Source organism: Streptomyces sp. NPDC002809, assembly GCF_040295435.1.
GTDB lineage: Bacteria > Actinomycetota > Actinomycetes > Streptomycetales > Streptomycetaceae > Streptomyces.
The window spans coordinates 1-57,671 of the sequence record NZ_JBEOVJ010000002.1; the positions used below are offsets into that span (position 1 = coordinate 1).

General features: G+C 71.2%; 49 protein-coding genes (1 of these 49 running past the window's edge). 36 read left to right on the top strand and 13 right to left on the bottom strand.

The features are described from left to right. The first annotated feature begins 4 nt into the window (after nucleotides 1-4). The 12 genes from ABT025_RS01325 to ABT025_RS01380 all read left to right on the top strand — a co-directional run bounded on the left by ABT025_RS01325 (nucleotide 5) and on the right by ABT025_RS01380 (nucleotide 12,599). Nucleotides 5-1,354: a UDP-N-acetylmuramoyl-tripeptide--D-alanyl-D-alanine ligase gene (locus ABT025_RS01325; RefSeq protein ID WP_350988918.1), complete on the top strand. Its 1,350-nt coding sequence runs from the start codon at nucleotides 5-7 to the stop codon at nucleotides 1,352-1,354. After that, on the top strand, nucleotides 1,351-2,421 hold the full coding sequence (mraY, locus tag ABT025_RS01330) for a phospho-N-acetylmuramoyl-pentapeptide-transferase (protein ID WP_350988506.1): 1,071 nt from the start codon (nucleotides 1,351-1,353) through the stop codon (nucleotides 2,419-2,421). The genes ABT025_RS01325 and mraY overlap by 4 nt, the downstream gene beginning before the upstream one ends. Continuing rightward, a complete protein-coding gene (gene murD, locus ABT025_RS01335; RefSeq protein ID WP_350988508.1) occupies nucleotides 2,403-3,836 on the top strand; it encodes a UDP-N-acetylmuramoyl-L-alanine--D-glutamate ligase in 1,434 nt (477 codons plus the stop codon). Before mraY ends, murD begins: the two co-directional genes overlap by 19 nt. A gap of 117 nt (nucleotides 3,837-3,953) precedes the next feature. Then, entirely contained in the window at nucleotides 3,954-5,396 is a 1,443-nt protein-coding gene (gene ftsW, locus ABT025_RS01340) for a putative lipid II flippase FtsW (protein WP_350988510.1), read from the top strand. A 6-nt stretch (nucleotides 5,397-5,402) separates the two neighbouring features. Then, nucleotides 5,403-6,497, top strand: a complete 1,095-nt coding sequence (murG, locus tag ABT025_RS01345; protein ID WP_350988512.1) for an undecaprenyldiphospho-muramoylpentapeptide beta-N-acetylglucosaminyltransferase — start codon at nucleotides 5,403-5,405, stop codon at nucleotides 6,495-6,497. 50 nt (nucleotides 6,498-6,547) lie between these two features. Further along, nucleotides 6,548-7,342, top strand: a complete 795-nt coding sequence (locus tag ABT025_RS01350) for a cell division protein FtsQ/DivIB (RefSeq protein ID WP_350988514.1) — start codon at nucleotides 6,548-6,550, stop codon at nucleotides 7,340-7,342. A gap of 276 nt (nucleotides 7,343-7,618) precedes the next feature. Continuing rightward, nucleotides 7,619-8,821, top strand: a complete 1,203-nt coding sequence (gene ftsZ / locus ABT025_RS01355; RefSeq protein WP_350988516.1) for a cell division protein FtsZ — start codon at nucleotides 7,619-7,621, stop codon at nucleotides 8,819-8,821. Continuing rightward, nucleotides 8,818-9,576 (top strand): peptidoglycan editing factor PgeF, encoded by a 759-nt coding sequence (gene pgeF, locus ABT025_RS01360; RefSeq protein ID WP_350988518.1) that lies wholly within the window; start codon nucleotides 8,818-8,820, stop codon nucleotides 9,574-9,576. The genes ftsZ and pgeF overlap by 4 nt, the downstream gene beginning before the upstream one ends. 6 nt (nucleotides 9,577-9,582) lie before the next feature. Continuing rightward, the gene (locus ABT025_RS01365) at nucleotides 9,583-10,302 is read left to right on the top strand and encodes a YggS family pyridoxal phosphate-dependent enzyme (RefSeq protein ID WP_350988520.1); all 720 of its coding nucleotides are present in this window, start codon (nucleotides 9,583-9,585) and stop codon (nucleotides 10,300-10,302) included. A 125-nt stretch (nucleotides 10,303-10,427) separates the two neighbouring features. Further along, nucleotides 10,428-11,039 (top strand): cell division protein SepF, encoded by a 612-nt coding sequence (locus tag ABT025_RS01370; protein WP_136328319.1) that lies wholly within the window; start codon nucleotides 10,428-10,430, stop codon nucleotides 11,037-11,039. A gap of 71 nt (nucleotides 11,040-11,110) precedes the next feature. Continuing rightward, nucleotides 11,111-11,395: a YggT family protein gene (locus ABT025_RS01375; protein WP_326735704.1), complete on the top strand. Its 285-nt coding sequence runs from the start codon at nucleotides 11,111-11,113 to the stop codon at nucleotides 11,393-11,395. Between the two features lie 49 nt (nucleotides 11,396-11,444). Beyond that, the gene (locus ABT025_RS01380) at nucleotides 11,445-12,599 is read left to right on the top strand and encodes a DivIVA domain-containing protein (RefSeq protein WP_350988523.1); all 1,155 of its coding nucleotides are present in this window, start codon (nucleotides 11,445-11,447) and stop codon (nucleotides 12,597-12,599) included. 353 nt (nucleotides 12,600-12,952) lie between these two features. Here ABT025_RS01380 and ileS read toward each other — a convergent pair whose 3' ends face one another. After that, on the bottom strand, nucleotides 12,953-16,102 hold the full coding sequence (gene ileS / locus ABT025_RS01385) for an isoleucine--tRNA ligase (RefSeq protein WP_350988525.1): 3,150 nt from the start codon (nucleotides 16,100-16,102) through the stop codon (nucleotides 12,953-12,955). A 576-nt stretch (nucleotides 16,103-16,678) separates the two neighbouring features. On the opposite strand from ileS, the gene ABT025_RS01390 reads away from it, so the two are divergent. The 5 genes from ABT025_RS01390 to ABT025_RS01410 all read left to right on the top strand — a co-directional run bounded on the left by ABT025_RS01390 (nucleotide 16,679) and on the right by ABT025_RS01410 (nucleotide 21,451). Continuing rightward, nucleotides 16,679-17,578 (top strand): TraR/DksA family transcriptional regulator, encoded by a 900-nt coding sequence (locus tag ABT025_RS01390; RefSeq protein WP_350988527.1) that lies wholly within the window; start codon nucleotides 16,679-16,681, stop codon nucleotides 17,576-17,578. Nucleotides 17,579-17,635: 57 nt separating this feature from the next. Then, the gene (gene lspA, locus ABT025_RS01395; RefSeq protein ID WP_350988529.1) at nucleotides 17,636-18,295 is read left to right on the top strand and encodes a signal peptidase II; all 660 of its coding nucleotides are present in this window, start codon (nucleotides 17,636-17,638) and stop codon (nucleotides 18,293-18,295) included. A 23-nt stretch (nucleotides 18,296-18,318) separates the two neighbouring features. Continuing rightward, complete coding sequence (locus ABT025_RS01400) at nucleotides 18,319-19,260, top strand: RluA family pseudouridine synthase (RefSeq protein ID WP_350988531.1); 942 nt, start codon at nucleotides 18,319-18,321, stop codon at nucleotides 19,258-19,260. After that, the gene (locus tag ABT025_RS01405) at nucleotides 19,257-19,727 is read left to right on the top strand and encodes a GNAT family N-acetyltransferase (RefSeq protein WP_350988533.1); all 471 of its coding nucleotides are present in this window, start codon (nucleotides 19,257-19,259) and stop codon (nucleotides 19,725-19,727) included. The genes ABT025_RS01400 and ABT025_RS01405 overlap by 4 nt, the downstream gene beginning before the upstream one ends. A gap of 137 nt (nucleotides 19,728-19,864) precedes the next feature. Then, nucleotides 19,865-21,451 (top strand): Na+/H+ antiporter, encoded by a 1,587-nt coding sequence (locus ABT025_RS01410; protein WP_350988535.1) that lies wholly within the window; start codon nucleotides 19,865-19,867, stop codon nucleotides 21,449-21,451. Between the two features lie 12 nt (nucleotides 21,452-21,463). Here ABT025_RS01410 and ABT025_RS01415 read toward each other — a convergent pair whose 3' ends face one another. After that, nucleotides 21,464-22,585 (bottom strand): mechanosensitive ion channel family protein, encoded by a 1,122-nt coding sequence (locus ABT025_RS01415; RefSeq protein WP_350988537.1) that lies wholly within the window; start codon nucleotides 22,583-22,585, stop codon nucleotides 21,464-21,466. A gap of 49 nt (nucleotides 22,586-22,634) precedes the next feature. Here ABT025_RS01415 and ABT025_RS01420 point away from each other — a divergent pair, with 49 nt between their 5' ends. Then, nucleotides 22,635-23,213, top strand: coding sequence for a dienelactone hydrolase family protein (locus tag ABT025_RS01420; RefSeq protein WP_350988539.1), 579 nt, complete (start codon nucleotides 22,635-22,637; stop codon nucleotides 23,211-23,213). A 59-nt stretch (nucleotides 23,214-23,272) separates the two neighbouring features. Here the strand turns inward: ABT025_RS01420 and ABT025_RS01425 are convergent, their stop codons facing one another. The 4 genes from ABT025_RS01425 to ABT025_RS01440 form a co-directional block, all read right to left on the bottom strand. After that, nucleotides 23,273-24,235, bottom strand: coding sequence for a zinc metalloprotease (locus tag ABT025_RS01425; protein WP_350988541.1), 963 nt, complete (start codon nucleotides 24,233-24,235; stop codon nucleotides 23,273-23,275). Nucleotides 24,236-24,627: 392 nt separating this feature from the next. Further along, nucleotides 24,628-25,440 (bottom strand): DsbA family protein, encoded by an 813-nt coding sequence (locus ABT025_RS01430; RefSeq protein WP_350988543.1) that lies wholly within the window; start codon nucleotides 25,438-25,440, stop codon nucleotides 24,628-24,630. 51 nt (nucleotides 25,441-25,491) lie between these two features. Further along, a complete protein-coding gene (locus ABT025_RS01435) occupies nucleotides 25,492-26,223 on the bottom strand; it encodes a hypothetical protein (RefSeq protein ID WP_350988920.1) in 732 nt (243 codons plus the stop codon). 86 nt (nucleotides 26,224-26,309) lie between these two features. Next, on the bottom strand, nucleotides 26,310-27,635 hold the full coding sequence (locus ABT025_RS01440; RefSeq protein ID WP_350988545.1) for a DUF2252 domain-containing protein: 1,326 nt from the start codon (nucleotides 27,633-27,635) through the stop codon (nucleotides 26,310-26,312). Between the two features lie 180 nt (nucleotides 27,636-27,815). On the opposite strand from ABT025_RS01440, the gene dnaE reads away from it, so the two are divergent. After that, entirely contained in the window at nucleotides 27,816-31,352 is a 3,537-nt protein-coding gene (gene dnaE, locus ABT025_RS01445) for a DNA polymerase III subunit alpha (protein WP_350988547.1), read from the top strand. A 91-nt stretch (nucleotides 31,353-31,443) separates the two neighbouring features. Here dnaE and ABT025_RS01450 read toward each other — a convergent pair whose 3' ends face one another. Then, nucleotides 31,444-31,623, bottom strand: coding sequence for a hypothetical protein (locus ABT025_RS01450; RefSeq protein ID WP_148017758.1), 180 nt, complete (start codon nucleotides 31,621-31,623; stop codon nucleotides 31,444-31,446). A gap of 260 nt (nucleotides 31,624-31,883) precedes the next feature. On the opposite strand from ABT025_RS01450, the gene ABT025_RS01455 reads away from it, so the two are divergent. The 4 genes from ABT025_RS01455 to ABT025_RS01470 all read left to right on the top strand — a co-directional run bounded on the left by ABT025_RS01455 (nucleotide 31,884) and on the right by ABT025_RS01470 (nucleotide 36,128). Then, nucleotides 31,884-33,218 carry an NYN domain-containing protein gene (locus tag ABT025_RS01455; protein WP_350988550.1) on the top strand — a complete coding sequence of 445 codons (1,335 nt, stop codon included), beginning with the start codon at nucleotides 31,884-31,886 and terminating at the stop codon, nucleotides 33,216-33,218. 154 nt (nucleotides 33,219-33,372) lie between these two features. After that, on the top strand, nucleotides 33,373-34,347 hold the full coding sequence (locus ABT025_RS01460; RefSeq protein WP_350988922.1) for an ABC transporter ATP-binding protein: 975 nt from the start codon (nucleotides 33,373-33,375) through the stop codon (nucleotides 34,345-34,347). A 76-nt stretch (nucleotides 34,348-34,423) separates the two neighbouring features. Then, nucleotides 34,424-35,341: an ABC transporter permease gene (locus ABT025_RS01465; protein WP_502971871.1), complete on the top strand. Its 918-nt coding sequence runs from the start codon at nucleotides 34,424-34,426 to the stop codon at nucleotides 35,339-35,341. Between the two features lie 34 nt (nucleotides 35,342-35,375). After that, nucleotides 35,376-36,128 carry an ABC transporter permease gene (locus ABT025_RS01470; protein WP_350988552.1) on the top strand — a complete coding sequence of 251 codons (753 nt, stop codon included), beginning with the start codon at nucleotides 35,376-35,378 and terminating at the stop codon, nucleotides 36,126-36,128. Nucleotides 36,129-36,619: 491 nt separating this feature from the next. On the opposite strand, the gene ybaK is transcribed toward ABT025_RS01470, so the two are convergent. From ybaK to ABT025_RS01490, 4 genes are all read right to left on the bottom strand, one after another. Continuing rightward, the gene (gene ybaK, locus ABT025_RS01475) at nucleotides 36,620-37,123 is read right to left on the bottom strand and encodes a Cys-tRNA(Pro) deacylase (RefSeq protein WP_350988554.1); all 504 of its coding nucleotides are present in this window, start codon (nucleotides 37,121-37,123) and stop codon (nucleotides 36,620-36,622) included. A gap of 22 nt (nucleotides 37,124-37,145) precedes the next feature. Next, a complete protein-coding gene (locus ABT025_RS01480) occupies nucleotides 37,146-37,889 on the bottom strand; it encodes an LON peptidase substrate-binding domain-containing protein (protein ID WP_350988556.1) in 744 nt (247 codons plus the stop codon). Nucleotides 37,890-37,894: 5 nt separating this feature from the next. Further along, a complete protein-coding gene (locus tag ABT025_RS01485) occupies nucleotides 37,895-38,932 on the bottom strand; it encodes a hypothetical protein (RefSeq protein ID WP_350988558.1) in 1,038 nt (345 codons plus the stop codon). Between the two features lie 245 nt (nucleotides 38,933-39,177). Continuing rightward, nucleotides 39,178-40,779, bottom strand: a complete 1,602-nt coding sequence (locus tag ABT025_RS01490) for an oxidoreductase (RefSeq protein ID WP_350988560.1) — start codon at nucleotides 40,777-40,779, stop codon at nucleotides 39,178-39,180. A gap of 357 nt (nucleotides 40,780-41,136) precedes the next feature. Between ABT025_RS01490 and hisD the strand changes: the two genes are divergently transcribed. The 9 genes from hisD (at nucleotide 41,137) to bdeA (ending at nucleotide 47,972) form a co-directional block, all read left to right on the top strand. Next, nucleotides 41,137-42,459, top strand: coding sequence for a histidinol dehydrogenase (gene hisD / locus ABT025_RS01495; protein ID WP_350988562.1), 1,323 nt, complete (start codon nucleotides 41,137-41,139; stop codon nucleotides 42,457-42,459). Next, nucleotides 42,456-43,583 carry a histidinol-phosphate transaminase gene (locus tag ABT025_RS01500; protein WP_350988564.1) on the top strand — a complete coding sequence of 376 codons (1,128 nt, stop codon included), beginning with the start codon at nucleotides 42,456-42,458 and terminating at the stop codon, nucleotides 43,581-43,583. The genes hisD and ABT025_RS01500 overlap by 4 nt, the downstream gene beginning before the upstream one ends. After that, nucleotides 43,580-44,182 carry an imidazoleglycerol-phosphate dehydratase HisB gene (gene hisB / locus ABT025_RS01505; protein ID WP_350988566.1) on the top strand — a complete coding sequence of 201 codons (603 nt, stop codon included), beginning with the start codon at nucleotides 43,580-43,582 and terminating at the stop codon, nucleotides 44,180-44,182. The genes ABT025_RS01500 and hisB overlap by 4 nt, the downstream gene beginning before the upstream one ends. Further along, a complete protein-coding gene (locus tag ABT025_RS01510) occupies nucleotides 44,179-44,346 on the top strand; it encodes a CG2302 family histidine operon protein (RefSeq protein WP_168713658.1) in 168 nt (55 codons plus the stop codon). The genes hisB and ABT025_RS01510 overlap by 4 nt, the downstream gene beginning before the upstream one ends. 10 nt (nucleotides 44,347-44,356) lie before the next feature. Continuing rightward, nucleotides 44,357-44,998: an imidazole glycerol phosphate synthase subunit HisH gene (gene hisH, locus ABT025_RS01515; protein ID WP_350988569.1), complete on the top strand. Its 642-nt coding sequence runs from the start codon at nucleotides 44,357-44,359 to the stop codon at nucleotides 44,996-44,998. Then, a complete protein-coding gene (gene priA, locus ABT025_RS01520; protein ID WP_350988571.1) occupies nucleotides 44,998-45,723 on the top strand; it encodes a bifunctional 1-(5-phosphoribosyl)-5-((5-phosphoribosylamino)methylideneamino)imidazole-4-carboxamide isomerase/phosphoribosylanthranilate isomerase PriA in 726 nt (241 codons plus the stop codon). The genes hisH and priA overlap by 1 nt, the downstream gene beginning before the upstream one ends. Further along, the gene (locus tag ABT025_RS01525) at nucleotides 45,720-46,115 is read left to right on the top strand and encodes a RidA family protein (RefSeq protein ID WP_350988573.1); all 396 of its coding nucleotides are present in this window, start codon (nucleotides 45,720-45,722) and stop codon (nucleotides 46,113-46,115) included. Before priA ends, ABT025_RS01525 begins: the two co-directional genes overlap by 4 nt. After that, nucleotides 46,115-46,870, top strand: a complete 756-nt coding sequence (gene hisF / locus ABT025_RS01530) for an imidazole glycerol phosphate synthase subunit HisF (protein WP_350988575.1) — start codon at nucleotides 46,115-46,117, stop codon at nucleotides 46,868-46,870. Before ABT025_RS01525 ends, hisF begins: the two co-directional genes overlap by 1 nt. 175 nt (nucleotides 46,871-47,045) lie before the next feature. After that, nucleotides 47,046-47,972 (top strand): bis(hydroxyethyl) terephthalate hydrolase, encoded by a 927-nt coding sequence (bdeA, locus tag ABT025_RS01535; RefSeq protein ID WP_502971872.1) that lies wholly within the window; start codon nucleotides 47,046-47,048, stop codon nucleotides 47,970-47,972. 269 nt (nucleotides 47,973-48,241) lie between these two features. Here the strand turns inward: bdeA and ABT025_RS01540 are convergent, their stop codons facing one another. Next, nucleotides 48,242-49,018, bottom strand: coding sequence for an alpha/beta fold hydrolase (locus ABT025_RS01540; protein ID WP_350988577.1), 777 nt, complete (start codon nucleotides 49,016-49,018; stop codon nucleotides 48,242-48,244). 153 nt (nucleotides 49,019-49,171) lie between these two features. Between ABT025_RS01540 and ABT025_RS01545 the strand changes: the two genes are divergently transcribed. From ABT025_RS01545 to ABT025_RS01555, 3 genes are all read left to right on the top strand, one after another. Continuing rightward, nucleotides 49,172-52,369 (top strand): helix-turn-helix transcriptional regulator, encoded by a 3,198-nt coding sequence (locus ABT025_RS01545; protein WP_350988579.1) that lies wholly within the window; start codon nucleotides 49,172-49,174, stop codon nucleotides 52,367-52,369. A 316-nt stretch (nucleotides 52,370-52,685) separates the two neighbouring features. Next, nucleotides 52,686-54,068, top strand: coding sequence for a PucR family transcriptional regulator (locus ABT025_RS01550; protein WP_350988581.1), 1,383 nt, complete (start codon nucleotides 52,686-52,688; stop codon nucleotides 54,066-54,068). Between the two features lie 824 nt (nucleotides 54,069-54,892). Next, nucleotides 54,893-56,497, top strand: a complete 1,605-nt coding sequence (locus ABT025_RS01555; RefSeq protein ID WP_350988583.1) for a sodium/solute symporter — start codon at nucleotides 54,893-54,895, stop codon at nucleotides 56,495-56,497. A 165-nt stretch (nucleotides 56,498-56,662) separates the two neighbouring features. Here the strand turns inward: ABT025_RS01555 and ABT025_RS01560 are convergent, their stop codons facing one another. Then, nucleotides 56,663-57,295, bottom strand: coding sequence for a TIGR03085 family metal-binding protein (locus tag ABT025_RS01560; RefSeq protein WP_350988585.1), 633 nt, complete (start codon nucleotides 57,293-57,295; stop codon nucleotides 56,663-56,665). An 84-nt stretch (nucleotides 57,296-57,379) separates the two neighbouring features. Between ABT025_RS01560 and hisI the strand changes: the two genes are divergently transcribed. Next, nucleotides 57,380-57,671, top strand: partial view of a phosphoribosyl-AMP cyclohydrolase gene (gene hisI, locus ABT025_RS01565; protein ID WP_311312946.1) — the 5' portion only. It continues 92 nt past the right edge of the window; 292 of the gene's 384 nt are visible here — the first part of the coding sequence; it begins with the start codon at nucleotides 57,380-57,382; the stop codon falls past the right edge of the window.

Consider the following 57,671-nt stretch of genomic DNA (forward strand, 5'->3'; position numbering starts at 1 on the left):
CTACATCCGGGACCCGGCCCCACCCGACCGCGGGCCGGTCGTCATCCCCTCGGGGGTGTTCAAGCCACTCCCCCTTTCCGTCGCGTTCGCGCCCGACGGCGTCGACGGCCACGACTACGCGCAGCGCGCCGTCGAGGCGGGCGCGGCAGTCGTCCTGGCCGCCCGCCCCGTCGGCGTGCCCGCGATCGTCGTCGACGACGTGGTGGCGGCGCTCGGTGCGCTCGCCCGCGCCGTCGTCGGCCGCCTCGGTACCACCGTCGTCGCCCTCACCGGCTCCGCCGGCAAGACCTCGACCAAGGACCTGATCGCCCAGCTCCTGGAGCGCAAGGGTCCCACCGTCTTCCCGGCGGGCAACCTCAACAACGAGATCGGTCTGCCGCTCACCGCACTGCGCGCCACCGAGGAGACCCAGCACCTGGTCCTCGAAATGGGTGCCCGCTACATCGGCGACATCTGCTACCTCACCGGGCTCGTCCCGCCGCGCATCGGCCTCGTCCTCAACGTCGGCACCGCGCACATCGGTGAGTTCGGCGGCCGGGAGCAGATCGCCAAGGCCAAGGGCGAGATGGTCGAGTCCCTCCCCGAGGACGGCCTCGCCGTGCTCAACGCCGACGACCCGCTCGTCCGCGCCATGACCTCCCGGACCAAGGCCCGCGTGCTGCTCTTCGGCGAAGCCGCGGATGCGGACGTACGGGGCGAGAACGTTCATCTCACCGAGGACGGCCGCCCCTCGTTCAGGCTCCACACACCCACCGGGTGCAGTGATGTGACCATGCGCCTGTACGGTGAGCATCACGTGTCGAACGCGCTCGCCGCGGCCGCCGTCGCCCATGAGCTGGGCCTGTCCGCAGACGAGATCGCCGTGGCGCTCTCCGAGGCGGGCACCCTCTCCCGCTGGCGCATGGAGGTCACCGAGCGTCCGGACGGCGTGACGTTCGTCAATGACGCCTACAACGCCAACCCCGAATCCATGAAGGCCGCGCTGCGCGCGCTGGCCGCCATGGGGAAGGGGCGTCGTACGTGGGCAGTGCTCGGCCAGATGGCCGAGCTCGGCGACGCCTCGCTCACCGAGCACGACGCGGTCGGACGGCTTGTCGTCCGGCTCAACGTCAGCAAGCTCGTCGCGGTCGGGGGCAGAGAAGCCTCCTGGCTGCAACTGGGCGCATACAACGAGGGTTCGTGGGGTGAGGAGTCGGTGCATGTGTCCGACGCACAGGCTGCCGTCGACCTGTTGCGCAGTGAACTGCGCCCGGGAGACGTCGTGCTGGTGAAGGCGTCCCGGTCGGTCGGCCTGGAGCAGGTCGTTACGGCACTGCTGGAGAACGCGACCGAGGGCGAGGTCGCCGGCCGATGAGGCAGATCCTCTTCGCGGGGGCCATCGGGCTCTTCCTGACCCTGGTCGGTACCCCGCTGCTGATCAAGCTGCTGGCCCGCAAGGGATACGGGCAGTTCATCCGGGACGACGGCCCGCGCAGCCACGGATCGAAGAAGGGCACGCCCACCATGGGCGGCATCGCCTTCATCCTGGCGACGATCATCGCGTACGTCCTGGCGAAGGTCATCACCGGCGAGGACATGCGCTTCTCCGGCGTACTGGTCCTCTTCCTGATGGCCGGCATGGGACTCGTCGGCTTCCTCGACGACTACATCAAGATCGTCAAGCAGCGCTCGCTGGGCCTGCGTGCCAAGGCCAAGATGGCCGGTCAGCTGATCGTCGGCGTCGCCTTCGCGGTGCTCTCGCTCCAGTTCGCCGACGCCCGGGGCAACACCCCCGCCTCCACCAGGCTCTCGTTCGTCGAGGACTTCGGCTGGTCGATCGGCCCGGTGCTGTTCGTGCTCTGGGCGCTCTTCATGATTCTCGCCATGTCCAACGGCGTGAACCTGACGGACGGTCTGGACGGCCTCGCCACCGGCGCGTCGGTGATGGTCTTCGGCGCGTACACCTTCATCGGGCTCTGGCAGTTCCAGGAGTCCTGCGCCAACGCGGCCACCCTGACCAACCCCAGTGCCTGTTTCGAGGTACGAGATCCACTCGACCTCGCGGTCGTGGCCTCCGCGCTCATGGGCTCCTGCTTCGGCTTCCTGTGGTGGAACACCTCGCCCGCCAAGATCTTCATGGGTGACACCGGTTCGCTGGCCCTCGGCGGCGCGCTCGCCGGTCTGGCGATCTGCTCCCGCACCGAGTTCCTGATGGCGGTGCTCGGCGGCCTCTTCGTGATGATCACGATGTCCGTCGTCATCCAGGTCGGTTCGTTCAAGATGACCGGCAAGCGCGTCTTCCGCATGGCACCGCTCCAGCACCACTTCGAACTCAAGGGGTGGTCCGAAGTCCTTGTCGTGGTCCGCTTCTGGATCATCCAGGGCATGTGCGTGATCGTCGGCCTCGGCCTCTTCTACGCAGGATGGGCAGCCAAGAAGTGAGCAACGTGGACTGGCAGGGCAAGCACGTCACGGTCGCCGGACTCGGGGTCTCCGGGATCCCGGCGGCCCGGGTGCTGCACGGCCTCGGCGCCGTCGTCACCGTGGTCAACGACGGTGACGACGAGCACTCCCGCGGCCAGGCCGCGGAGCTGGAGGCGCAGGGCATCACCGTGCGCCTCGGCGACGGGGCCACCCTGCCCGAGTCCACCGAACTCATCGTCACCACCCCGGGCTGGAAGCCCGACAAGCCGCTCTTCGCCGCAGCCGCCGAGGCGGGCGTCCCGGTCTGGGGCGACGTCGAACTCGCCTGGCGGCTGCGCGGACCCGGCGCCGCGCCCTGGCTCGCGGTCACCGGTACCAACGGCAAGACCACGACCGTGCGGATGCTCGCCTCGATCCTGGAGGCCGCGGGGCTGCGCACCGCCGCCGTCGGCAACATCGGCGTCTCGCTCCTGGACGCCGTCCTCGGCGAGGAGACGTACGACGTACTGGCCGTCGAGCTCTCCAGCTACCAGCTGCACTGGTCGCCCTCGCTGCGCGCCCACTCCGCGGCCGTCCTCAACCTGGCCCCCGACCACCTCGACTGGCACGGCTCCATGGCGGCGTACGTCGCCGACAAGGGCCGGATCTACGAGGGCAACACCGTCGCCTGCGTCTACAACGTGGCGGACGGCGCCACCGAGGACCTGGTGCGCGAGGCGGACGTCGAGGAGGGCTGCCGGGCGATCGGCTTCACCCTCGGCACCCCGGGACCTTCCCAGCTCGGGGTCGTCGACGGCATCCTCGTCGACCGCGCCTTCGTGACGAACAGGCAGAAGCAGGCCCAGGAGCTCGCCGAGGTCGCGGACGTCAACCCGCCCGCCCCGCACAACATCGCCAACGCCCTCGCAGCCGCGGCGCTGGCCCGCGCCTTCGGCGTGGAGCCCGCCGCGGTGCGCGACGGGCTGCGGGCCTTCCGCCCCGACCCGCACCGCATCGAACACGTCGCGGACGTCGCCGGGGTCACGTACATCGACGACTCCAAGGCCACCAACACCCACGCCGCCGAGGCGTCCCTCGCGGCCTACGACCCGATCGTCTGGATCGCCGGGGGACTGGCCAAGGGTGCCGCCTTCGACGAGCTGGTGACCGGGTGCGCGAAGCGCCTGCGGGGCGTCGTGCTGATGGGCGCCGACCGGGCCCTGATCCGCGAAGCGCTCGCGCGACACGCGCCCGAGGTCCCGGTGACCGACCTCGACCGGACCGACACTGGGGCGATGTCCGAGGCGGTCCGCGCGGCGGCACGGCTCGCCCGGCCGGGAGACACCGTACTGATGGCTCCGGCCTGCGCTTCGATGGACATGTTCGTCAATTACAACAAGCGGGGCGAGGCCTTCGCGGACGCCGTCCGCGCACTCGCAGCCGAGAGCGCCTGACGGGCCCGGCCTCCGCGCCGTACCGTCCCGGAGCATCCGGGTACGTACGGCCTGTGCCGTGGGCCCGGGCCCACGGCACCGAAGCCCCGGGCACGAGCAGTGGAGGGGACAGGGACCATGCCGGCCGAAGAGAGCTCTGCCGCACGCCGCGGGGACCGCTCACGGGCGACCTCGGCGATCAGCCGGGTGCTCCGTCCGCCCCTCCTCGCGGCCGGGGGTGCACCGCTCCCAGCCGGCCTCGCCCTGCGCGTCCGGCCCGCCGCCGGCGCCCGGCGGCCCCCTGTGGCGCGCTCCAGGACCTCCGGCGGCCCCCGTTCCCCGCGGGGCGGCGGAGCGCGACGGCTGTACGAACAGGCACGCCGGGCGTGGGACCGCCCGCTGACCGCGTACTACCTGATCCTGGGCGCCGGGCTGCTCATCACCGTGCTCGGTCTCGTGATGGTCTACTCCGCATCGATGATCAAGGCACTGGAGCTCGGCAAGCCGGGCACGTACTTCTTCCGCAAGCAGTTCCTCGCCGCCGTCATCGGGGCCGGGCTGATGGCGGCCGCCGCTCGGATGCCCGTGAAGCTCCACCGGGCCCTGGCCTACCCGCTGCTCATGGGCGCCGTCTTCCTGATGGTGCTGGTCCAGGTCCCCGGGATAGGGATGTCGGTCAACGGCAACCGGAACTGGCTCTACCTGGGCGGTCCCTTCCAGCTCCAGCCCAGTGAGTTCGGCAAGCTGGCCCTCGTCCTGTGGGGAGCCGACCTGCTCTCCCGCAAGCAGGACAAACGGCTGCTGAACCAGTGGAAGCACATGCTCGTGCCGCTGGTCCCGGTCGCCTTCATGCTGCTCGGGCTGATCATGCTCGGCGGTGACATGGGCACTGCGATCATTCTCACGGCCATCCTGTTCGGACTGCTCTGGCTGGCCGGAGCGCCGACCCGGCTGTTCGCCGGAGTGCTCGCCTCCGCAGGCCTGATCGCCTTCCTGCTGATCAAGACCAGTCCGAACCGGATGTCCCGGCTCGACTGCATGGGGGCCAGCGAACCCGGCCCCGGGGGCTCGTGCTGGCAGGCCGTGCACGGCATCTACGCTCTGGCGTCCGGCGGATGGTTCGGATCCGGGCTCGGTGCAAGTGTGGAAAAATGGGGCCAACTCCCTGAACCGCACACCGACTTCATCTTCGCCATCACCGGGGAGGAACTGGGGTTGGCGGGGACGCTGTCGGTACTCGCCCTCTTCGCGGCTCTAGGCTATGCGGGTATCCGCGTGGCCGGACGCACGGAGGACCCCTTCGTGAGGTACGCAGCGGGAGGTGTGACCACCTGGATCACGGCTCAGGCCGTGATCAACATCGGTGCGGTGCTCGGCCTGCTGCCGATCGCCGGTGTCCCGCTCCCGCTGTTCTCCTACGGGGGGTCGGCCCTGCTGCCGACCATGTTCGCTGTCGGGCTGCTGATCGCGTTCGCGCGAGCGGATCCCGCAGCGAAGGCTGCCCTGGCCATGCGGAGGCCCGGGGTGAGATGGAAGACGATGAGACGGCGCGTCAAGAAGCGTCCGTCCGGAGAGCGGTGAATTTCGGTGCATGTCGTACTCGCCGGTGGGGGGACCGCCGGCCACATCGAGCCCGCGCTTGCCCTCGCGGACGCACTGCGGAGGCAGGACCCGAGCGTGGGAATCACCGCTCTCGGCACGGAGCGCGGACTCGAGACCAGGCTCGTACCCGAGCGGGGGTATGAACTCGCCCTGATCCCGGCCGTACCGCTGCCGCGCAAGCCCACCCCCGAGCTCATCACCGTCCCGGGCAGGCTGCGCGGCACCATCAAGGCCGCCGAGCAGATCCTGGAGCGGACCAGGGCTGACTGCGTGGTCGGCTTCGGCGGCTACGTCGCGCTGCCCGGCTATCTCGCCGCCAAGCGCGCCGGAGTGCCGATCGTGGTGCACGAGGCCAACGCCCGGCCGGGCCTGGCCAACAAGATCGGTTCGCGGTACGCGCACGGGGTCGCCGTCTCCACCCCCGACAGCAAGCTGCGCGGTGCCCGCTACATCGGCATCCCGCTGCGCCGCACCATCGCCACCCTGGACCGGGCCCGGGTCCGCCCGGAGGCGCGTGCCGCCTTCGGCCTCGACCCCAACCTGCCGACGCTGCTGGTCTCCGGCGGCTCGCAGGGCGCCCGCCACCTCAACGAGGTGGTCCAGCGGGTCGCGCCGCTGCTCCAGCGCTCCGGGATCCAGATCCTGCACGTGGTCGGCCCGAAGAACGAAATGCCGCGCATCGACAACATGCCCGGGATGCCGCCCTACATCCCGGTACCGTACGTGGACCGGATGGATCTCGCGTACGCCGCGGCCGACATGATGCTCTGCCGCGCGGGCGCGATGACCGTCGCCGAACTCTCCGCCGTCGGGCTGCCCGCCGCCTATGTCCCGTTGCCGATCGGCAACGGCGAACAGCGGCTCAACGCCCAGCCGGTGGTCAACGCCGGCGGCGGCCTGCTGGTGGACGACGCGGCGCTCACCCCCGAGTGGGTGCAGGGCAACGTCCTCCCGGTGCTGTCGGATCCGCACCGGCTGTACGAAATGTCCCGCGCCGCCGCCGAGTTCGGCCGCCGGGACGCCGACGACCTGCTGGTCGGCATGGTGTACGAGGCGATCGCCGCACGCCGAGGCGCGTGAGGCGGACGGGTCCGGGGGCGGCGCCCCCGGACCCGGCATAAGGAGCGAGCGTGGCCGGACCGACGACCGCCCAGCGCGGTGCAGGGCAGCAGAGGGACACCCGGGGCGACCCGACGCGCCCACGCGCGGAGGGCCGCCGGATGTCCAGGCGCACGCTCCTGATCGTGATCGGCGCGGCCGTGCTGCTGCTCGGCTCCGGAGCCGTCTGGGCGCTCTACGGTTCCTCCTGGCTCCGTACCGAACAGGTCCGGATCACCGGTGTCGACGTACTGACACCGGCCGAGGTGGAGGCCGCGGCGGCGGTGCCGATGGGTGCCCCGCTGATCTCCGTCGACACGGACGCGGTCGCCGAGAGGTTGCGCCAGAAGTTGCCTCGTATCGACTCAGTGGATGTCGTACGGTCATGGCCGCACGGCATCGGACTTAAAGTGACCGAACGACAGCCGGTCCTGTTGGTGAAAAAGGGCGCAAAGTTCATTGAAGTGGACGCCGAAGGCGTGCGCTTCGCCACGGTGGACAAGGCTCCCGGGCGTGTACCTCTGCTGGAACTGACCCCTGGTCAGTCCGCGAGCCTGCGCCGATTCGGCAGTGACCGGCTGGTGCGGGAAGCAGTCCGGGTCGCGGGCGATCTTCCGGACGGAGTCGTCAAGGACACCCAGGTCGTGCGGGTCATCTCGTACGATTCGGTTTCCCTGGGGCTCACCGGGGGCCGGACGGTGATCTGGGGGAGCAGTGAAGAGGGTGTGGTGAAGGCGAAAGTCCTCACCGCCCTCATGAAAGCCGCTCCCAAAGCGGGACACTTCGACGTGAGTGCACCCACCGCTCCGGCGGTGTCGGGTAGTTGACGCACATTTGGCCTGGCCAGCACCCTGGTTGGTCAGCGCTACGGGTGATCACATAGGGTGAAAAGAAAAACGGGAGGTTCGGCGTGTTCGTTGAACGTGCGCCACTTGTCGACTTAGTGTCCTGTTCGGAAGAGTCCATGAAGCAGACACACTGGTAACCCTAAACTTCAACGTTAGGGTTTGGGTCGGCGTTCGGACCGTCCCAATCGGCATCCGTCGTCGCGGCGGGACTACCGCCAAGCGACGACACGTAACTCGAGGCGAGAGGCCTTCGACGTGGCAGCACCGCAGAACTACCTCGCAGTCATCAAGGTCATCGGTGTCGGCGGCGGTGGTGTCAATGCCATCAACCGAATGATCGAGGTCGGTCTCAAGGGCGTCGAGTTCATCGCGATCAACACGGATGCGCAAGCCCTGTTGATGAGCGACGCCGACGTCAAGCTCGACGTCGGCCGTGAACTCACCCGTGGCCTCGGCGCCGGGGCGAACCCGGCCGTCGGTCGTAAGGCGGCAGAGGACCACCGTGAAGAGATCGAGGAGGTCCTCAAGGGGGCCGACATGGTCTTCGTCACCGCAGGAGAGGGCGGGGGCACCGGCACCGGTGGCGCACCCGTCGTCGCCAATATCGCGCGCTCGCTCGGCGCCCTGACGATCGGTGTGGTCACCCGGCCGTTCACCTTTGAGGGCCGGCGTCGTGCGAACCAGGCGGAGGACGGCATCGCCGAACTCCGCGAAGAGGTCGACACCCTCATCGTCATTCCCAACGACCGACTGCTGTCCATCTCGGACCGCCAGGTCAGCGTGCTCGACGCGTTCAAGTCGGCTGACCAGGTGCTGCTCTCGGGCGTCCAGGGCATCACCGACCTCATCACCACCCCGGGTCTGATCAACCTCGACTTCGCCGACGTCAAGTCGGTCATGTCCGAGGCCGGATCGGCGCTCATGGGCATCGGATCCGCCCGCGGCGACGACCGTGCGGTGGCCGCGGCGGAGATGGCGATCTCCTCGCCGCTCCTCGAGGCGTCCATCGACGGCGCCCGCGGTGTCCTGCTCTCCATCTCCGGCGGCAGCGACCTCGGTCTCTTCGAGATCAACGAGGCCGCCCAGCTGGTGAGCGAGGCGGCTCACCCGGAGGCGAACATCATCTTCGGTGCGGTCATCGACGACGCACTGGGCGACGAGGTGCGGGTCACCGTGATCGCGGCGGGCTTCGACGGCGGACAGCCGCCGGCCCGGCGGGAGAACGTCCTGGGTGCGAGCTCCACCAAGCGCGAGGAGCCGGCTCCGCCGGTCCGGGCCGCCGAGCCCGTGCGCCAGTCGAGCGGGCTGGGTTCCGTGCCCCCGCGCGAGGAGCCGCCGGTCCAGGCCGAGCCGGTTCCGGTGGCCCATGAGAGCCACCTGCCGCCGGTCGTCCCGCCGGCGCGTCCCTACCAGGACTCCCAGGCCGAAGAGCTGGACGTTCCGGACTTCTTGAAGTGATAGGTCCGCACCACTCATCGAGCCATGAGGATTCTGACTCTTCGGACGGCGGCGCTCACTTCTCCTTCACCGACAGGTGGGGCGGGGTGAGCGCCGCTCCGTACGCGGAGCTCAACCTCGGCGGTGCGGTCGGCGACGACCCCGCCGCCGTTCTCGCCAATCGGGCGCGGGCGGCACAGGCCCGGGGGCTCGATCCGGCGCAGGTCGTCTGGATGAACCAGGTGCACGGCCGGGATGTCGCCGTGGTCGACGCCCCCTGGGGCGAGGCCCGGGAGATCCCCGCCGTGGACGCGGTGGTCACCGCTCGACGCGGCCTCCCGCTCGCCGTCCTCACCGCCGACTGCACCCCCGTACTGCTCGCCGACCCGGTCGCCGGGATCGTCGCAGCAGCACACGCGGGCCGCCCCGGGCTGGTTGCCGGAGTCGTGCCCGCCGCGGTGGGGGTCATGGTCGAACTCGGCGCGGACCCCTCCCGGATCATCGCCCGCACCGGGCCGGCCGTCTGCGGCCGGTGCTACGAGGTGCCGGCCGGAATGCGGGACGAGGTCGCGGCGGTCGTCCCCGCTTCGTGGTCCGAGACCAGCTGGGGCACTCCGGCGGTGGATGTCACCGCCGGGGTCCACGCGCAGCTGGCGGACCTCGGGGTCACCGACCGGCGGATGTCGCCCGTCTGCACCCTCGAATCGGGCGATCACTTCTCGTACCGACGCGACCGCACCACCGGGCGGCTCGCCGGATATGTCTGGTTGGACTGATAGGGCATGACGGACCGTAAGCAACAACTCGCCGCAAATCTGGCACAGGTGGAGGAACGCATTGCTTCCGCCTGTGCCGCAGCCGGTCGCAATCGGGAAGAGGTGACCCTCATCGTGGTCACCAAGACCTACCCCGCGAGCGATGTGCGGATTCTGCATGAACTCGGTGTGCGTCATGTCGCGGAGAATCGTGACCAGGATGCAGCTCCGAAATCCACCGAATGTGCGGATCTGTCCCTCACGTGGCACTTTGTCGGTCAATTGCAGACGAACAAGGTCCGATCCGTGGCAAGTTATGCCGATGTCGTGCAGTCGGTGGATCGTACGAAGCTCGTGACCGCGCTCTCCGGTGCGGCCGGCCGGGGCGGACGCGAACTCGGATGTCTCATCCAGGTCGCGCTCGACGCGGAGAGCGGTGCGCGCGGTGAGCGTGGCGGTGTCGCGCCCGACGGGATCGAGGAGTTGGCCGACGCGGTCGCGTCCGCGCCCGGGCTCCGGCTGGACGGTCTGATGACCGTCGCGCCGCTCGCCGGGCCGTTCGCCGGAAGGCAACGTGCCGCGTTCGACCGGCTGATGGAATTCTCATCCCGGCTGCGCGGGAACCATCCGGCTGCGAACATGGTCTCTGCAGGGATGAGTGCGGACCTCGAGGACGCGGTTGCGGCCGGAGCGACACATGTGCGCGTCGGTACTGCGGTACTCGGAGTCCGACCCGGGCTCGGGTAACGTCGCCAAGCAAGTCGGACCACAGCAGAAAATATGGTCATTACCGCCCTCGGCGGGCAGGCCACAGTGGATCGCGGGCACTTGGTGACAGATGCCGATCCACCACAGAGCGGAGGACTCAGAGCATGGCCGGCGCGATGCGCAAGATGGCGGTCTACCTCGGCCTCGTGGAGGACGATGGGTACGACGGTCCGGGGTTCGACCCCGACGACGAATTCGAACCCGAGCCGGAGCCCGAGCGCGACCGGCGCCGGCACCAGCCCGCGCATCAGGTGGAGCGGGAGCGGGACGAACCGGTACGAGTGGTACAGCCTCCGGCGCAGCGGGAGCCGGTTCAGATTCCGGCGGAGCGAGAGCGACCCGCCCGAATCGCCCCCGTGGCATCCATCACACCTGAACGCCCGAACATGGAGAAGAACGCACCGGTGATCATGCCCAAGGTCGTGTCCGAGCGGGAGCCGTACCGCATCACCACGCTGCACCCCAGGACCTACAACGAGGCCCGTACCATCGGGGAACACTTCCGTGAGGGCACTCCGGTGATCATGAATCTCACGGAGATGGACGATACGGACGCGAAGCGACTTGTCGACTTTGCCGCGGGACTCGTCTTCGGTCTCCATGGCAGCATTGAACGAGTGACGCAGAAGGTGTTCCTGTTGTCGCCTGCTAACGTCGATGTCACGGCGGAGGACAAGGCCCGCATCGCAGAGGGCGGATTCTTCAACCAGAGCTGAGAACACGACACCGGGAACAACCCGGCCGCAAGGCCGGAGCTACGAGAGCCAGGGGAGAGGGAAGCGCGAGGATGGGCGTCGCACAAAGTGTTGTCTACATCGCGTTGATGTGTTTCCTCATCGTGCTGATCTTCAGGCTGGTCATGGACTACGTCTTCCAGTTCGCGCGTTCATGGCAGCCGGGCAAGCCGATGGTGGTCGTCCTTGAGGCCACTTACACGGTCACCGATCCACCGCTGAAGCTCCTGCGGCGGTTCATTCCGCCGCTGCGTCTCGGGGGCGTGGCACTCGACCTGTCCTTCTTCGTTCTGATGATCATCGTTTCCATCTTGATCACCCTCGTGACCAAGCTGTGAGCGATACGGTCCTGCCGACTGCCGACGACTACGTAGAGGTGAAGAAGAGATGCCGCTGACCCCCGAGGACGTGCGGAACAAGCAGTTCACGACGGTCCGCCTCCGAGAAGGCTATGACGAGGACGAGGTCGATGCCTTCCTCGACGAGGTCGAGTCCGAGCTGACCCGCCTGCTCCGTGAGAACGAGGACCTGCGCGCCAAGCTGGCCGCCGCCACGCGTGCCGCCGCGCAGAACCAGCAGCAGCAAGGTATGCGCAAGCCGGAGCCGCAGGACCGTCCCGGCGCACCTGTGCCCGCCGCCATATCTGGTCCGCCGGTCCAGCAGCAGCAGCCCCCGCAGATGGGTCCCCCCCAGCTGCCCGGTGGTGCTCCTCAGCTGCCGGCCGGTCCCAGTGGCCACGGCCCCCAGGGTCCGCACGGTCCCGGTCCGCAGGGCCCCAACGGCCCCGGCCCGATGCAGGGCGGTCCCATGGGTGGACCGATGGGTGGCCCCATGGGTGGCCACAACCCGCAGCAGCAGCAGATGCAGCAGATGCAGCAGATGCAGCAGCAGCAGCCGCCGCAGATGCAGCAGCAGGGTCCCGGTGGCGACAGCGCCGCCCGTGTCCTCTCCCTGGCGCAGCAGACCGCGGACCAGGCGATCGCGGAGGCCCGTTCCGAGGCCAACAAGATCGTCGGCGAGGCGCGCAGCCGTGCCGAGGGCCTGGAGCGCGACGCGCGAGCCAAGGCGGACGCCCTGGAGCGGGACGCGCAGGAGAAGCACCGCGTGGCGATGGGCTCGCTGGAGTCGGCCCGCGCGACGCTGGAGCGCAAGGTCGAGGACCTGCGTGGCTTCGAGCGCGAGTACCGGACCCGTCTGAAGTCCTACCTGGAGAGCCAGCTGCGTCAGCTGGAGACCCAGGCCGACGACTCGCTGGCTCCGCCGCGGACCCCTGCGGCCGCTTCGCTGCCGCCGTCGCCCTCGCTGGCTCCGGCCGGTGCCGGTGCCATGGGTCACACCATGGGCGGCAACCACGGCGGTCACGGCAACCAGCAGATGGGCGGCAACCCGTCCATGGGCGGTGGGCCCTCCTACGGCGGCCAGCAGCAGATGTCGCCGGCGATGACCCAGCCGATGGCACCGGTACGGCCGCAGGCGCCGCAGCCGATGCAGCAGGCGCCTTCGCCGATGCGCGGGTTCCTGATCGACGAGGACGACAACTGAGCGGTTCGCGCTCGCTGAGCGCGTAGCCGTCGGCAGGCTGAGGGCCGGGCCCCGGGGATCCCCGGGGCCCGGCCCTTTGGCATGGGCGGGTGCCGGTGCCGGTGCGGCTGGGGGCTGTGGAGGCTGCTGCGTGGGGCGTTTTTCCCTGCTTGCCTGCCTGCCCCGCCTGTCTTGCCCCGCCCCGCCCCGCTCCGTCCCGCCCACTTCGTCCCGAACCCGGGGCTCCGCCCCGCGGCCCCGCGCCTCGAACGCCGGCGAGGCTGAATCCCGGAGCCCCCGGCTGAGGGAAGGGGCGAGCAGGGGGAACAGCAAAGGGCCCGGCCGTGTCCGGCCGGGCCCTCATGTGCTGCGGGCTACCGCTCCGTCTTGCGGAGGCGGAACGTCAGGGCCAGGCCCTCGTCCTCGAAGGGATCCCCGTAGGACGCGTCCGCCTCGCCCTGCGCGTAGTCCAGGGCCAGGACCTCGTCCGAGATGAGCGATGCGTGCTCGGTCAGGGCCTCGGCCGTCGCGGCCGACGTGGAGGTCCAGCGGACGGCGATGCGGTCCGCCACGTCCAGGCCGCTGTTCTTGCGTGCCTCCTGGATCAGCCGGATCGCGTCACGGGCCAGGCCCGCACGCCGCAGCTCCGGGGTGATCTCCAGGTCCAGGGCGACCGTGGCGCCGGAGTCGGACGCGACGGACCAGCCCTCGCGCGGGGTCTCCGTGATGATGACCTCGTCGGGGGCCAGGGTGACCTGCTCCCCGTCGACCTCGACCGACGCCGTGCCTTCGCGCAGGGCCAGCGAGAGCGCCGCCGCGTCCGCGTTCGCCACGGCCTTCGCGACCGCCTGGACGCCCTTGCCGAACCGCTTGCCCAGGGCCCGGAAGTTCGCCTTCGCCGTCGTGTCGACCAGGGAGCCCCCGACCTCGGACAGGGAGGCCAGCGAGGAGACGTTCAGTTCCTCCGTGATCTGGCCGTGCAGCTCGGGGGAGAGGGTCTCGAAGCCCGAGGCCGCGACCAGGGCACGCGACAGCGGCTGGCGGGTCTTGACGCCCGACTCGGCACGCGTGGCGCGTCCCAGCTCGACCAGGCGGCGAACCAGGGCCATCTGTGTGGAGAGGCCCGGGTCGATCGCCGACAGGTCCGCCTGCGGCCAGGTGGAGAGGTGCACCGAGGCGGGGGCGTCCGGCGTGACCGGCGTGACGAGGTCCTGCCAGACCCGCTCGGTGATGAACGGGGTCAGCGGGGCCATCAGCCGGGTGACCGTCTCGACGACGTCGTGCAGGGTGCGCAGCGCCGCCTTGTCGCCCTGCCAGAAGCGCCGGCGGGAGCGGCGCACGTACCAGTTGGACAGGTCGTCGACGAACGCGGACAGCAGCTTGCCGGCGCGCTGGGTGTCGTACCCCTCCAGCGCCTTGGTGACCTGGTCCACCAGGGCGTTCAGTTCGCTGAGCAGCCAGCGGTCCAGGACCGTGCGGTCGGCCGGTGCGGGGTCGGCGGCCGAGGGCGCCCAGTCCGACGTACGGGCGTACAGCGCCTGGAAGGCGACCGTGTTCCAGTACGTGAGGAGCGTCTTGCGGACGACTTCCTGGATCGTGCCGTGCCCGACGCGGCGCGCCGCCCACGGGGAACCGCCCGCCGCCATGAACCAGCGGACCGCGTCGGCGCCGTGCTGGTCCATGAGCGGGATCGGTTCGAGCGTGTTGCCCAGGTGCTTGGACATCTTCCGGCCGTCCTCGGCGAGGATGTGGCCCAGGCACACGACGTTCTCGTAACTGGACTTGTCGAAGACCAGGGTGCCGACCGCCATCAGCGTGTAGAACCACCCGCGCGTCTGGTCGATGGCCTCCGAGATGAACTGTGCCGGGTAGCGGCTCTCGAAGATCTCCTTGTTCTTGTACGGGTAGCCCCACTGCGCGAACGGCATCGAACCCGAGTCGTACCAGGCGTCGATGACCTCGGGGACGCGGTACGCCTCCAGCTGGCAGTTCTCGTGCGAGCAGGTGAACGTGATCTCGTCGATGAACGGCCGGTGCGGGTCCAGGCCGGAGAGATCGGTGCCGGTGAGCTCGGTCAGCTCGGCACGCGAGCCGACGCAGGTGAGGTGGTCGTCCTCGCAGCGCCAGATCGGCAGCGGGGTGCCCCAGTAGCGGTTCCGGGACAGGGCCCAGTCGACGTTGTTGTTCAGCCAGTCTCCGAAACGGCCGTTCTTGACCGAGTCGGGGAACCAGTTGGTCTTCTCGTTCTCCGCGAGGAGCCGGTCCTTGACCGCGGTCGTGCGGATGTACCAGGACGGCTGCGCGTAGTAGAGCAGCGCCGTGTGGCAGCGCCAGCAGTGCGGATAGCTGTGCTCGTACGGGACGTGCCGGAAGAGCTTGCCGCGGGCGGCCAGGTCCTCGGTGAGCGCCTCGTCGGCCTTCTTGAAGAAGACGCCGCCGACGAGCGGCACGTCCTGTTCGAAGGTGCCGTCGGGGCGGACCGGGTTCACGACCGGAAGGCCGTAGGCCTTGCAGACCAGGAGGTCGTCGGCGCCGAAGGCGGGGGACTGGTGGACCAGACCCGTACCGTCCTCGGTCGTCACGTACTCGGCGTTGACGACGTAGTGGGCCTCGGCGGGGAAGTCGACCAGCGCGAACGGGCGCTCGTAGGTCCAGCGCTCCATCTCGCGGCCGGTGAAGGAGTCGCCGGTCAGTTCCCAGCCCTCGCCCAGCGCCTTCTCGACGAGGGGGCGGGCGACGACCAGCTTCTCCTCGCCGTTCGTCGCGACGACGTACTCGACCTCGGGGTGCGCGGCGACGGCCGTGTTGGAGACCAGGGTCCAGGGGGTCGTCGTCCAGACCAGGAGGGCCGCCTCGCCGGCCAGCGGGCCGGACGTCAGCGGGAAGCGCACGAAGACCGAGGGGTCGACGACCGTCTCGTACCCCTGGGCCAGCTCGTGGTCGGAGAGGCCGGTGCCGCAGCGCGGGCACCAGGGGGCGACGCGGTGGTCCTGGGTGAGCAGACCCTTGTTGAAGATCTCCTTCAGCGACCACCACACGGACTCGACGTACTCGGGGTCCATCGTGCGGTACGCGTCGTCGAGGTCGACCCAGTAGCCCATCCGGGTGGTGAGCTCGGTGAACGCGTCGGTGTGCCGGGTGACGGACTCGCGGCACTTGGCGTTGAACTCGGCGATGCCGTACGCCTCGATGTCCTTCTTGCCGTTGAAGCCCAGCTCCTTCTCGACCGCGAGCTCCACGGGCAGACCGTGACAGTCCCAGCCGGCCTTCCGGCCGACGTGGTAGCCCTGCATGGTGCGGAAGCGCGGGAAGACGTCCTTGAAGACGCGGGCCTCGATGTGGTGGGCGCCCGGCATGCCGTTGGCGGTGGGCGGGCCCTCGTAGAAGACCCACTCGGGGCGGCCCTCGGACTGTTCGAGGCTCCGGTCGAAGACCTTGTTCTCGCGCCAGAAGTCGAGCACGGCGTGCTCCAGCGCGGGCAGGTCGACCTGGGCGGGTACCTGGCGGTACTGCGGCGATGTCATGTGCGGGCTTCCTCCGGCGGACGTGTTCCACTTCCGTCGGAGGGACGAGAACCGATGCCCGGATCCCGCGGTACCACCCTCCTTGGCCCCGGGCGTGCCGCCCGTGGCCCCCTCATTGGGGTGCGATGCCGGTTCTACTCGCCCTGCGCCCGTGGGCGGAGCCCACTTCCCAGGACTTTCTTCCGGCGGCTCCGGGGTGATCTTCGCGGCGCGCTCGCCCCCGGGCTTCCACCGTCCCCGGGTCGCTCTGGGCTGCGTACGACGCTACTCGTCCCATCCATGCCTCTCGCTGAGGCCAGTGTACGGGCCCCGGGGTGCGGCGGCCGACCGGTTTTCCGGCGGCCCCGGCGTGACCCGAATGGCCAGACGGGCGCAACGGGTCCCGGGGCTGCCCGGCGAGCGGCCGGAAGGCGGATTACCGGGCGGGGAGCTGGGCACAACGGTTTCAGGCGCGCGGTGATCCGGACACGGGGAGGGGCGATGCGGCGGCGTGCCCCGTTGCCGCGGGGCTGGGGTCGACTTATCGTCCCAGCACGACTCGCGAGCAAGATCACAATGCGTGAAGGGGCCGCGGCCATGGTGGCGAAGAAGACCGCCGCAGAGAAGACGGCGTCAGCGACATCCACGGGCGCGGTGGCCGGGGAGACGACGGAAGGGACCGGCCGGGAGAGCACTTCGGACGCGGATACGCACAGCGCACCGGAGACCGGGCCGGAGCAGGCCGCCGCGCAGACCACCGCGGCGAAGAAGGCCACGAAGAAGACCGCCAGGAAGGCGGCGAAGAAGACTGCCGAGAAGGCTGTGAGGAAAGCCGTGAAGAAGGCTGCCGAGAAGGCGGCCACCGGACCGGCTGCCGGGAAGACCGCGACCGGGAAGGCGGCGGCGAAGAAGACCGCGGCGAAGAGGACCACGGCCGACAAGGCTTCGAAGACGGCCGCCGAGGCGGCCACGGGGGCGGCCGAGGCCGCCGAGCAGACGGGAGCCCACACGGTGGTAGCCAAGAAGAGCGCGGCCAGGACCCGGACGGCAGGCCGGAGCGCGGCACCCGTGCCCCCGGCCCGTGCGGCAGCGACAGCCCCGGGGGAGCTGGCCGTACGGCCGGGAGAGGACCCCTGGACGCCGGAGGAGGTCGCGGCGGCCCGTACCGAGCTGACCGGCGAGATCACGCGGCTGCGCAACGAGCTGGAGGCGTCGGGCCTGGCGCTGGCCGGGCTGATGCGGGACTCCGGCGACGGGGCGGGTGACGACGAGGCGGACACCGGCACCAAGAACATCACCCGCGAGCACGAGATGTCGCTCGCAGCCAACGCCCAGGAGATGCTGGAGCAGACCGAAAGGGCACTGGCCCGGCTCGACGCGGGCACGTACGGACTCTGCGAGATCTGCGGCAATCCGATCGGCAAGGCGCGGATGCAGGCCTTCCCCCGGGCCACCCTCTGCGTCGAGGACAAACAGAAGCAGGAACGACGCGGCTGATCCCCGCCGGTGTGTCGTACCCTCGTCCTCAGTCGGGAACTAGGTTGAGGGACTCACGTGGCAGAGGCGGAGCGCATCATCGGTACGCCGGACATCCCCGAGGCTGAGGGACACGAAGGAGCCGAGCCGGAGCAGACGGCAGGCAGCGGGTCCCCGGAGGCCGTCGAGCCGGACGGGCAGGACGCGGATTCTGCGGCGGCGGATGCGGCGGTCGACCGGTCGCCGGCCACGCGCCGGCGCCGGATCATCCTGCTCTTCTGCGTGGCCGTGCTCGCCTACCTGCTGGACCTCGGCAGCAAGATGCTCGTGGTGGCGAAGCTGGAGCACCAGGAACCGATCGAGATCTTCGGCGACTGGCTCAAGTTCGACGCGATCCGCAACGCGGGCGCCGCGTTCGGATTCGGCGAGGCCTTCACGATCATCTTCACGATCATCGCGGCGACCGTCATCGTGGTGATCGCCCGGCTCGCGCGCAAGCTGTACAGCCTGCCGTGGGCGATCGCGCTCGGTCTGCTGCTCGGCGGTGCGCTCGGCAACCTCACCGACCGCATCTTCCGCGCGCCCGGTGTCTTCGAGGGCGCGGTGGTGGACTTCATCGCCCCCGCGCACTTCGCCGTCTTCAACCTGGCGGACTCCGCCATCGTCTGCGGCGGCATCCTGATCGTGCTGCTCTCCTTCAAGGGCCTGGACCCCGACGGCACCGTGCACAAGGACTAGGACGCGCAAGGCATACTCGACAGGTGAGTACGCATCCCGAGATCCGAACCCTGCCCGTACCCGATGGCCTGGAAGGCGAGCGCGTCGACGCCGCCATCTCCCGCATGTTCGGCTTCTCCCGGACCAAGGCCGCAGAGCTGGCCGCCGCCGGGAAGGTGCAGGTGGACGGTTCGGTGGTCGGTAAGTCCGAGCGGGTGCGGGGCGGCGCCTGGCTGGAAGTGGAGATGCCGCAGGCTCCCGCCCCGGTCCAGATCGTCGCCGAACCCGTCGAGGGCATGGAGATCGTCCACGACGACGACGACATCGTCGTGATCATGAAGCCGGTCGGCGTCGCCGCGCACCCGAGCCCCGGCTGGACCGGCACCACCGTCATCGGCGGCCTCGCCGCGGCCGGGTACCGGATCTCGACCTCGGGCGCCGCCGAGCGCCAGGGCATCGTGCACCGGCTCGACGTGGGCACCTCCGGGCTGATGGTCGTCGCCAAGTCCGAGCGGGCCTACACCCTGCTGAAGGCCCAGTTCCGGGACCGGATCGTCGACAAGAAGTACCACGCGCTGGTCCAGGGCCACCCGGACCCGATGAGCGGCACCATCGACGCCCCCATCGGCCGCCACCCCACCCACGACTACAAGTGGGCCGTCGTCGCCGAGGGCAAGCCCTCGGTGACGCACTACGACCTGATCGAGGCGTACCGCGCCGCCAGCCTCCTGGACATCAAGCTGGAGACGGGCCGCACGCACCAGATCCGGGTGCACATGTCCGCCCACCGCCACCCCTGCGTCGGCGACCTGACCTACGGCGCCGACCCGACCATGGCCAAGCGGCTGGGCCTGACCCGGCAGTGGCTCCACGCGGTCCGGCTCGGCTTCGAGCACCCGTCGGACGGCAGCTGGGTGGAGTTCTCCAGCACCTACCCGGACGACCTCCAGCAGGCCCTCGACCGGATCGCGGCAGAGAGCGAATGACCGGCTACACCACCCGCACGGTCACCGACGAGGAGGACCGCGCCGCCTGCTTCCGGATCCGCAGGGACGTCTTCGTCGGCGAGCAGAACGTGCCCGAGGAGATCGAGTACGACGCCTACGACGCGGACGCGGTGCACGTCATCGCCGTCGCAGCGGACGGCACGGCGCTCGGCACCGGACGGCTGCTGCACGGCCCGGCCGTGGCGGCGAAGACCGGCGGCGATCCCACCGTCGGTTCGCTCGGCCGGCTCGCCGTGACCAAGGGGGCCCGCGGCCTCGGGGTCGGAGCGGCCCTGGTACGGGCCATCGAGGACGCCGCCCGCGAACGCGGCCTGTCGGCCGTCGACCTGCACGCCCAGACGCATGCCCTCGGCTTCTACGAGCGGCTCGGATACGCCGCCTACGGCCCCGAGTTCCCGGACGCGGGCATTCCGCACCGGGCGATGCGCCGGGCCGTGGAGGCGTAGGCCTCCCGTCCGGATCAGGCCGACGCCACGGGGTCCACGGCGGGGGCGTTGGCCGGTTCGCAGGGCCCGCATGGCAGGGTTGAACCCGAGGCCGGCCGGTCACCGAGGCCGGCCCGGCGCGCTCCGGAAGGCACCTCGTGGATCAAATGGCCCTGCTGCTCCTGTTGTTGCTCGGAGCCGTGGTCACCGTGCCACTGGGGGACCGGCTCGGGCTTCCCGCGCCGGTGCTGATGACCCTCATGGGCGTCGTGATGGCCTTCCTCAGCTTCGTACCGAACGTGGACATCCCGCCCGAGATCATTCTTCCCGCGCTGTTGCCCCCGCTGCTCTACGCCTCCGTGCAGCGCACCTCCTGGCGGCAGTTCGCCGCCAACAAACGGCCGATCTTCCTGCTGGCCGTGGCGCTGGTCTTCCTCACGACGGCGGCCGTCGCCGCGGTGGCCAACGCGGTCGTTCCCGGACTGCCCATCGCAGCGGCCGTCGCACTCGGCGCGCTCGTCGCCCCGCCCGACCCGGTCGCGGCCACCGCTGTGGCCGGATCGGTCGGGCTGCCCCGCAGGCTCGTCTCCATCCTGGAGGGCGAGGGGCTGTTCAACGACGTGACCGCGATCGTGCTGTACCACGTGGCGATCGCCGCGGCGGTGAGCGGCACCTTCTCGGTTCCCGAGGCGTTCGGACTGCTGGTCCTGTCGGCCGTCGTCGCCGTGGCGGTGGGCGCCGCGCTCGGCTGGCTCACGATCAAACTCATGGGCCTGCTCGGCGACGCAACCCTCCAGGTCGGCCTCTCCCTGCTGGTGCCGTTCGTCAGCTATGTGCTCGCCGAGGAGCTGATGGGCTCCGGCGTGCTCGCCGTCCTGACCACCGCGCTCTTCCTCGCCGAGCACACGGCCGACGCCGACGACGTCCTCGGCCGGCTCACCGGCCGCACCTTCTGGGAGATCGTCGACACCCTCGTCACCGGTGTCGCCTTCGGACTGATCGGCCTCGAACTGCACAACGTCTTCGGTACCGCCGACGGGCGCGAACTGGAGATGGCCGGCTGGGCGCTGGCCGTCGTCGCCGTCGTCGTCGGCGTACGGCTGCTCTATCTGCTCCCCGCGACCTGGCTGGCCAAACGGCTGCACACCCGCCGCGACGTCAGCGAGGAGATCCCCACCAGCTGGCGGGAGACCGTGATCATGTGGTGGGCCGGGATGCGCGGCGTGGCCTCGGTCGCCCTTGCGCTGGCGATCCCGCTGGAGACGGATGACGGGAAGCCGTTCCCCGGCCGCGACGAGATCGTCTTCATCGCGTTCGCCGTGATCATGGTCACGCTGGTCTTCCAGGGCCTCACGCTTCCCTGGCTGGTGCGCCGGCTGGGGGTCCGGGCGGACACCGACGCCGAGGCCGCGCTGGAGCGGGACCTCGCGATCCGCGCCGCCAAGGCGGCCAAGCAGCGGCTCAAGGAGATCCAGGAGGTGGAGGAGTTCCCCGAGGACCTCGCGGAACGTCTCCAGCGGCTCGCCTACGACGTGGGCGCGCGGATCAGCCCCGACATGGTCGACGACGAGCGGCGCGAGGCGTACGCGCAGCGCGCCGAACGGTTCAAGGCGGTCAACCGCGTCCAGCGCGAGATGATGTCGGCCGCCCGTCACGCGGTGCTCTCCGCGCGCAGCGAGGCCGGGGCGGACCCCGAGGTGGTCGACCGGGTGCTGCGCCAGCTGGACGTACGCAGCCTGCGGTGACGCCGGTTCCCTTCAGCCGCGCCCGGTGCGCGGCGCCCTGCCCCAGCCCCCGGACTTCTCGTCCGTGCCGTTCACCGTCGGCCACGCGTCACCGGGCGGCAGCGCCGCGGGGGCCGTGGCGATCCTCGGCAGCGCGTACGGATGGTGGTCGCGCAGCCAGCCGATCAGCTGTTCCCGGACCGCGCAGCGCACCGTCCAGATGTCGTCCGCGTCCTTCGCCGTGACCACCGCACGCACCTGGATCGTGGAGGGCGTGGTGTCGGTGACCGCCAGCGACCAGTCCCGGCCGTCCCATGCGGCGCACTCGCCCAGGATGTCCCGCAGCTGTTCGCGCATGGCGGCGACCGGCGCCGAGTGGTCGAGGTGGAAGAAGACCGAACCGCTCATCTGGACCCCGCCGCGCGACCAGTTCTCGAACGGCTTGCTGGTGAAGTACGAGACCGGCATCGTGATCCGCCGCTCGTCCCAGGTCCGGACCGCGAGGAAGGTCAGCGTGATCTCCTCGACCGTGCCCCACTCGCCGTCCACCACCACCGTGTCACCGATCCGCACCATGTCGCCGAAGGCGATCTGCAGGCCCGCGAAGAGATTGCCGAGTGTGGACTGGGCGGCGACACCCGCGACGATGCCGAGGACGCCGGCCGAGGCCAGCATCGAGGTGCCGACCGTCTGCATGGCGGGGAACGTGAGCAGCATCGCGGCGACGGCGACGGTCGTCACGATCGCGATGACCACCCGCTGGATCAGCGTCACCTGTGTCCGCACCCGCCGCACCCGTGCCGGGTCCCGGGTGTTCGCCGCGTAGCGCGCGTACACCGAGTCCACCACCGCGACGGCGATCCGCACCACCAGCCAGGCCGACGCGCCGATCAGAACCAGCGTCAGCACCTGGCCGATGCCCGCCCGGTGGACCTTCACCAGGTCGAGCCGGGTCTGTGTGTAGGTGCCCCGCAGCAGGGCCGTGCACAGCGTCAGCTGGAACGGGATCCGGCAGCGCCGCAGCAGACCCCACAACGGGGTCTCGTGGTGCCGGCCGTCGGCCCGCCTGAGCAGCAGGTCGAGCAGCCAGCCCGCCACGAGAGTGATCAGGGCGGCCCCGCCGAGGACGATCAGCGGACGCAGTACGTTCTCCATGTCGTCGCTCTCCATGCTCTCGGCTCGGAGGTCCCGGTGAACTGGCACCATGGACCTCATGAACATCATGCTTTTCCACTCGACGTACGGTCTGCGCCCCGCGGTGCACGCGGCCGCCGACCGGCTGCGTGCCGCCGGGCATGAGGTGCACGTTCCCGATCTTTTCGGGGGACACACCTTCGAATCCGTCGAGGAAGGACTGGCCTTCAAGGAGGAGACGGGCAAGGAGGAGCTGCTCAAGCGGGCCGTGCTGGCCGCCGCACCCTACTCCGACCGCGGGCTGGTGTACGTGGGCTTCTCGCTCGGTGCGTCCGTCGCCCAGACGCTGGCGCTCGGGGACGCGAAGGCGCGCGGGCTGCTGCTCTTCCACGGCACGTCGGACATCGCCGAGAACGCGTCGGTGGACGAGCTGCCCGTGCAGCTGCACGTCGCCGACCCGGACCCGTTCGAGACGCACGACTGGCTGAACTCCTGGTATCTGCAGATGCAGCGGACCGGCGCCGATGTCGAGGTCTACCGGTACCCCGGCGCGGGGCACCTGTTCACCGACGCGGAACTGCCGGACTTCGACCAGGCGTCGGCCGAGCTGGCCTGGAAGGTCGCGATCGGCTTCCTCGCCACGCTGTGAGCACACGAGGGGCCCCGCGCACGGAACGGCGCGGGGCCCCTCGGGCATGAGAGAGCGGATCAGCCGCGGTACGCGACCCAGCTGTCGCTCATCCGCTGCACCTGGCCCGCGGTGAACTGGTACATGCAGGAGTCGTACGTGTAGTCCATGAAGTTGTGGATGGGGTCGACACCCGTCTTGTTGGTGCAGGTGTCGCGCCCGGTCGGGCACTCGAAGGCGGCGGTCTTCTCCGCGGGGGTGTCGGAGACGTAGTCGCCGTTGCCGTTACAGCCGCCCTGGAACGTGTGGTAGAGCCCCATCCAGTGGCCGACCTCGTGCGTCGCCGTGTCGCCCTCGTCGTAGTTGGTGGCGGAGCCGCCCGGGAGCGAGGTGTCCAGGATCACCACGCCGTCCATGGAGGGGCTGGAGCTGTAGGAGCTCGGGAAGGTCGCCCAGCCGAGCAGTCCGCCGCCGAGGTTGGCGGTGTAGACGTTGAGCGCGTTCTTGCCGCCCTTGCGCAGGGCCGTCTTCATCGCCTTCTCGGCCGATGAGCCCGAGGAGACGTTGTACCAGGTGGCGTTGTCCGTGTAGTCGGTGCCCGCCAGGGAGAACTGGAAGCCGGAGGGGGTGTTGCCGGTTCCCTGGCCGCTGTACGCGGCGTTCAGCACGCTCATCTGGCTGCTGATGTCGCCCGCGGTGAGCTTGCCCGTGCTGCCCGAGTGGATGACGTGGAAGTAGACCGGGACGGTCGCGCCGGCGGCGAGCGTGGAGCCGGTGACCCGGCGCTCGGCGACTCTCTGCTTGAGCTGCTTGTCGATGGCCGCGGCCTGGGCCGTGGTGAGTGCGTTGGGATCCGCGGCGTGCTGCGGGCCCGAGGGGCGGGCCTGGCGGGCGGTGGCGCCGGCCGGGGCGTCGGCGCAGGCCTCGGCCGAGGCGGCCGTGGCGGCCCTGCCGGAAGCGGCGGTGGCGCCGGAGGAGACGGAGAGGGGTGCCAGGGCCAGGGTTCCGGCCAGGACGGCGGTGCCGATCGCACGGTGACGCATACGCGGTGATATACGAGCAAGAGTGCGCACAGGGACTCCTCGCGGATGTGTGGGGGAGGGATTTCCTCACCCGCCGCCGGGGAGATTACGTGGGCATGTCATGTGTGGACGAGGATCGATCCGGCCCAATCATTCATGGTGCAAATCGGCGCAACGGGAAGAAAATCTTCTGCCCGCTCCGGAGTTTGAGACACGAACGTCATCTACGGGGACGTACTCGTGGCCGGTGTGTCCGCATTGGATCCCTGGAGGAAGTCGCCCGGCACGGCGTCGTCATCTGCCGTCAACACGGCCCGCAGTGGCCGGATCCTGACGGTCCGCGCGTACGACGGACGCGAACGGGCTGGTGAACCCGGTGGGTTCACCAGCCCGTTCGTCCGGGGCCGGGCGGATCAGCCCTTCAGCGCGGCGGTGATCGCGGTGTTGAAGTCCGCCACCGTCATCGGGGCGTTCTGGCTGTCCGAACCGGTCAGCGTCTTGCCGTCCATCTTCAGCGTCGGAGTGCCCTCGACGCCGCTCTTGTCGAAGACGGCGGACATCTTCATCGCCCAGGCGTCGTACGTGCCGTCCTCGACGTTCTTCTGGAAGGCGTCATTGCCCTTCAGCGCGTCCACCGTGTCGGCGACCTTGATCAGGTACGAGTCGTCCTTGAACTTGTCGTCCGTCTCCTCCGGGTGGTACTTCGCGGAGTAGAGCGCGTACTTGTAGTCGAGGAAGGCCTCGGGGCTCACGTTCAGCGCGGCGCCCAGGGCGCTCAGCGCGTTCTTCGAGCCCTCGCCGCCGTTGCTGTCGAGGAACGTGGCACCGATGTACTTGACCTTGTACTTGCCCGCGTCGACGTCCTTGTGGACGGTCTCACCGACGGTCTGCTCGAAACTGGCGCAGACCGGGCAGCGGGAGTCCTCGTACAGCTCCAGGGTCTTCTTGGCGGTCGACTTGCCGACCACGACGGTCGTGCCGTCCTTGCCCGAGGTGTTCTTCGGTGCGGTGACGCTCTTCGCGTCCGTCGCCGCGTCCCAGTGGTCCGGCTTGTTCAGCTGCATCACGCCGTAGGCGCCGCCGCCGATGATCGCGAGGGCGGCGACGACCGAGACGCCGACGACGACCTGCCGGCGGGTGCGGTCCTTCTTGGCCTGGCGCTCGCGCTCCACGCGCAGCCGCTCGCGGGCGGCGGACTTGTTGGCCTGGCTGTTGCGCTTGCTCATGGTCGGTTCTCCGTGGGGTGCGTGGTCGTACGTCATCAGGGACTTGCGTGCTCAGGCGGTGGCGCAGGCCGAGCGCGGCGGTCCCCTCCGTCCCACGGAGTGCACCAGGAAGCGGCTGTGGACGAGCAGGTGCGGGCCGGGGCCGCCTGTACCGGCCTTCAGGAGTACGGAGCGGCGGACCGCCCCCGCCACGGCCACCGCGATCAGCAGCGGCCGGAAGGCCAGCAGGGCGAACGTGCCCAGCAGCCCGGCGAGCGCCAGCTCACCGCGGTGCAGCCAGGCTGCGGCGAGCAGCCCGACCGTCACATGCGCGGCCAGCAGCAGCCACGGCACCAGGGGGCCGGGCGAGGCCAGCAGCGCGGCCGCGCCGTGACCGCCGGCGGTCACCGAGGTCAGGGGAGTGCCCACCTGGCCGACGCCGCCGAGCCCCGCCGCGCCCGTCCCGACGTCACCGCCGCCGCACAGCACGTCGACGCCGACCGACCGCAGTGGGCCCGCGATCGGGCCGCCCGCCGCGCCGTAGCAGAGGTGCTGGCCGGTGGTGAAGACGGTGTCCGCGGTCAGTTCCAGGGGCACCAGCAGCCCGGCGATGGCCCCGAAGCCACGCTCCCGGCCTGCCAGCGCGTAGGCCACGACGAAGACGGCGCCGGCCAGCACGGCGACGAGGGTCATCGGCAGCGGGACCCGGGAGAGCAGCACGTGGGAGGCAGCGGAGAGCGTCACGACGAGCGCTGTGAAAAGCGCCGCGCGTACGACTCTGAGCTGCGTGCCGGAGATGTCCATCGTCAGGGAGTGTCGCATGCGAACCTGTATGCGAGCCTTAAAGGTCCGGGGCACTGTGGGAAGGCTTACAGCTCCTTGCGGGCTTCCTACAGCCCCGGGATGCGGCCGTTGCGGAACAGGTCCACGAAGATCTGGTGGTCCGCGCGCGCCCGGGCCCCGTAGCTGTGGGCGAAGTCCACCAGCAGGTCTCCGAAGCCCTCCTCGTCGGCCGCGATCGCCGCGTCGATCGCCCGCTCGGTGGAGAACGGCACCAGCGAGTGGCCGCTCTCGTCGTCCGCCGCGGAGTGCATCGTCGCCGTCGCCCGGCCGAGGTCGGCGACGACGGCCGCGATCTCATCGGGCTCGTCGATGTCGGACCAGTCGAGGTCGACCGCGTACGGCGACACCTCGGCGACCAGCTGACCGGCCCCGTCCAGCTCGGTCCAGCCCAGCCACGGGTCGGCGTGCGCCTGGAGGGCACGCTGCGAGATCACCGTGCGGTGCCCCTCGTGCTGGAAGTAGCCCCGCACCGCCGTATCCGTGATGTGCCGGGAGACGGCAGGGGTCTGCGCCTGCTTGAGATAGATCACGACATCGTTCTCCAGGGCGTCGCTGTTGCCCTCCAGGAGGATGTTGTACGAGGGCAGCCCGGCCGATCCGATGCCGATTCCGCGACGGCCGACGACGTCCTTGACCCGGTAGGAGTCAGGGCGGGTCAGACTCGACTCCGGCAGCGTCTCCAGATAGCCGTCGAACGCCGCGAGGACCTTGTAGCGCGTTGCCGCGTCCAGGTCGATCGAGCCGCCGCCCTCCGCGAACCTGCGCTCGAAGTCACGGATCTCGGTCATCGAGTCCAGCAACGAGAACCGGGTCAGGGAGCGGGCGTCCCGCAGGGCGTCCAGGAGCGGCCCCTCGGCCGTGTCGAGCGTGAACGGCGGCACCTCGTCGTTCTTCGCGCCCGTCGCCAGCGCGTGGATCCGCTCGCGGTAGGCCGCCGCGTAGACCCGGACGAGCTCGCTGATCTGGTCGTCGCCCAGCGCCTTCGCGTAACCGATCAGGGCGACGGAGGCGGCGAAGCGCTTGAGGTCCCAGGTGAAGGGGCCCACATAGGCTTCGTCGAAGTCGTTCACGTTGAAGACGAGGCGCCCGTTGGCGTCCATGTACGTGCCGAAGTTCTCCGCGTGCAGATCGCCGTGGATCCACACCCGGCCGGTGCGCTCGTCGAGATACGGGCCGCCGTGCCGCTCCCGCTCCAGGTCGTTGTAGAAGAGGCACGCCGTGCCCCGGTAGAAGGCGAAGGACGAGCCCGCCATCTTGCGGAACTTCACCCGGAAGGCAGCCGGATCGGCGGCCAGCAGCTCACCGAAAGCGGTGTCGAAGACCTCGAGGATCTGCTCCCCGCGCTGCGCTGCGCCGGTCTGCGTTTCCGACATCTCTGGGTGCCTCCTGGTACCTGGCCTGCATGACGACGTACATGACAAAAGGGACGGGTGCTCCCGCCCTTCCAACGCGCGACCGTATCGCGGAGTGCCCGTCGCTTGTCACCTCGGAGACGTAGACTTCCACGCTGTCCCCCCCCGCCCCGTCATCCCCGCCCCCGGAGGCACAGCGCCGTGACCAAGCCGCCCTTCACGCACCTTCACGTCCACACCCAGTACTCGCTGCTGGACGGTGCCGCGCGGCTCAAGGACATGTTCGAGGCCTGCAACGAGATGGGCATGTCCCATATCGCGATGACGGACCACGGCAACCTGCACGGGGCGTACGACTTCTTCCATTCGGCCGTCAAGGCGAACGTGACGCCGATCATCGGGATCGAGGCGTACGTCGCTCCGGAGTCGCGCAAGCACAAGCGGAAGATCCAGTGGGGCCAGCCGCACCAGAAGCGCGACGACGTCTCCGGTTCGGGTGGTTACACCCACAAGACGATCTGGGCGTCGAACGCCAAGGGGCTGCACAACCTCTTCAAGCTGTCCTCGGACGCCTACGCCGAGGGCTGGCTGCAGAAGTGGCCGCGCATGGACAAGGAGACGATCTCCCAGTGGTCCGAGGGCCTGATCGCGTCCACCGGATGCCCCTCGGGCGAGGTGCAGACGCGGCTGCGGCTCGGGCAGTTCGACGAGGCGGTCCAGGCGGCCTCCGACTACAAGGACATCTTCGGCGAGGGCAAGTACTTCCTGGAGCTGATGGACCACGGCATCGAGATCGAGCGCCGGGTCCGTGACGGGCTCCTCGAAATCGGCAAGAAGCTGAACATCCCGCCGCTCGTGACGAACGACTCGCACTACACCTACGCCAGCGAGGCGACCGCGCACGACGCGCTGCTCTGCATCCAGACCGGCAAGAACCTCTCCGACCCGGACCGCTTCCGCTTCGACGGCACCGGCTACTACCTCAAGACGACGGACGAGATGTACGGCGTCGACTCCTCAGACGCCTGGCAGGAGGGCTGCGCCAACACCCTGCTGGTCGCGCAGCAGATCGACACCACCGGGATGTTCGAGAAGCGCGACCTGATGCCGAAGTTCGACATCCCGGACGGCTACACGGAGATCACCTGGTTCCAGGAGGAGGTCCGCGTCGGGATGGACCGCCGCTTCCCGGGCGGGGTCCCCGAGGACCGGCAGAAGCAGGTCGAGTACGAGATGGACATCATCATCCAGATGGGGTTCCCGGGGTACTTCCTGGTCGTCGCCGACTTCATCATGTGGGCCAAGAACAACGGCATCGCGGTCGGCCCCGGCCGAGGCTCCGCAGCCGGCTCGATCGTCTCGTACGCGATGGGCATCACCGACCTCGACCCGATCGAGCACGGACTGATCTTCGAGCGGTTCCTCAACCCCGAGCGCGTCTCCATGCCCGACGTCGACATCGACTTCGACGAGCGCAGGCGCGTCGAGGTGATCCGGTACGTGACCGAGAAGTACGGCGCCGACAAGGTCGCCATGATCGGCACCTACGGCAAGATCAAGGCCAAGAACGCGATCAAGGACTCGGCCCGCGTCCTCGGCTACCCCTACGCGATGGGCGACAGGCTCACCAAGGCCATGCCCGCCGACGTCCTCGGCAAGGGCATCGACCTCAACGGCATCACCGACCCCAAGCACCCGCGCTACAGCGAGGCCGGCGAGATCCGGGGGATGTACGAGAACGAGCCGGACGTCCAGAAGGTCATCGACACCGCGAAGGGCGTCGAGGGCCTGGTCCGGCAGATGGGCGTGCACGCCGCGGGCGTCATCATGTCCAGCGAGCCGATCGTCGACCACGCCCCGGTCTGGGTGCGGCACTCCGACGGCGTCACCATCACGCAGTGGGACTACCCGCAGTGCGAGTCGCTCGGCCTCCTGAAGATGGACTTCCTGGGGCTGCGCAACCTGACGATCATGGACGACGCCATCAAGATGGTGAAGTCCAACAAGGGCGTCGACCTGGAGATGCTGGCGCTTCCGCTGGACGACCCCAAGACGTACGAGCTGCTCTGCCGCGGTGACACGCTCGGGGTGTTCCAGTTCGACGGCGGGCCGATGCGCTCCCTGCTGCGCCAGATGCAGCCCGACAACTTCGAGGACATCTCCGCCGTCTCGGCCCTGTACCGGCCGGGCCCGATGGGCATGAACTCGCACACGAACTACGCCGAGCGCAAGAACGCCCGCCAGGAGATCACTCCGATCCACCCGGAGCTGGAGGAGCCGCTCAAGGAGGTCCTCGGCCTCACCTACGGCCTGATCGTGTACCAGGAGCAGGTACAGAAGGCCGCCCAGATCGTCGCCGGGTACTCGCTCGGCGAGGCCGACATCCTGCGCCGCGTGATGGGCAAGAAGAAGGCCGACGAGCTGGCGAAGAACTTCGTCCTCTTCGAGGCCGGTGCCAAGAAGAACGGCTTCTCCGACGCCGCGATCAAGGCGCTCTGGGACGTGCTGGTCCCGTTCGCCGGATACGCCTTCAACAAGGCGCACTCCTCCGCGTACGGCCTGGTCACCTACTGGACCGGATACCTCAAGGCCAACTACCCCGCCGAGTACATGGCGGCGCTGCTCACCTCGGTCAAGGACGACAAGGACAAGTCGGCGGTCTACCTCAACGAGTGCCGTCGCATGGGCATCAAGGTGCTCCCGCCGAACGTCAATGAGTCCGAGTCGAACTTCGCCGCACAGGGTGACGACGTCATCCTCTTCGGGTTGACGGCCATCCGTAACGTCGGTCAGAACGTCGTGGACTCGATCATCCGGTGCCGCAAGGCGAAGGGGAAGTACAACACCTTCCCCGACTTCCTCGACAAGGTCGAGGCGGTCGTCTGCAACAAGCGGACCGTGGAGTCGCTCATCAAGGCCGGGGCCTTCGACGAGATGGGCCACACCCGCAAGGGCCTCGTCGCGCACCACGAGCCCATGATCGACAACGTGGTGCAGGTCAAGCGCAAGGAGGCCGAGGGGCAGTTCGACCTCTTCGGCGGCGGCGAGGAGGACAGCGACGAGCCGGGCTTCGGTCTCGACGTGGAGTTCTCCGACATCGAGTGGGAGAAGTCCTACCTGCTGGCCCAGGAGCGCGAGATGCTCGGGCTCTACGTCTCCGACCACCCGCTCTTCGGCATCGAGCACGTGCTGAGCGACAAGTCCGACGCGGCGATCTCGCAGCTCACCGGCGGTGAACACAGCGACGGCGCGATCGTCACCATCGGCGGCATCATCTCCGGCCTCCAGCGCAAGATGACCAAGCAGGGCAACGCCTGGGCCATCGCCACCGTCGAGGACCTGGCCGGCTCCATCGAGTGCATGTTCTTCCCGGCCACCTACCAGCTGGTCTCCACCCAGCTCGTCGAGGACACCGTCGTCTTCGTCAAGGGACGCCTCGACAAGCGCGAGGACGTGCCCCGGCTCGTCGCCATGGAGATGCAGGTCCCCGACATCTCGAACGCGGGCACCAACGCCCCCGTGGTGCTGACCATCCCCACGGTCAAGATCACCCCGCCCATGGTCAGCCGGCTCGGCGAGGTGCTCAACAGCCACCGCGGCGACACCGAGGTGCGGATCAGGCTCCAGGGCCCCCGCAAGACCACGGTGCTCCGGCTCGACCGGCACCGGGTGAAGGCCGACCCCGCGCTCTTCGGAGACCTGAAGGTGCTGCTCGGCCCGTCCTGCCTGGCCGGCTGAGCACTGCCCGCACACGCACGAGAGGGGCGCCCCGCGAATGCGGGTGCGCCCCTCTCGGCTACCGGCCTGTGGCCGTACCGGAGAAGTCCGGTCAGTTGTGGCCGAAGCGCCGCTGATGCTTACGCGCAACATCGGCAGGGCTGCCCTGGGACTGCGCCTGGGGCTGGTTCTGCGACTCGAAAGCCGTGGACCGTGCCTCCTGCGCACCGCGCTCCGACTCGGACGCGCGGTCCTGCTGGCTGCCCTGCTTGCGGTTCTTGTTCTTGGCCATGGTGTTCCTCCTATGGGGACTCTCGGGGCCAGGACCGATGTCAGATTCACATAATCGGGTAAACACCGCATGTTGGATCATTACCGTGCGTAGTGAGGAGGTATGATGCGCGGTTTTCCGGATCCGCCACGCCGATGATCGAGTTCCGACCGTTAACCCCCGTGCGGTCGGGCAGACTCGAAGGAAACCCTGAGTAAGCGGATCCGATCCTTCTCCGAAGACCGGACCCGCTGGACCCGTTCCCGAATTCCTGGAAGAGGGTGGAACGCGTGGACCGTTGCGTCGTCCTGGTGGACGCCGGCTACTTGCTGGGCGCAGCCGCGAGCCTGCTGGCCGGAGAGCCCGCCCGTTCCCGCATCACCGTCGACCACGCGGCCCTGATCCAGGGCCTCAGGGAGCGGGCCGAGGCCGATACGGAACAGCCTCTGCTGCGGATCTACTGGTTCGACGGCGCCCCCGACCGCGTACCGCAGCCCGAACACCGCAGGCTGCGCGTCATGTCGCGGGTGACGGTACGGCTGGGCGCCCTCACCCGCAGCGACGGGCGCTGGGCGCAGAAGGGCGTCGACGCGGCGATGCACGCCGAGCTCACCGAGCTCGCCAGGAACCGCGCCTGCTCCGACGTCGTCCTGGTGACCGGCGACGGAGATCTGCTCCCCGGCCTGATGTCCGCCAAGGAACACGGCGTCGCCGTCCACCTCTGGGCCGTCCAGGCCGCCGACGGCGACTACAACCAGTCGGAGGACCTGGTCGCGGAGGCCGACGAGCGGCGCGTGCTGGACCGGGCCTGGATCACCCAGGCCGTGCGGGCCAAGGAGATGGGCGGGGCCTGTGCCCCGCCGCCCGTACCGCGCCCCGAGATCGCCGCGATCCTCTCCGCACCCCTGCCCGAAGCAGCCCTCGCGGCCTCCGCCGAGCGGGCATCGGAGGCCCAGGCCGAAGCCGCCCGCAACGGCACGTCCGCACCGCCCGACGAGAACACCGGGCACACCGCGCAGGGCCAGGGCGGCAGGGGCGTCCCGACCCCGAAGGACCTCGCGGGCACCCTGCGCGGCCCCGGGGCCCATGCGGACCGGCAGCAGCCTGCCCCGCCCCCCGCCAACGCGACCCTCCGCTGGTCCTCCGACCGCGGATGGGTGGAGCGAGGCGGCCCCCTCGGCGAACCCCCCGAGACCGCCTCCCTGCCGACGCTCGCCCAGGTCACCAGCGCCGAGCAGCGCTGGGCGGACCGGGAGGAGGACATCACCACGGTCGGCGGTGACCCCTTCGAGGTGGGGCAGGTCTTCGCCCGGCGCTGGATGGAACGGCTGCCGGAGACCGTCCACCTGCAGAAGCTGTCCACCATGTACCCCCGCATCCCGCACCGCATCGACGGCGAACTGCTGAGGTACGCGGCCCGCTTCGGGCTGCTCGCGCACAAGGACGACCAGATCGACGAGCACGACCGCTATGCGATCCGGGCGGGCTTCTGGCGCGAGATCGACGTGCGGGCCGCGGCGGAGCACGCCCCCGCAGGCGAGAAGCACCTCCCGGTGGCCGACCGGCCTGCTCCCGCCGTCGGGAAACCGGAGAATGCCGTGGCGTCCGGGGACTGAGGCCGCATCGGTACCCGCGGTGCTCAACCCGCCCCGTGTTTACCGCGTTGATGTCCGATCGGTGCGGCCCCGGGCGTAATGCGGGTCTCCGGACCCCGTACCCTCGTACCTCGTGAGTACGGGCACAGCACAGGCGCAGACGGCGAACGGCACTGTGTGCGCGGTGCGTGATCTGGTCAAGACCTACCCCGCGGCCCGGGGGCGGCGCGGCACTCCCGCCGCACCCGAGGTGCGTGCCACCGACGGCATCAGTCTGGACATCCGGCGCGGTGAGATCTTCGGACTGCTCGGCCCCAACGGCGCCGGCAAGTCCACCCTCGTACGGCAGCTCACCGGACTGATGCGGCCGGACTCGGGCAGCGTCGACATGCTGGGCCACGACCTCGTGCGCCACCCCGAACGGGCCTCCCGGCTGATCGGCTACCTCGGGCAGGAATCGACCGCGCTCGACGAGCTGACCGTCGCTCTCGCCGCCGAGACCACCGGACGGCTGCGCGGCCTGCCCGTACGCGAGGCCCGCGCCGAACGCGACGCGGTGCTCGGTGAACTCGGCCTCGACGAGCTCGCAGGCCGCCCCCTGAAGAAGCTCTCCGGCGGACAGCGACGGCTCGCCTGCGTCGCGGCCGCACTGGTCGGGGAGCGGCCGGTACTCATCCTCGACGAGCCGACGACCGGAATGGACCCCGTGGCCCGGCGTGCCGTCTGGGCCGCCGTCGACCGCCGGCGTGCCGAACGCGGTGCGACGGTGCTGCTGGTCACCCACAACGTCATCGAGGCCGAGACCGTCCTCGACCGGGTCGCCGTGATCGAGCGCGGCAAGGTCATAGCCTGCGACACCCCGGCCGGACTCAAGGAACGGGTCGCGGGCGAGGTCCGGGTGGAACTGGTGTGGCGCGAGCGGGCACCGCTGGACGTGCCCGAGGTCGCCGCCCTGCGGGCGTCCGCGCAGGAGTCAGGGCGCCGCTGGGTGCTGCGGCTCGGGCCCGACGAGGCGCGGGCGGCGGTCGCCGCCGTCACCGGTGGCGCGGCCTTCGCCGCACTCGACGACTTCACCCTGGCCACACCCAGCCTGGAGGATGTCTACCTGGCTCTCGGCGGGGACGCGACCAAGGGACTGGTGAAGTCATGAGCGGGATCGGTGCGGTGGGCGAAGCGGAGCGGTACGGGTGTGTGGCCGGGCAGGGACCGAACGGGAGCAGCGTCAGGTGACGAGCATTGTTCCTGCGGAAGCGGTGTCCGGTAGGGCCGGGCAGCCGGACCGGACAGGGGGGACCGACCGGACCGGACCCCACGACCTGCCCGCGCCGGCCGACGGCGTACCGGGCCCGGCGCCCGCACCGGCCGGTGACGGCGTACCGGGCCGGGAGGCCGAGCCGCTCGCGCCGCGCGCCCGGCTGTTCCCCTCGCTCGCCGCGGTCTACCGGGCCCAGCTGTCCCGGGCCCGCGTCGCACGCATCCCACTGCTCTTCGTGGCGACCTTCCAGTCCATCGGGATCATGGTCCTGATGCGCGGGGTCGTGGACGGCGGCTCCGAGGCCCGTGCCGTCGTGGCCGGATCCAGCGTCCTGGTCGTCGCCTTCGTCGCGCTGAACATGCTGGCCCAGTACTTCGGTCAGCTAAGGGCCGGCGGAGGGCTCGACCACTACGCGACCCTGCCGGTGCCGCCCGCGGCCGTGGTGCTCGGAGCGGCCGGGGCGTACGCCTCCTTCACCGTGCCCGGCACGATCGTGACAGCGGTGGCGGGCAGCGTGCTGTTCGGGCTGCCGATGGTCCACCTGTGGGTGCTCGTCGCGGTCATCCCCCTCTCCGGTGCGGCGCTCTCCGGACTCGGCGCCGCCTTCGGGCTGCTCGCGCCCCGGCAGGAGCTGGCCACGCTGCTGGGCCAGCTGGGCATGTCCGCGGCGCTGCTGCTGGGCGTGCTTCCGGCGGACCGGCTGCCCGGGCCCATCGGCTGGGCCCGCGACCTGCTTCCCTCCACCTACGGGGTCGAGGCGCTCGCCCGCTCCTTCGACACCCACCCGGACTGGGCCGTCATCGCCCTCGATCTCGCCGTCTGCGCCGTCGTCGGTGTCCTCTCGCTCGCCGTGGCGACCTGGGCGTACCGCAGGGCAGCGGTCCGGTGAGGCGCGCCACAGGGACGCCTGGCACGATGGCACGGTGACAGCACCTCTGACGCCGCCGCACCAGCCCTCGCCCCACGACCCGTGGCAGAAGCCGCCGGAAGGGGGTGGCCCCGGCGGATCCCACCTCGGAACCCTGTTGAGGTCGCCGGAGGAGAGGGAACTCCGTACGGAACTGCGCCGGGCGGCACTGGTCGCCGTCGCGGTGACCGTCGCCGGGGTCGCGCTCGGCCTGCTCTGGCTGTGGCTTGCGCCGCGGGTACCCCTGGTCTCCGACGACACCGCCGTCTTCCTCAGCGACAGCGAGGGGGAGGAGGCGATCGGCGCCGACGGCACGTTCGCGCTGCTCGCGCTGGCCTTCGGTGCGGTCTCGGCCGCGCTGGTCTTCTGGTTCCACCGGAAGGGCGGGATCGCCCTCGTGGTGGCGCTCGCCGTGGGGGGCCTACTCGGCTCGCTCCTGGCGTGGCAGCTCGGTACCCGGCTGGGACCCACCGACGACGTGGTCGCCCATGCGCGCGAGGTCGGCAAGGGCGTGATCTTCGATGCGCCGCTGGAGCTGCATGCGAAGGGGGCGTTGCTGGCGTGGTCGTTGGCGGCGATGGCCGTGCATCTGGGGCTGACGGCGTTGTTCGGGCCGCGGGATCCTGAGCCGGAGTGGGGGGTGTACCACGGGGCGCCGTCCGGGCCTGCGCCCGCGCCGTCGGGGGGTGCGCCCGCGCCGTCCGGGCCTGCGCCCGCGCCTTCGTCCTCGCCCGAGGCGGGGCCGCCCGGTCCGTCCGCGGGGGCGTGAGCGGGGCCGCTGCGCGGGGCTCGTCCCCTACCCGCCCCTTCCCGTAACCGGGGCTCTGCCCCGGACCCCGGTCCTCAAGCGCCGGACGGGCTGAAGGGAGCTACCAGCCCGGGGGCGTGCGACGGGCTGAGGGGGGATCGGCCCCCGTGGGCCCGCGGCGTGCGACGGGCTGAGGGGGGATCGGCCCCCGTGGGCCCGGGGCGTGGGACGGGCTGGGTGTGGGTTGGATCGGCCTCCGTGGGCCCGGGGCGTGAAACGGGCTGGGCAGGGCTGGGGGTTTCAGCCCGTGCGGTGGCTGAGGGTGGAGCCGTTGTGGCGGGCGGGCTTGAGTGGCCTGTGAGCCCGGAGCCGTGCGACGGGCTGAGAGCGGGTTGGATTTGCCCCCGTGGGCCCGCGGCGTGGGACGGGCTGGGCAGGGCGGGTGGTCTCAGCCTGTCCGGTGGTTGAGGGCGGAGCCGGGGGTGCTGAGGGCCGGCGCCTCTCCGTGGGCCCTAGCCGCGGCCGATCGGGGCGAAGACCGCGTCCGTCAGGGATGCCAGGTCCGTGGGGGACAGTTCGACCTCCAGGCCGCGGCGGCCCGCCGACACGCAGATCGTCGTGTGGGACCGGGCCGACGCGTCCAGCACCGTGGGCAGCCGTTTGCGCTGGCCCAGGGGGGAGATGCCGCCGAGGACGTAGCCCGTGGTGCGCTCCGCCGCTGCCGGGTCCGCCATGGTGGCGCGCTTGCCGCCGGCCGCCGAGGCCAGGGCCTTCAGGTCCAGGGAGCCCGCCACGGGGACGACCGCGACCGTCAGGCGGCCGTCCACGTCGGCGACCAGGGTCTTGAACACCCGGTCGGGGGAGACACCGAGGGCCTCGGCCGCCTCCTCGCCGTAGGAGGCCGATGCGGGGTCGTGCTCGTACGCGTGCACGGTGAACTCCGTGCCGGCCGCGGTCAGCGCGACCGTCGCGGGGGTGCCGCCGGACTGGGGCTGCTTCTTCGGCTTCTTCGCCACGGGGGAGAGGCCCTCCGGTCGCTCAGTTGGGGTGGGTCGGGGCGCGGGTGAGTTCCACGGCGGGCAACGACGGGAGATGGCGGATGACGGCCGTCTCGGAGCGCAGGATCGTCAGCTCCTCGCGGAGCCGGGTCGCGGTGTCCGGGGCCTGGAGCAGCCGCTGTTTGGCGGGGATGTCGAGGACCGCCGCCGCGGCGACCAGATAGGAGACGACCGACGGCTCGCCGGGCAGGTCCGCGCCCGTGGTCAGGGAGCGCTCGCTCGCACCCGCCAGCCGCTTCTGGTACGCGCGGAAGGCCCGCAGGACGCCCTCGGTGAGCGCCTCCGCCTCCTCGCCCGGGTCCTCGTCCAGCTCTTCGAGTTCGGCGGTGAGATAGGGGCCGCTCGCGTCCACGGACAGGAGCCTCACGCGGCTGGTACCGGTCGCCAGGACCTCGAAGCTGCCGTCCGAACGCTCCCGGATCTTCGCCGCGTCGGCGATACAGCCGACCCGGTGGAACGTCTGGACTGGATCCGGGCCGAAGCCGTCCGCCGGGCCGCGCTCGACGGGGACCGTCACCGCGTCCGGCATGCCCGCGGCCGTCGGGGCGGTCTCGCGGCCGTCGCGGATGGCGACCACGGCGAAGCGGCGCGGTTCGTCCTCATCGGTCCTCAGCAGCTCGCGCATCATGGCGCGATAACGCTCCTCGAAGACGTTCAGGGGCAGCACAAGGCCGGGAAACAGCACCGCGTTCAGCGGAAACAGAGGCAGGCGAGCGGTGGTCACAACGGTCAAGCGTAATGGCCGCGCGCCCGTCCCCTGTCGGCCCGGTGGCCGAGCGGCGTCCGGGAGGCCACCCGGAGCCGTGCCGAGTCCCGTACGTCGAGGAACCTGCCGAGCGGATCGTCGGACACACAGGCCCACGGGAACGACGCCGCGTGGGGTCCGATCTGCCGGAACTGTTCCAGTGCCTCGTCCCATCGGCCCCGCATCACCAGCACGTACGCGAGCAGATTGCGTACCTCGGCCGGCCATGCGTCGCCCGGTGCGAAGGCGGCGGACAGCGAGATCGCCAGATCCGCCGCGGCGTCGATCCGGTCCTCCTGCACCGAGGTGAACCCGCTCCCCGGCCCTTCGGTCAGCACCGCGAAGGCGGCCCGGAGCGGCAGCGCCTGCACCAGCGAACTGGGCAGCGAGTCCTCGGCGGCCCGCTCGGCGAAGTCGAAGCACTCGCGGTGCGATCCGTACCAGGCGGCGGAGAGGTACTGGAGAGCGGAGACATGGCAGCCGTAATGGTGCGTGGAGCGCTGTATCGCCTGTTCCCACAGGGCCTCGAACGTGGTGTGCGTGGCATGGGTGCCGCGGGCGTGGTCAAGCGCGAGGCGCCAGGGCACCGGATCGCGCGGATCGCTCTCGGCCGCCGCCGTGATCATCGGTGCGACCGCGCGCAGCTGCTCGGCGCGGGCCGGTGACTCCCAGGCCCGCTCGACCGCGAGCTGGGCCTTGACGAGGATCGCGTCGCAGTCGTGCGGGGCGGCGGCCAACCAGTCGCGGAGCCAGCCGTCCCGGTTGCGGGCGAAGGCCACCAGCCGGTTCAGATACCGGTCCCGGCTCTCCCACTCGGCGGCGTCCCGGGTCGTCGCCAGCAGCTTCGCCGCCGGTTCGTACTCCCCGAGGGCGGCCGCCACCAGCGCGGGCGAGAGCCGCTCGTCGGGGGCGTCGAGCATCACCGCATGGTCGGCGGGCAACCCGGCGGAGAGCTCCGGGGTGTGCCGGATCATGCGCGCGGTACGGAGCAGAGCGCGGAGGAAAGGCATGGTGCAGACCATTGAAAAGCGCTGGTCGGGGCGGCGCCAGAGGGGTGCTGTGAAGCTTTGGTAGGGAGTGGATGGGTTGTGCTGCCGGGGGCCAAGAAACAGTAAAGGAAATCGCGGAATCTGGCCTGTTCCGGACGTTCCGGTGGTGACGTCCCGGCGGTGTGTCCGACGCCGGGACGCGACCGTTCGGTCACTTCCCGGCCTTCCGGCGCAAGGTGCCCAGGGCCGGCGGCCCCTCCGGTGGGCCGCCCGCCCGGTCAGTTGCGGCGCAGCAACCGTGAGGCACCGGCCGCGACGGTGGTGGCCAGTATCCATCCCAGCAGAACCAGGGCGGCCGCGACCCACTGCCAGCCGCCCTCCAGCCGCCAGTACCCGTCCTGGCCGAGGTTGATCACCGGCACCAGCAGATCCAGCGCGTACAGCGCGGGATTCCACTTCGGATGCTCGCCGCCCTTGATCGACGCCGGTTCGTACCGTGAGAACGCCACCGTGCCCGCCGCCCACAGCACCGCCATCCACACCGTGGCCCGCCCCGGCCGGTAGCCGTACGCCACCGTCCAGTCCTGGACGAAGCCCCAGAGCTTCGCGGCGGGCGGCAGCGTCTCCCGGCGGCGCCGCTGCTTGGCGAGCAGCACCTCGCGGGCGTCCGCGTCCTCCCCGCTGCTGCGGAGCACGGCGGCCAGCCGCTCGTACGGCTCCGGTACGTACTCCGGGGTCGCCGCCGCCACCCATTCCAGGCGCCGGGAGAGCGGGAAGTGTCCGTACGGGACGAGGTTCTCGTACACGAAACCGCCCATCGCCAGACCGCCCGGTCCCGGCCAGCTGCTCGACACGTCGATCAGCGTGACGACCTTCGCCCCGTTGAGCACCACCCTGCCCTGGGCCGGGCGCGCCGGATTGAACCGCAGTTCCGGAGCGACTATCCGGCGCAGTGACAGCTCCTCGTGGCCGGCCAGCACGAAGACGGCCTTGTGCAGATCGACCGCGTCACCGAACCGTCCGTCGTCCAGCCGTACCCCGCCCCGGCACCGGAAGACCTGCGGGCGGGTGCCGCGGGCCGGTGTCGTGGAGGTGGGGGTGCCGTGCGGGGGAGTGGTGCCCAGATTCCCCGAGTCCACGCTGACCCAGGCCTCGCTCATGTACAGCGTCCGCTCCACGCTGAGCTGCGGGGCGTTGAGCGCACGGCGCCCCTGCGTCGCCCGCAGCCGGCTGCCGCGCAGACTCAGTGAACCGCCCACCTTCGCCCCGCGCAGGCTCAGCTCGCCGAGCGTCTCGATCATCTCGGCCTGCAGGTCCTGGGCGACCGCGAGTCCGTCGCCGATGAGCGCCCGCCCCTGCCGGTCGGGGCCGATCTCGATCTGGTTGATCAGCAGATCCGTACCGATCTGGGCATCCGTGAGCCTGATCCCGCGCTCGATCCGGCACCGAGGCAGATGCAGGTCGCCCTCGGTGCGCAGCCGCGCCGCCTCCAGCCGCGGCATCACGCAGCCCACCATCCGGAGCGTCGTGAAGTGGCACTCGGGCAGCACCACCTCCTCGTCGAACCGGCAGCCCGTCAGTTCCACGTACGGATCGACGCGCCCGCCCGCGAGGTCGAGCCTTCCCGTGATCCGCAGCCCCCTGAGCTTCAGCGCCGCCACCCGGCCGGGCCGGGGCCGTGGACCGCTCAGCAGCAGCAGGGCGACGACCCGGGCTTCCACGCATCGCTCGGGACCCCAGGCATACGGGGCGAAAGGATCGTCGCGCACCCTGTCGCGGGCGCGCAGGTCGTAGGTGGTCCCGGTCCGGAAGGACTGCCACATGCCCAGCTCTGGCGCGCTGAGGCCGTCCGGAAATTCCCCGTCGCGCGGTTCGGTCACCGGCGCTCCTTCCACTCGGAGCTGTAACGACCCGGTACACGATGGCGAGCGGGCTCCCGGCGTCGGGCGACTCGGGCTCCGGCGTTGTCGTCGGTCCGACGACGCCCCGCGTCGCTTCCCTCCTCCGCCGTGGAGCCGAGACGGGAGCCGAAACGGGAACTGGATCGGGAACCGAAGCCGGATCGAAGCCGTGTGACGCCGCTCGCTGGTCCGCTCCCTTTCGCGCACCAGGTCGTAACCCCCTTATTCCCTCTGAGTGACCAGGTGAACGCTTATAGTCAGCCGTCACACCAGGGGCATGTATCAGCCAGTGATACGGGCGTCCGGGCGCCTGAGGCGGTCTGCGAGAATTGCGGTGTGATCTCTCGAATCGATCTGCGCGGCGATGCCCTCCCCGAGGGCGGCGCCCTGCGCGACCTGCTGCCCCGTGCCGAGTTCGATGTGGAAGCCGCCCTGGAGACGGTGCGGCCCATCTGCGAGGACGTACGCCATCGTGGCTCGGCGGCAGTGATCGACTGGGGGGAGAAACTCGACGGGGTGCGGCTCGACTCGATCCGTGTCCCGGCCGACGCGATCACCGGCGCACTGGAAACGCTCGACCCCGCCGTCCGCGCCGCTCTGGAGGAGTCGATCCGACGCGCCCGCCTCGTCCACCGCGAGCAGCGCCGCACCACGCACACCACCCAGGTCGTCCCCGGTGGCACCGTCACCGAGAAGTGGGTGCCGGTCGAGCGCGTCGGGCTGTACGTGCCGGGCGGACGATCCGTATACCCGTCGTCCGTCGTCATGAACGTGGTCCCGGCCCAGGAGGCGGGCGTCGAGGGCGTCGCCGTCGCCTCCCCGCCGCAGAAGGAGTTCGGCGGACTGCCGCACCCCACGATCCTGGCCGCCTGCGCCCTGCTCGGGGTGGACGAGGTGTACGCCGCCGGCGGTTCCCAGGCCATCGCGATGTTCGCGTACGGCACCGAGGACTGCCCGCCCGTGAACCTCGTCACAGGACCCGGCAACATCTACGTCGCCGCCGCCAAGCGCCTCCTCAAGGGCCGCATCGGCATCGACGCCGAGGCCGGCCCCACCGAGATCGCGATCCTCGCCGACGCCACCGCCGACCCGGTCCACGTCGCCGCCGACCTGATCAGCCAGGCCGAGCACGACCCGATGGCCGCCGCGGTCCTGGTGACCGACTCCGAGGAGCTCGCCGCCGCCACGGAGGCCGAGCTGCAGCCCCAGGTGGCCGCGACCAAGCACGTCACCGACCGGATCGAGCCCGCGCTGGCCGGCCGCCAGTCCGCGATCGTCCTGGTCAACGACCTGGAGGACGGACTCAAGGTCGTCGACGCGTACGCCGCCGAGCACCTGGAGATCCAGACCGCCGACGCCGCAGCGATCGCCGCCCGGGTCCGTAACGCCGGCGCGGTCTTCGTCGGCCCCTGGTCGCCCGTCTCCCTCGGCGACTACTGCGCGGGCTCCAACCACGTCCTGCCCACCGGCGGCTGCGCCTGCCACTCCTCGGGCCTGTCCGTGCAGTCCTTCCTGCGCGGCATCCACATCGTCGACTACACGCGCGACGCGCTCGCCGAGGTCACCCACCACGTGGTGACCCTCGCCGAGGCGGAGGACCTCCCCGCCCACGGCGCCGCACTCAAGGCCAGGTTCGGGTGGAAGGTTCCGCAGCAGTGACGAACAGCGATTCCCCCCGCAACGCCTGGGACGACCTGCCCATCCGCGACGAACTGCGCGGCCAGTCCCCGTACGGGGCGCCCCAGCTCGACGTACCCGTCCGGCTGAACACCAACGAGAACCCGTACCCGCTCCCCGACGCACTCGTCGACCGGATCGCCGAACGGGTCCGTGCGGCCGCCCGCGACCTCAACCGCTACCCCGACCGGGACGCCGTCGAGCTCCGTACCGAGCTCGCCCGCTACCTCACCCGTACCGCCGGGCACGAGGTCGGACCCGCCAACGTCTGGGCGGCCAACGGTTCCAACGAGGTGCTCCAGCAGCTGCTGCAGACCTTCGGTGGCCCCGGCCGTACCGCGATCGGCTTCGAGCCCTCGTACTCGATGCACGCCCTCATCGCCCGTGGCACCGGCACCGGCTGGATCTCCGGACCGCGCAACGAGGACTTCACCATCGACGTCGACGCGGCCCGCGCGGTCATCGCGCAGGAGCGCCCCGACGTCGTCTTCATCACCTCACCCAACAACCCCACCGGCACCGCCGTCGACGCCGACACCGTTCTCGCGCTGCACGACGCCGCACAGGCCGCTGGCCCGTCGATGGTCGTGGTCGACGAGGCGTACGGCGAGTTCAGCCACCACGCCTCGCTGCTCCCGCTGATCGAGGGCCGCCCCCACCTGGTGCTCTCCCGCACCATGTCCAAGGCGTTCGGCGCCGCGGGGCTGCGGCTCGGCTACCTCGCAGCGGCCCCGGCCGTCGTCGACGCGGTCCAGCTGGTGCGGCTGCCGTACCACCTGTCATCCGTCACCCAGGCCACCGCGCTCGCCGCCCTGGAGCACACCGATACGCTCCTCGGGTACGTCGCGCAGCTCAAGGGCGAGCGCGACCGGATCGTCACCGAGCTGCGCGCCCTCGGCTTCGACGTCACCGACTCGGACGCCAACTTCGTCCAGTTCGGCCGCTTCGCCGACAGCCACACCGCCTGGCAGCACATCCTCGACCGGGGCGTCCTGGTCCGGGACAACGGCGTACCGGGATGGCTGCGGGTCTCCGCAGGGACCCCGGCAGAGAACGACGCGTTCCTCGATGCGGTACGCGAACTGAAGAAGGAGCACGACGCATGACTCGCGAGGCCCGCGTAGGAAGAGTGGAGCGGACCACCAAGGAAACCTCCGTGGTCGTCGAGATCAACCTCGACGGCACCGGCAAGGTCGATGTCGCGACCGGGGTCGGCTTCTACGACCACATGCTCGACCAGCTCGGCCGCCACGGACTGTTCGACCTCACGGTCAAGACCGACGGCGATCTGCACATCGACTCGCACCACACCATCGAGGACACCGCCCTCGCGCTCGGTGCCGCGTTCAAGCAGGCCCTCGGCGACAAGGTCGGCATCTACCGCTTCGGCAACTGCACCGTCCCGCTGGACGAGTCGCTCGCCCAGGTCACCGTCGACCTCTCCGGCCGCCCGTACCTCGTGCACACCGAGCCCGAGAACATGGCGCCGATGATCGGTGAGTACGACACGACGATGACCCGGCACATCCTGGAGTCCTTCGTCGCCCAGGCGCAGATCGCCCTGCACGTCCACGTCCCGTACGGGCGCAACGCCCACCACATCGTGGAGTGCCAGTTCAAGGCGCTCGCCCGGGCCCTGCGCTACGCCAGCGAGCACGACCCGCGCGCGGCCGGAATCCTCCCCTCCACGAAGGGCGCCCTGTGACCGGCCTCAACACCGTCCTGATCCTGGTCGGCCTCTTCCTGGCCGGCGGGGTCTACTCCTTCTCGAAGCAGGGCATGCCCAAGGGCGTCATCGTGCTGCTCGGGATCGCCTCCGTGATGTGCCTGGTGGCGGGCGTCATGCGGATCCAGGGTCTCTGGGACTGAGGAGCGAAACGTGGATACGAAGAAGAAGGTCGTCGTCTTCGACTACGGCTTCGGCAACGTGCGGTCCGCCGAGCGCGCCCTCGCCCACGTCGGCGCCGACGTCGAGATCACCCGCGACTTCGACACGGCGATGAACGCCGACGGGCTGCTGGTGCCCGGCGTCGGTGCGTTCTCCGCCTGCATGGAGGGCCTGAAGAAGGCCCGCGGCGAATGGATCATCGGACGCAGGCTCTCCGGCGGGCGTCCCGTCATGGGTATCTGCGTCGGCATGCAGATCCTCTTCGAGCGCGGCATCGAGCACGGCGTGGAGACCGAGGGTCTCGACGAGTGGCCCGGCACCGTCGGCCCGCTCAAGGCCGACGTCGTCCCGCACATGGGGTGGAACACCGTCCAGGCCCCCGAGGACTCCCGGCTGTTCGCCGGACTCGACCCCGAGTCCCGGTACTACTTCGTGCACTCCTACGCGGCGCACGACTGGTCCCTCGAAGTCACCAACGCCAAGATCCGTGCCCCCAAGGTCACCTGGGCCACGCACGGCGAACGGTTCGTGGCGGCCGTGGAGAACGGCGCGCTGTGGGCCACCCAGTTCCACCCCGAGAAGTCCGGCGATGCCGGCGCCCAGCTGCTGACCAACTGGATCGAGACGCTGTAATGCCGAAGCTTGAACTGCTCCCCGCCGTAGACGTCCGCGACGGCCAGGCGGTCCGCCTGGTGCACGGCGAGTCCGGCTCCGAGACCTCCTACGGCTCCCCGCTTGAGGCCGCACTCGCCTGGCAGCGCGCCGGCGCCGAGTGGCTGCACCTCGTCGACCTGGACGCCGCCTTCGGTACCGGTGACAACCGCGCGCTCATCGCCGAGGTGGCCGGCGCCATGGACATCAAGGTCGAGCTCTCCGGCGGCATCCGCGACGACGCCTCGCTCGCCGCCGCCCTCGCCACCGGCTGCCGCCGCGTCAACCTCGGCACAGCCGCCCTGGAGACCCCGGAGTGGGTCGCCAAGGTCATCGCCGAGCACGGCGACCAGATCGCGGTCGGCCTCGACGTCCGCGGCACCACGCTGCGCGGCCGCGGCTGGACCCGCGACGGCGGCGACCTCTACGAGACGCTCGCCCGCCTCGACTCCGAGGGCTGCGCCCGCTACGTCGTCACCGACATCGCGAAGGACGGCACGCTCCAGGGCCCCAACCTGGAGCTCCTGAGGGACGTCTGCGCCGCCACCGACAAGCCCGTCGTCGCCTCCGGCGGCGTCTCCTCGCTCGACGACCTGCGCGCCATTTCCTCGCTCGTCCCCGCGGGTGTCGAGGGCGCGATCGTCGGCAAGGCGCTGTACGCGAAGGCGTTCACCCTCGAAGAGGCGCTGGAGGCGGTCTCCGTATGACCGAATCCGTCAGGCGCATCTCCTCCGGCGCCCCCTGGGAGGAGAAGTTCGGCTACTCCCGTGCAGTCGAGCTGCCGAACGGGCTGGTGCTGGTGGCCGGGTGCACGTCGGTGGTCGGCGGCCAGATCTCCGCGGGCAGCCCCTACGAGCAGGCCGTCGCCTCCTTCGAGGTCGCCTTCGAGGCGCTGAAGCAGCTGGGCCTGGGCCGCGAGGACGTCGTCCGTACCCGGATGTACATCACGCACGCCCGGGACACCGACGAGGTGGGACGCGCCCACAAGGAACTGTTCGACGACGTGCGTCCCGCAGCTTCCATGATCATCGTGTCCGGCTTCGTCGACCCCTCCCTGGTCGTCGAGGTCGAGGTCGAGGCCTACCGGGCAGGTGCCTGATGACGCTTGCGGTACGTGTCATCCCCTGCCTCGACGTGGACAAGGGCCGGGTCGTCAAGGGCGTCAACTTCCAGAACCTGCGCGACGCCGGTGACCCCGTCGAGATGGCGAAGCTGTACGACGCCGAGGGCGCCGACGAGCTGACCTTCCTCGACATCACCGCATCCAGCGGTGACCGGGAGACGACCTACGACGTGGTGCGCCGCACCGCCGAGCAGGTCTTCATCCCGCTCACGGTCGGCGGCGGTGTCCGCACCCCCGACGACGTCGACAAGCTGCTGCGCGCCGGCGCCGACAAGGTCGGCGTCAACACCGCGGCCATCGCCCGGCCGGAGCTGATCCGGGAGATCGCCGAGCGTTTCGGCCGTCAGGTGCTCGTCCTGTCCGTGGACGCCCGGCGCACCCCCGCCGGCACCTTCGAGGTCACCACGCACGGCGGCCGCAAGGGCACCGGCATCGACGCCGTCGAATGGGCCCACCGGGCCGCTGAACTCGGCGCGGGCGAGATCCTGCTCAACTCGATGGACGCCGACGGCACCAAGGACGGCTACGACACCGAGATGATCGCGGCCGTGCGGAAGCACGTGACCGTGCCCGTCATCGCCTCCGGCGGCGCGGGCCGGCTCGCGGACTTCGCACCGGCCATCGACGCCGGGGCCGACGCGGTCCTCGCCGCGTCCGTCTTCCACTTCGGCGATCTGCGGATCTCCGAGGTCAAGGGCGCTCTGCGGGAGGCCGGACACCCGGTCCGCTGAGGACCGGCAGGGGAACACCGGTCGTGAAGGCCGGTGAAGTTGCCGATGTGTGCCACCGGGGTGCACCGCAAGAGTGGCGACCGCCAGAGAACAACGGCGGTTCCACGCGGTGCACCCCGAAGCGGCTTTCGGGCCCTGCCCGTCGTGGCCCCGCCACGACCGAGAGGCCCCCCTCGTGCGACACCTCCCCTCCGGCGACACCTCCCCGCGCCACCGGATGTCCAAGAGCCGTTCCCGTCTCGTCAAGGGCCTGCTGGCCGCCACCGTCGCCACCGCGGGCCTGTGCACCGCGCTGATGCCGGGCGCCCAGGCCGCCGACAACCCCTACGAGCGCGGTCCGGCCCCGAGCAACGCGAGTATCGAGGCGAGCCGCGGCTCGTACGCGGTCTCGCAGACCACCGTCTCCTCACTGGGCGTCAGCGGCTTCGGCGGCGGCACGATCTACTACCCGACGTCCACCGCGGACGGCACCTTCGGCGCGGTCGCCATCTCGCCCGGCTTCACCGCCTACCAGTCCAGCATCGCCTGGCTCGGACCGCGGCTCGCCTCCCAGGGCTTCGTCGTCTTCACCATCGACACCAACACCACGATGGACCAGCCCGACAGCCGTGGCCGTCAGCTCCTGGCCGCGCTGGACTACCTGACACAGACGAGCTCGGTGCGCAGCCGGATCGACACCTCCCGGCTCGGCGTGATGGGCCACTCCATGGGCGGTGGCGGCACCCTGGAGGCCGCGAAGAGCCGCACCTCGCTGAAGGCGGCGATCCCGCTGACCGGCTGGAACCTCGACACCACGTGGCCCGAAGTCCGTACACCCACCCTGATCTTCGGCGCGGACGGTGACACGATCGCCCCCGTCGCCACCCACTCCGAGCCGTTCTACCAGTCGCTTCCGAGCACGCTGGACAAGGCGTACGTGGAGCTGCGCGGGGCCACGCACTTCACCCCGAACTCCTCCAACACCACGATCGCGAAGTACAGCATCTCGTGGCTGAAGCGCTTCATCGACAACGACTCCCGCTACGAGCAGTTCCTGTGCCCGCTGCCCGCGGTGAGTCTGACGATCGCCGAGTCGCGGGGCAACTGCCCCCACACCTCGTAGTTCCCCACGTAGTTCCCGAGGTAGTTCCTGACGTCGTTCCCGACGCCGGTGGGGCCGGACCGCGCAGGGCGGTCCGGCCCTTCGGAGTCGGGTCCTCGGCCTTCGGCGTCCCGGCGCCGGGCCTTCGCCGCCGAGTCCTCGGCCTTCGGTGTCTGGGCGCCGGGCCTTCGGCGTCGGGTCCTCGGCCTTCGGTGTCTGGGCGCCGGGCCTTCGGCGTCGGGTCCCCGGCCTTCGCCGCCGGGTCCTCGGCCCTTCGCCGTCGGGGTGCGTCAGTCGTCCTCGGTGAGGAATCCGGCGAGGGAGGCGGCGAATCCCGGATCGCGGACGACGGTGAGATGGTTCCCCGGCAGCACCTTCAGGCGTGACCCCGTGAGGGCGTCGGCCAGCACCTCGGGCCGCACGGCCAGGGGATCGTCCGCCCCGGCGAGCACCAGCGCGGGTATCCGGATCCGGTCCAGCGGCAGTGGGCCCCGGTGCACCGAGCGGATCTGTGCGGCGAGGGCCAGCCGGTCGGAACCCGTGGTGTCGGCGAGGATCCGGAAGCCCCGGGTGCGTTCGGGGGCGTCGGCCGCGTCCTCGGCCGTCAGCGCGGCCGCCACCAGCTCCGGCGGCATGGCCCGGGTGTCCAGCCCGCCCACCTCCACCGCGCCCGCGCCGATCCCGCCGACCACCAGCCGGGTGATCCGCTCGTCACCGGCGGCAGCGAGCAGCGCCACGACCGCCCCCATCGAGTAGCCCGCCAGATGCACTTCGCCGGCACCGGTGCGGTCGATCAGCTGCCTCACGTCCCGGGCCATCACCGACTCGCCGTACCGGGCGTCGTCGTGCGGCTTGTCCGACGAACCGTGTCCCCGGGCGTCGAGCGCGAGGACGTGGCGGCCCCGCGCCACGAGGGCCTCGACCACACCGGGGCCCTCCCAGTTCAGCCGGGCATCGGCGGCGAAACCGTGCAGCAGAAGCACCGGGGGCAGTCCGGCCCGCGGCCCGCGGGACCAGGACCGGTAGCGCAGAGTCAGACCGTCGTCCGTACGGAATTCATCAGTCATGGCCCGACGTTACGGGCGGCGCGCGCGAGACCGGGTCCGCGATGTGCGCGTGCACAGTCACCCACGGCTCACCTTGGGAGGGTGCCCCGCAACCGGCCGGGCGCGGGCCGGGGGCGGACGCACATCTTCCGACACTGTTTACGCGGAAGTAACGTGCCGGTTGTGACTCCATCGACGACCGTGCACAGTCCGCTCCGGCTGTACGGCCGCAGCGGTGAACTCGCCATCCTCGACACTCTGTTGGTGCGGCTGCGCAAGGGTGACGGCAGCGCGCTGGTGCTGACCGCACTGCCCGGCATCGGCCGTACCGCGCTCCTGGACAAGGCCGTCGCCGCGCACCACGAACGGCGCACCGGCCCCGTCCTGACCGCCACCGCGGCCCCCGCCGAGCAGCGGCTCCCGTACAGCGGGCTGCACGCCCTGCTCTGTTCCGCACCCGGCCCGCTCCCGCTGTCGCCCGACGCGGTGCTGCACGACGGCATCACCCCCACGGCGCTGCTCGCCCTGCTGCGGCAACTCGGCGCCGAACAGCCGCTTCTGGTGTGCGTGGACGACGCGCACGCCTGGGATACCGATTCGCGTGATGCCCTCGTCTTCGCCGCCCGCAGGCTCGGCGCGGGCAGCCGGGTCGCAGTGGTGATCGGCGCCGGTGACGAGACGAGCTTCGCGGGGCTGCCCGCGCTACGGCTCGGCCCCCTCGACGACGACGCGGCGGCGGCCGTCCTGGACCGGATCACCGACTCCGCGGACCAGGTCGATCCGGTGGTCCGCGGCGAACTCCTCCGGGAGGCGGCCGGGAATCCCCGACTGCTCGCCGGACTGGCAGGCCGGCTCACCCCGGACCAGCTCGCCGGCCGCACCCCGCCGCCGTATCCGCTGCCCGGCGCCGAAGGAGTCCTGGACGCGCACGCCGCCCGCCTCGACGGGCTGCCCCCGGACACCCGCACGCTGCTGCTGATCGCGGCCGCGGCGCAGGAACACGAGCCGGAGGGCGCCGGCACGGACATGGCCCTCCTGCTCCGCGCGGCCACCTCGGCCGGCCTCGGTCCCGCAGCGCTCGACCTGGCCCTGCTGACCCCGGCCGGGACCGCCGGAGCCCTCCAACGAGCTGGCGACCGAATCCACTTCAGCCACCCGTTGCTGCGCCGGGCGGTCCTGCACCGCGCCTCTCCGCAGCGCCGCCGCGCGGTGCACGGCCTGCTCGCCAACCTGCTGGCGACGGTCCCGGCCGGCGTCGGCGGACGCGTCCGCCGACCGCTGCGACGGTCCATGGGGGCGGGGGGAACGGGCTACGGCGGCCTGGCCTCCCCCTGGACCGGATCCGGTGCCTCGTACATGACGGCTTCCGGCTTCCGTCCGGGTGACGGCGGGACGACGGCTTCCGGTTCGCGTTCGGGTGGCGGCGGGGCGGCTGCTTCCGGCTCCCGACCGGGTGGCCGGGGGGCGGCCGCTTCCGGACTTCGCCCTGGTGACGCCCGCATGACCGGTTCCGCCCCTGATGCCGCGGCTGCTTCCGCTTCCGCTTCCGGTTCCGGTTCTCGTTCCGCACCCGGCAACGTCTCCGGTCCCGCTCGTGACGGTGCGACCTGTGCCGTGCCGGCACTCTCCCCTCAGCGGGGAGCCCTCCGGTCCGGGCCGGGACACATGACGGCCGGGCCGTCCGTGCTCCCCGCGCTCGTCCAACGGGCCTGTGCCGCCGGAGGGCCCGACGACGGACTGGCCGATGCGCTGGAGGCGGCGGCCGTGGCACCCCGGCCGCACGCCGAGCGGGCAGCCGCGCTCGCCCGTGCGGCGGTGCTCTCCGCCGATGAGGCGGTCCGCGCCGCCCGGTTCGCCGGCGCTGCCGAGCACACTCGGCTCGCGGGAGACTCCGGCCGGGCCCGCGCGCTGCTGGCCCGGATCGGCCCGCGCCCCGCACACGACGGAGCGCATCTGGTGCGCGGCCTGCTCGCCCTGCGCGACGGACCGGCCGCCGACGCGCACGAGGTCCTCCTCGCCGCCGCGGCGCTGCTCGCGCCGCACGACCCGCGCCGCGCCCTCGACGCCCATCTCGGTGCCGCCGAGGCCGCCTGGGCGATGGGGGACGCGCTCGCGTACCTCGACGCCATGACCCGTATCCCGGTGTCCGTGTCCGATCCGGCCCTCGCCCAGTACTGCGACGGTATGAGCGCGGTGCTCTGCGGGCGCATCGCCGAAGGGCAGGCGCTGCTGCGCCGCTGCCTCGACTCGGCCGGCCGGGCGCACGACCCCGCCGCGCTCCTGCGCGGCGGGGTCTCGGCCCTGGTCCTGGGCGATGTCGACGCCGCCTGCCGGATGGGGACCCGGGCCCTGGCCGCCGTGCGGGCGGCCGGCCCCGAGGCCCTGCTGCCGCAGGCCCTGGAACACCTGGCGTACGCCGAGCTCAGGGCCGGCCGCCATGCCTCCGCCCGCGCCCACGCGCTGGAGGGCCTGCACGCCGCCCGGCGTACCGGGCAGCCCAACACCGCCGCCCACCTGCACGCCGTGCTCGCACTCGCCGCTTCCGTCGAGGGCGGCCCGGAGTCCTGTGCCACCCATGCCGACGCGGCCCTCGCGGGGGCCGGAACGCACGGACTCGCCCAGGCCGCGACCCTGGCCACCTGGGCACTCGCCCGCGCGGACCTTGCGGCGGGGCGCTCCGGCGCGGCCGCGGCCCGGCTCGACCCGCTCGTCCGGCCCGGGCCCCGGCGCGGGCACTTCGCCACCCGGATGCTCGCCGTACCGTGCTACGTCGAGGCGTCCGTCCTGGCCGGGCGGGCGGCCCGGGGCAGGGGAGCGGACCCGGTCGCCGACGCCGTGGCGGAGTTCGCCGTCTGGGTCACGCGCACCACGGACCCCCATGCCCCCGCCCAGCTGGCCCGCTGCCGTGCCCTGCTGGCGGCACAGGCCGACGTCGCCGGCCGGTACGAGGAGGCGCTCGCGCACCACGACCGCGCGGGCGGCGACTTCGAACGTGCCCGCACCCAGCTGCTGTACGGGGCCTGGCTGCGCCGGCGCCGCCGCACCCGGGAGGCCAGGAATCCGCTGCGGGACGCCCTGGTCGCCTTCGAGCGGTGCGGTGCGCGGGCCTGGACCGACCGGGCGAGCGGTGAACTGCGGGCCGCAGGCGAGGCCGTGGAGGGCCCGGCCACGGCCGGGGGCACGGATCCGCTGGCCGCGCTGACACCGCAGCAGCAGCGCATCGCCCGGTACGTCGCGGAGGGGGCCACCAACCGTGAGGTGGCTCTGCGGCTCTCGGTGAGCACGCGGACCGTCGACCACCACCTGCGCAATGTGTTCGCGGCGCTCGGGGTGCGGTCCAGAACGGAGCTGGCCAGACTGCTGGACCGCTAGGGCCTCCCCTCCGGACCGGGCCGGACCCCGCGAGCCTGATCCGGACGAGGGGCCTGGCGGAACCGGCTGCGGGACAGCGCGTACCCGGCTGCGGGACAGCGCGTACGGGGTCCCCGGCGGGGCCCCGTAGTCGTGTCCGAGTCCGGGAGGTTGCAGGACCGTGATGAGAAGTACGCCGCAGACCCCTAGGTACCGACCGGGCGGTATGCCATTCTGCGGGCGTCAGGATGATTCGGTGTGCTCATGCCCAACGCCGGGCTGGGTGAACCGGAGCCGGCCGATTTCCGGAGCCGGCCGAATCCCGGTGGAGGCCGCCATGCCGCAGGTCGTACGTTCACGGGTCAGGGCGTTGCACGGGCCGCCCCCCGTTGCGCCGATGCCGCGCCGCTTCCGTTCGCTGGCCGATCGCGAGGCCGTCGCCGTACTGCACCGGGCTGCCCGGACGCTGGTCGAGGCACTGCCGGAGCTGACGGACCGGCTCGTCGAGGCGCTGCGCGAGCAGGAACCCGCCTACCGCTCGGCCATCGAGGCCGACGCGGCGGAGATCTGGCAGGAGGTGCACCACTCGCTGCGGCACAACGTCGGATCGCTGATCCAGCCCCGGGAGTTCCGGGACGCGGCGCACCGCACCTCCCGGCGGATCGGTGAGGTCCGGGCCGAGCAGGGCCTGCCGCTCGACGCGGTTCTGCACGCCTTCCGGATGGGCGGTGCGATGGTCTGGCAGGACCTGGTGGACGACACCGCGCGCCGTCACCCCGAGGACATCCGACTGCTGGTGCATGTCGCGGCGGACGTCTGGAACTTCGTGGACGAGCACTGCGGTGTCGTCGCGGACGCCTACCGGCAGACCGAACGCCGGCTGGCCTGGCGGCGCGAGAACCGGCAGCGCCTGATGACGGCGGCGCTGCTGGACGGCACCGCGCAGATCGCCGAACTGCCGGACGCCGCCGCGATGCTGGAGCTGCCGGAGCACGGCAGGTATGCGGTGCTCGCGGTCTCCACCGCCCGCCGTGCCCCGCACGGCGCCGCGCAGCCACCGATGACGCTGCCCGCCGGGACGGACGCGCTCTGGCATCCGGGCCCGGACGCGGAGTTCGCGATCCTGCCGCTGGCCAGGTGCGAGGGGGCGGCGCAACCCGTCGCACCGCTCACCGAGGCGGCCACCGGATCCGCGACCGCGGAGGGGCACGAGGGGCCGCCCGACGCAGCTGCCGGCGCTGTCGACGGGGACGCGGAACTTGCCGCGCTGGCCGCCGGGTTGTGCGCCCCGCCGGGAGCCCGGGTCGGCATCAGCTCCGTCGTCGTGGGGCTGGCGGCACTCGGGGACGCCCGGCGGCTCGCCGAGACCGCCCTGCGGGCCTGCCCGGCCGCGGGCGGGGTCGTCCTGCTCGACGAGCAGCTGCCCGCCGCCCTGGTCGTCTCGTCCCCGGGACTCGGCTCGGCGCTTGCCGCGCGGGTGCTGGGGCCACTCGACCGGCTGGACCCGGCCGACCGAGACGTGATCATCGAGACGCTCACGGCATGGCTCGACTCGGACGGTTCCGCGCAGCGGGCGGGGGCCCGGCTCTACTGCCACCGCAACACGGTCCTGAACCGGCTGCGCCGCTTCGAGCAGCTGACCGGACGCTGTCTCACCCGCCCGTCCGACGCGGTCGAGGTCTCCCTCGCCCTGGCGGCCCGCCGCCTGCTGCCCGGCTGACAGGCACACGGCCCCCGCCGGTCGGCCTTCGGCCGGGAGTGCGGCCCGCCTTCCGTCGGTCCGCCTTCGGCCGGCGGCCGGAAGTGCGTCTTCTCGTCCGTCGGTCCGTCTTCGGCCGGCGGCCGGGAGTGCGTCTTCTCGTCCGTCGGTCCGTCTTCGGCCGGCGGCCGGGAGTGCACCCTCTCGTCCGTCGGCCCGCGTTCGGCCGGCGGCCGGGAGTGCGCCCCGCCTTCGGCCGGTCCGCCTGCGGTCTGCGGCCGGGAGTGCACCCTCTCGTCCGTCGGCCCGCCTCGGCCGGCGGCCCCCGGAGCGCGCTCTTCTCCCTGCCTTCCGGGCGTCCGGAAGGCAGGGGACGGTGCCCACCACGGACCGCGGCGGGTGCGGGGCGGGGCGGGGTGCGGGGCGGGGTGCGGGGCGGGCGCACCTGAGCCCGCCGCCTCCCTCGTGGGTGGGCGCTCGCCGTCGTCCCGTGGCCGTGGGCGCGCCCACTCACCCCTCCGCGGTCAGGGTTCCCACCCTCCGTGGCCCCAGGCGCCCCACCCACCCCCTCGTCACCTCGCCACCCCACAGGTCCGCCACCCCACAGGTCCGCCACCCCACATGCCCACAGGCCGAGGATGTGCTCGCGCACAGTTCTCGCCCGTACCTGCTGTACTCGCGCAGCGCCCCCGCTCCGCCCGCTGTACGCGGACCCGGAGGGCTGATGCCGTAACCGGCATGTCTTCTGAGCGCCCGACACCTCGCACGCCTCGCGCCCGGGCCTGCGCCCGCGCGAGCGCCTGCGCACCCGCAGCCACGCACGTCCCGGCCCCGGGTCCGCGTCGGTGAGCGGCGGCTTCGACGCCCGGTCGCTGGCCGTGGTCGTCTTCCTCGGCTTCGTCGCCGTTTCGCTGCTGCTGTGCGGGCTGGCCGCGGCGGACCAGGACGACCCGGAGCACTTCTACGCGGGCGGCGGCTCCGCCCTCGGCCCGGCCGGGAGCGGGCTGGCCATCGCCGGTGACTACATTTCGGCCGCCACCCTGCTCTCCACCACAGGCTCCGTCGCGCTCGCCGGCTTCGACGGCGTTCTCTTCGCCGTCGCCACGGTGGCCTCCCTCGTCCTGGTCATGCGGATCCTGGCCGAACCGATGCGCCGCAAGGGCGTGTTCACCCTCGGCGACTTCCTGGCGGACCGGCTCGGCGACCCGACCGTACGCCGCGCCCTGGGCATCACCACTCTGGTCGTCCTGGCCCCTCTGCTGCTGGTCCAACTCGCCACCGCGGGCCGGGTCATGGCCTCCGTGTTCGGGCTGCCCGACGGAGCGCTCACCAGTTGCACCGTCGCCAGCGGAGCCCTGATGGTCTGTTACTCCGCCGTCGGTGGCATGCGGGGCACCGGCTACATCCAGATCGTCAAGGTCGCCGTGGTGCTGGCAGCGGTGACCCTGCTCGCCGGTCTGGTGCTCGCCCGCTACGGCTGGAACCCGTTCGCCCTCTTCGACGCCGCCCGGCAGGGCAGCGGTGCGGGCGGGTCCTACGCGCGCCCCGGACTTCAGTTCGGCCACACCTTCGCCGGCACCCTGGATCTGCTCGGCTTCCAGCTGACCCTGGTCCTCGGGGCCGCCTGCATGCCGCACATCATGATGCGGCTGCACCCGATGCGCGACAGCTGGACCGTACGCCGCGCGACCGTCTGGGCGGCGGCCCCGGTGGCCTTCCTGTGCGCCGGCGTCGTCGTGGTCGGCCTCGGCGCCTCCGCCCTGCTCGGTCACAAGATCATTCAGGCCGCGGACCCGGCGGGCGGCACCGCGCTGCTGCTGGTGACCGGCGCGCTCGACCCGGGTGCCGACGGGCCGCGCGAGAGCCTGCTCTTCGCGTTCGTGGCCTGCGCGGTGTTCGCCACCACACTGGCCGCGGTGGCCGGCATCACGCTGGCCGCCGCCTCCTCCGTCGCCCGCGACTTCGCGACGAAGGCCCGGTCCCGCACCGCCGCCCGGTCCGACCGGTCAGCCGGTCGCGAGATCCTCCGCGCCCGGCTGGCCGTCGTCCTGACCGGCGCACTCTCCGTCTACGTCTCCACGTACACCCACGACCGCAATCCGCAGGTGCTGCTCTCGCTCTCGTTCGCCGCCGCCGCCTCCGTACTGCCGCCTGTCCTGCTGTACGCGCTGTTCCGGCCGGGCTTCAACGCGCGCGGGGTGCGCTGGACGGTCTACGGCACGTTGCCGCTGATCGCGGTCCTGATGGTGTTCTCGCCCGCGTTCTCCGGCACCCACATCGCGCTGTTCCCGCAACGCGACTTCCACTGGTTCCCGCTGCAGACGCCGGGGCTCGTCACGGTCCCGGCCGGATTCCTCCTGGGGTACCTCGGCTCCCGCACCGGCCGGAAGGCGGAGCGGCCCGCTCCGCCGGCCCGGCCCACGCACCGCGCACCTTCCGCTGCGCGATAGTGCGCAGCAGAAGGAAGCGCGCGTTGTCTCGCAGCAGGACAGGAGGCGAAACGATGCGCAGCAGGACGGGGCGCGAAGCGATTCGCGGTGGGGAGGGCGCGAAGCGATTCGCGGTGGACAGGGCGGGAAACGGTTCGCGGTGGACAGGGCGCGGAACGAGCGGCCCTACATGCCGAGCTTCGCCGTCGTCAGCCGGCCGACCGCGTCCTGCTCGCCCTCCAGCTCGACCCGTGCCGCGTCCTGCCGTCCGAACGCGAACAGCAGGAGCTCGCCCGGCTCACCGGTCACCGTCACCACCGGCGTGCCCCGGTGCGCGACCGCCGTCTGGCCGTCCGGGCGGCGCAGCACCATCCCCACCGGCGCCTTCCGCCCCAGGATCCGCGCCGCCTTCTCCGTACGCGACCACAGGACGTCGGCGAACACCGGGTCCAGCTCCCGCGCCGACCAGTCCGGCTGCGCCCGGCGGACATCCTCCGTGTGCACGTAGAACTCGACCGTGTTGGCCGCCTCGTCCAGCTGCTTCAGCCCGAACGGGGACATCCTCGGCGGACCCGTACGGATGAGCTGGATCAGTTCCTCGTACGGCTTCTCGGTGAACTCGGTCATGACCCGGTCACGCCGGTTCTTCAGCGGTCCGATGACCAGACCGGCCGCCGCGTCCGGCCGGCGCTCCCGTACCACCACATGGGCCGCCAGCTCCCGTGTCGTCCAGCCGTGGCAGAGAGTCGGTGCCTCTGGGCCCACCGCCTCCAACAGGTCGGCAAGCAGAAGTCGTTCGCGCTTCGCATGGGTCGACATGCCCGCAAGGGTACGACCGTCACCCGCAGTCCGCCCAGTGGACGCAAGCCGGGAGGCCCTCCGTACCCACGGCACAATGGGCACATGACCAGCACGCCCACGCCCGGCACCCCCCGGCCCGCCAGCGACCTCGACCCCGCCATCGCCGCCCGCCTCAAGCGCGGCGCCGACGGACTGGTCCCGGCCATCGCCCAGCAGTACGACACCGGCGAGGTGCTGATGCTCGGCTGGATGGACGACGAGGCCCTGCACCGCACCCTGACCACCGGCCGCTGCACCTACTGGTCGCGCAGCCGCCAGGAGTACTGGGTCAAGGGCGACACCTCCGGCCACATCCAGCAGGTCAAGTCCGTCGCCCTGGACTGCGACGCCGACA

Bases quoted from the DNA above. Each gene is read 5' to 3' on its own strand.
- mraY (WP_350988506.1), top strand. From the start codon at position 1,351: ATGAGGCAGATCCTCTTCGCGGGGGCCATCGGGCTCTTCCTGACCCTG.
- murD (WP_350988508.1), top strand. From the start codon at position 2,403: ATGGGCAGCCAAGAAGTGAGCAACGTGGACTGGCAGGGCAAGCACGTC.
- ftsW (WP_350988510.1), top strand. From the start codon at position 3,954: ATGCCGGCCGAAGAGAGCTCTGCCGCACGCCGCGGGGACCGCTCACGG.
- ABT025_RS01365 (WP_350988520.1), top strand. From the start codon at position 9,583: ATGACGGACCGTAAGCAACAACTCGCCGCAAATCTGGCACAGGTGGAG.
- ABT025_RS01370 (WP_136328319.1), top strand. From the start codon at position 10,428: ATGGCCGGCGCGATGCGCAAGATGGCGGTCTACCTCGGCCTCGTGGAG.
- ABT025_RS01375 (WP_326735704.1), top strand. From the start codon at position 11,111: ATGGGCGTCGCACAAAGTGTTGTCTACATCGCGTTGATGTGTTTCCTC.
- ABT025_RS01380 (WP_350988523.1), top strand. From the start codon at position 11,445: ATGCCGCTGACCCCCGAGGACGTGCGGAACAAGCAGTTCACGACGGTC.
- ileS (WP_350988525.1), bottom strand. From the start codon at position 16,102: ATGACATCGCCGCAGTACCGCCAGGTACCCGCCCAGGTCGACCTGCCC.
- ABT025_RS01390 (WP_350988527.1), top strand. From the start codon at position 16,679: ATGGTGGCGAAGAAGACCGCCGCAGAGAAGACGGCGTCAGCGACATCC.
- ABT025_RS01405 (WP_350988533.1), top strand. From the start codon at position 19,257: ATGACCGGCTACACCACCCGCACGGTCACCGACGAGGAGGACCGCGCC.
- ABT025_RS01415 (WP_350988537.1), bottom strand. From the start codon at position 22,585: ATGGAGAACGTACTGCGTCCGCTGATCGTCCTCGGCGGGGCCGCCCTG.
- ABT025_RS01420 (WP_350988539.1), top strand. From the start codon at position 22,635: ATGGACCTCATGAACATCATGCTTTTCCACTCGACGTACGGTCTGCGC.
- ABT025_RS01425 (WP_350988541.1), bottom strand. From the start codon at position 24,235: ATGCGTCACCGTGCGATCGGCACCGCCGTCCTGGCCGGAACCCTGGCC.
- ABT025_RS01430 (WP_350988543.1), bottom strand. From the start codon at position 25,440: ATGAGCAAGCGCAACAGCCAGGCCAACAAGTCCGCCGCCCGCGAGCGG.
- ABT025_RS01435 (WP_350988920.1), bottom strand. From the start codon at position 26,223: ATGGACATCTCCGGCACGCAGCTCAGAGTCGTACGCGCGGCGCTTTTC.
- ABT025_RS01440 (WP_350988545.1), bottom strand. From the start codon at position 27,635: ATGTCGGAAACGCAGACCGGCGCAGCGCAGCGCGGGGAGCAGATCCTC.
- ABT025_RS01450 (WP_148017758.1), bottom strand. From the start codon at position 31,623: ATGGCCAAGAACAAGAACCGCAAGCAGGGCAGCCAGCAGGACCGCGCG.
- ABT025_RS01485 (WP_350988558.1), bottom strand. From the start codon at position 38,932: ATGGTCTGCACCATGCCTTTCCTCCGCGCTCTGCTCCGTACCGCGCGC.
- hisB (WP_350988566.1), top strand. From the start codon at position 43,580: ATGACTCGCGAGGCCCGCGTAGGAAGAGTGGAGCGGACCACCAAGGAA.
- priA (WP_350988571.1), top strand. From the start codon at position 44,998: ATGCCGAAGCTTGAACTGCTCCCCGCCGTAGACGTCCGCGACGGCCAG.
- ABT025_RS01525 (WP_350988573.1), top strand. From the start codon at position 45,720: ATGACCGAATCCGTCAGGCGCATCTCCTCCGGCGCCCCCTGGGAGGAG.
- hisF (WP_350988575.1), top strand. From the start codon at position 46,115: ATGACGCTTGCGGTACGTGTCATCCCCTGCCTCGACGTGGACAAGGGC.
- ABT025_RS01540 (WP_350988577.1), bottom strand. From the start codon at position 49,018: ATGACTGATGAATTCCGTACGGACGACGGTCTGACTCTGCGCTACCGG.
- ABT025_RS01550 (WP_350988581.1), top strand. From the start codon at position 52,686: ATGCCGCAGGTCGTACGTTCACGGGTCAGGGCGTTGCACGGGCCGCCC.
- ABT025_RS01560 (WP_350988585.1), bottom strand. From the start codon at position 57,295: ATGTCGACCCATGCGAAGCGCGAACGACTTCTGCTTGCCGACCTGTTG.